Origin of the sequence: Pseudonocardia petroleophila (genome assembly GCF_014235185.1) — a bacterium.
Taxonomy (GTDB): Bacteria; Actinomycetota; Actinomycetes; order Mycobacteriales; family Pseudonocardiaceae; genus Pseudonocardia; species Pseudonocardia petroleophila.
The window spans coordinates 3776517-3834187 of record NZ_CP060131.1; the positions used below are offsets into that span (position 1 = coordinate 3776517).

The following is a 57671-nucleotide window of genomic DNA, read 5'->3' on the forward strand; positions in this document are numbered from 1 at the left end:
ACGGGGCGCTGGCCTCGCCCGCGTCCTTCGACGCGACCTGGGTGCGGCAGGAGAACCTGCTGCCGGTGGGCGGTCCGTACCAGGTCCAGGCGATCAACGCTGTCGACCACTACCTGCGCAACGGCGGCAGCCCGACCGACACGCTCTGCAGCATGATCCAGGACGACGCGTTCGGCGAAGCGGGCCAGCAGGGACTGGACCACATCGCGGCGAGCCGGGGTCTGAGCTACGCGACGACCCAGCGCTTCAGCGTCGGCACGAACGACCACACCGGGGCGATCGGCGCGTTGAGCAGCGCAGGCTGTGACATGGTCTTCCTCGGCGCCACCCCGTCGGACGCCGCCAAGATCTGGGGCGCCGCCGCGCAGGTGAACTTCCCGGGCCTGTGGTACGGCCAGTCACCGAGCTGGTCGGGCAGCTTCACCGGCCTGCCGTTCGCGGACTACCTGGTCAGCAACGTGCGGATCGCATTGGAGGGCACGGAGTGGGGCGACCCGACCATTCCGGGAATGGTCGACATGGTGGAGCGGGCCGGCATGTACGCCCCCGACCAGAGCCCGGACACGTTCTTCATACTCGGCTACAACCTGGCCCGGGCCATGACGGCGGTCCTGGAGGAGGCGGTAGCACGCGGTGACCTGAGCCGCGAGGGGATCCTGGCCGCGTCCAACGGCCTGGGCACCGTCGGCTTCGACGGGCTCAGCGGCGACTACGGATACGGACCCGCCGCGGACCGGACGCCCCCCCGGACGTCCACGATCTACGCCGTGGACCTCGCCAAGCCGCTGGGTCTCGCGGTGCTGGAGTACGACTTCACCAGCCCGGAGGCCGAGTCCTTCGAGATCGTGGCGGCCGACCTGTAGGCGGCAGCCGGGTCCGGACCCCGAACCGGGGTCCGGACCCGCGCCGGTCAGCCGACCAGCTCGACGACGGTCGCGTTGGCCATCCCGCCACCCTCGCACATGGTCTGCAGCCCGTAGCGGATGCCGCGGTCGCGCATGTGGTGGACCAGGCGGGTCATCAGGATGGCACCGGACGCACCGAGCGGGTGCCCGACGGCGATCGCCCCGCCGAGCGGGTTGACCCGCTCGGGATCGGCGCCGGTCTCGGCCAGCCAGGCCAGCGGGATCGGGGCGAACGCCTCGTTGACCTCGAAGGCGCCGATGTCGTCGATCGACAGCCCGGCCCGGCCGAGCACCTTCGCGGTGGCCGGGATCGGCCCGGTGAGCATCATGACCGGGTCCGCCCCACCCACGGCCCCGGAGTGGTAGCGGGCGATCGGGGTGAGCCCCAGCTCGCCCGCCCGGGTCGGGGTGGTGACCAGCAGGGCGGCCGCGCCGTCGGAGATCTGGGAGGCGTTGCCGGCGTGGATCACGCCGCCGGCGTCGAACGACGGCGTCAGCGCCCCGAGCTTCTCCGCGGTCGTGCCCCGGCGCAACCCTTCGTCGACGGTGTGCCCGGGAGCCTCCGGGATCGTGACGAGCTGGCCGTCGAACGCGCCGGAGTCGATGGCGGCCGCGGCCCGGGCATGGCTGAGCGCGGAGAACTCGTCGAGCACGGAGCGGGTGAGGCCCCACTTCGCGGCGATCAGCTCGGCGCCACGGCCCTGGTGGAAGGTCCCGCCCCCGAGCTCGGTCTCATAGCGGCCCAGCAGCCGAGGGCCGTAGGGCAGGCCGACGTCCCGCCCGGCACCTAGCGGAACCCGGCTCATCGACTCCACCCCGCCCGCCACGACGAGGTCGTACTGGCCCGACATCACCATGCCGGCCGCGAAGTCGAGTGCCTGCTGGCTCGAGCCGCAGGCCCGGTTGACCGTCGTGCCCGGAACCGTCTCGGGCCAGCCGGCCGCCAGCACGGCCGAGCGGGCGGGGTTCGCGGACTGGTCACCCACCTGGCTGACGCAGCCCCACACGACGTCGTCGACGAGCGCGGGGTCGATGCCGGTCCGCGCGGCGAGGGCCTCGAGCACCCTCGCTGCGAGGTCGACGGGGTGCACCCCCGCGAGCGCGCCGCCGCGCTTGCCGATCGGCGTGCGGACGGCCTCGACGATCACTGCTTCGGGCATGCCGACCTCCTTGTCGCTGGACCTGATGGTTCCGCCTAATCATCATGAGGATAACCCGACTGGCTCCGCGGGTGAACAGTGCTCGCCGCGGTGGCCGGTCAGTCCTCGAACAGCTCGCTGACCGGCAGCGACACCCCGGGCGCCACCTGGTCGAAGGCGATCCTCGCCCGCAGGTCGACCCGGGGCGCCATATCGCCGCGCACGTTCGTGACCAGCGTGACGCCCGGCACGTGCACGAACTTGACCAGCACGATGTGCCGGGCCTGCTCGCCGTCCTCGCCGGGGACGAAGCTGCGCCGCAGCGTGGTGTGGCTGAACACGTAGCCCTCCCGGCGGACTTCGTCCCACTCGAAGGCCATCGCCCGGCAGGCCGGGCACATCGCCTGGGGATACCACTGGTACCGACCGCACGCCGTGCAGCGCGGGAAGACCAGACGCCCCTCGCGGGCGGCGGCCCAGAACGCCTCGAGGATCGGCCAGGTGATGTCGGGGAGCCAGGGCCCGGAGTCCGGCGCGGTGGTGGCGCTCATGCGGTCAGCACCAGGCTGGCGTGCTCCCAGCCCGCGTACCCCGACACGAGCCCGACCTCCGCGCCGGGTACCTGCCGGTCGCCACAGCCGCCCCGCAGCTGCGCGACCGCCTCGACGACGTGGTTGATGCCCAGCACGTAGGAGTGTGACAGCAGGCCGCCGTGGGTGTTTATGGGCAGCGACCCGCCCGGCGCGGCGTGCCCGTCGGCGAACAGGGTGGCGCCGGCGCCCTTGGGTGCGAAGCCGAGGTCCTCGGCCTGCAGCAGGCAGCTGATGGTGAAGCAGTCGTAGATCTCGGCGAAGTCGACGTCCTCCGGACCGACCCCGGCCATCCCCAGCGCGCGTGGCCCGGTCACCTGGGCCGGCGTGGACAGGTAGTCCTCGTGCTGGGCCAGGTAGGAGTGCCCGGACATGGCCGCCCCGCTGAACGACACGCCGGCCACCGAGACCGGGCGGTGCCGGCAGTCCCGCGCCCGCGCCGTCGAGGTCATCACGAAGGCGGCGGCGCCGTCGGTGAGCAGGCAGCAGTCCAGCACCCGTAGCGGGTCGGCGATCATCGGCGAGGACAGGTGGTCCGCGCGGGTGAGCGGCGTGCGCTTCATCGCCCCTGGGTGCAGTGCAGCCCAGGCGCGGGTCGAGATCGCGACGTCGGCGAGATCCTCGGGGGTGAGCCCGTAGCGGTGCATGTAGCGGCGCGCCACGGCGGCGAAGTAGACCGGCTGCCCGTAGAAGCCGAACGGCATCTCGAGGCCGGCCTTGTACGGGTCGGTGCCGTGGAACCGGTACGGACCGCCGGGTGCCGAGCCCCAGTCGACGCCGAAGTAGCACACCACGGTCGTGGCCGCACCGGTCGCGATCGCCTGGGCCGCGAGCAGGGGCGCCCCGACGCTTCCCGCGCCGCCCACCGACATCTGCGCGGTGAAGACCCGGTCGCTCAGCCCGAGGTTGGCCGCGAGCTCGTCGGCGGGCAGCAGGTGGGGGGCGACGGCGGCGTCGGAGACGATCCCGTCCACCTCGTCGATGTCGATCCCGGCGTCCGCGATGGCGTCGCGCACCGCCTGGACCATCAGCGTCGGCACCGGCACCGTGGACCGGCGCGAGTAGGCGGACTCCCCGACGCCGACGATGGCGATCGCGTCCCGTAGCGGACTGACGGTCAACCCGTCACGCTCCTTCATCGATGGGCCTGGTGTCGATGGTCGCCACCTGCTCGCGCAGGGCGAATTTCTTGATCTTCCCGCTCGGGGTGACGGGGAACTCCGGGTAGACCTGCACGTACTCGGGCCAGAAGTGTCGGGTGACCTTCTTCTCCGCCAGCCAGCGGCGCAGCTCGGCCAGGTCGAACGAGGCGCCGTCACGCAGAACGAGGCAGGCGCAGGCCTTCTCGTGGAGCCGCTCGTCCGGCACGGCCACCACGGCAGCGGACCAGACGTCGGGGTGCTCGATCAGGACGTTCTCGACCTCCAGAACAGGTACGTTCTCGCCGCCTCGGATGATGATGTCCTTGCTGCGGGCGGTCATCACCAACCGGCCGTCGGAACGGATCCGGCCCCGGTCGCCGGTGACGTACCAGTCGCCGTCGAGGAAGTGCGACGGTGGCAGGCCGGGCTGGAGGAAGCCGCGACGGGCCGCGGACGACCATCTCGCCCTCATCGTCGGGTCCGAGCTCCTCGGTGAGGTCGTCGCTGCGGATCGCCACCTCGATCGGGAGCACGGCGTGGCCGTCGGTGTCGCACACGATCCCGGTCGGGTCGCCGGGGGAGTGCGCGGTGGCCAGACCGACCTCGGTCATCCCCCAGATCCCGTAGAACTCGACGCCGGGCAGCATCTGCACGGCCCGCCGGGCCAGCGGGCTGGGGAAGCCCGACCCGAAGCATCCGACCTGCCGCAGCGTCGAGGTGTCCCTGGCCGTGAAGTCGGCGTGCTCCAGGGTGTCCTGCAGGTAGGGGGTCGCCCCGTTGGTCATGGTGACGCCGTTCGCCTCGACCATGTCCAGGTAGTCGCCCGCGTCCCAGACGTCCTGCAGGACCATGGTCGCTCCGAGCTGGACCGGGGCCAGTACGCCGAACAGGATGCCGGTCTGGTGCCCGAGGGTGGAGGCCATGTGGTAGACGCCGTCGGGGGTCAACCCGCGCCGCTCGACGATCACGCGCCCGCCGTAGTAGAGGCTGTTGTGGGTGTGCAGGATGCCCTTGGGCTCACCCGTGGTGCCCGAGGTGAACGCGAGCTGGGCAACGGCGTCGGCGCTGGTCCCGGCGTCGACCAGGCCCTCGGCGTCGAGCCGGGCCTGCCCGCTCGCCAGCAGCTGCGGCCAGCCGAGGTCGCCGCCGGCTCCCTCGATGACCACCACGGTGGGCACGTCGGACAGGTCCTGGGCGATCGCGCTCATCATCTTGGCGTGGCCGAAGTCGCGGAAGGACTCCACGGTGACGACGACCTTCGGGGCGCCCAGTGCGAGCATCGTCGACACCTCGCGTTCGCGGAAGATCGGCGCCAGCGAGTTGAACACCCCACCGAGGCGGGTGCAGGCCACCATCAGCACGACCACCTCGAGCCGGTTCGGCAACTGCCAGCTCACCACGTCACCGGGCTCGACCCCGAGCCCGCCCAGGCCCGCCGCGACGACATGGCTCAGCCGTTGCAGCTCCCGGTAGCTGGTGACGCCACCCCGGTCCACGACGGCGGCCCGGTCCGGCGTTGCCGACGCCGCCTCGTCGACGTGGTGGCAGAGCCGCCGCTCGCCCCAGTACCCCTGCGCCCGGAGTCCGGCCGCCTTCTGCGGAGTGAGCTGGGTGAGCAGTCCGTTCCAGTCGCGCATCGTCGTCTCCCGTCCGTGCGGTCAGGCGTGGGCTGTGCCGTTGCGGTAGCGGGGCCGGCGCTTCTCGGCGAACGCGCTGAGCCCCTCGATGCCGTCGGGGGTGCCGGTTCCCTCGCGGAAGTCGCCCATCTTGCCGGTGGGCGCGATGTCGTTGATCGTCTGCTTGTAGGACCGACGCACGTCGGGTGACGTGCCGCGGACCTCCTCGATGATCTCGCCGACCCGGCGGTCGAGGGCCTCGGCGTCGGGCACGACCTCGGTGATCAGGCCCCAGCGCTCGGCCTTGTCGGCCGGGATCGCGGTGCCGGTCAGGACGAGGTAACGCATCTTCGCCATGCTCACCCGCCCGAACATGACCGCCGGCATCCACCCCTCGGCGACACCGACCTTGCCCTCGGGAGCGGCGAACACCGCATCGGCCACCGCCACCGAGATGTCGCACGACATCGTCGTGATGAGCCCCCCGGCCATGCAGATCCCGTTGACCGCCGCGATCGTGACCTTCGGGCACTGCCGCACCGTCTCGAAGGGCAGGTTGTCCTCGAAGCGGTAGATGTCGAGCGGGTCGGCATCGGGCCGGAGGTAGGCCAGCACCTCCTTGAGATCGCCGCCGGTGGCGAAGGCCCGCCCGTTGCCGGTGATGACGACGATGTCGACCGCGTCGTCGATGGTGGCCAACCGGACGGCGTCGCGGAGTTCGCGGTAGAGGTTGGTGCTGAAGGAGTTGAGTTCCGCGGGACGGTTCAGGGTGATCCGGGCGACGCCGTCGGTGACGTCGTAGAGCAGTTCGGCGAAGCGCGACTGTTCGAGCGGGACCTCGCGTAGTTCTGTCATGCCACTCCTTCGTGGTTCGACGTGGCGGGTGCGGCGGTCAGCCCCCGGCTGTGTCCGGCCCGGTTCCGATGCCGTTGATCAGGTGGTCGACGAGTTGCTCCGCGATGGAGTCGGTCAGCACCGCGGTGGCCTGGGAACCGGCCCACCGCGGCACGCCGTTGAGGGCGCCGAGGACGAACCGGGCGGTGTTGTGCGGGTCGGGAGCGCGGAAGACCTGTTCCGCGGCGCCATCCGCGATGATCGACTCGAGTCGTCGCTCGTGGCGGCGGCGTGCCTCACGAATGGTGTCGCTGTAGGTGTCGCTGACCACGATGTCCTGATGGTTGCTCAGCACGCGCCCGGCCGGCGTGGTCACCGCGACCCGCAGGTGCGCACGGACGAAGGCCCGCAGCAACACCAGCGGGTCGACGGAGCCGTCGGCGAGCCGGTCGGTCTCGCGGCCGATCTCCTCGATCGTGTCGGTCAGCAGCTGGGCGAGGATGTCCTCCTTGCCGCTGACGTAGTGGTAGAGGCCCGTGGCCGAGAGCCCGACCTGCTCGCCGATCTGCTCCAGGGTCACCCGCTCGTAGCCGTGCAGGGCCATCGAGGTGGCGGCGGCGTTGAGGATCATGGTGCGCCGGGTCGCCGCGCGCCGACCGCGCCGGTCCGGACCGGTCACGTCCGGGTCGCGGGTCCTGGTCATGCGCCCTCCTGGGTCGGTCGCGACTGGGCCTGCCGATGCTAGCACCCGATGTCGAATGTCATTCCATATGTCGCACGGCCCGGCGCGATGACGCGCCGGCGCCGCCGTCACCCGACGGCGGCCAGGATCGTGACGACGCAGGCGGCGGGCCCGTCGCCCAGGGAGCCACCGGCGTTCTCGGCGAGGCCGATCCGTGCCTGCCGCACCTGGCGAGCCCCGCCCCGCCCGCGCAGCTGGTCGGCGAGCTCGACGATCTGCGCCGCCCCGGTGGCGCCGATCGGGTGGCCCCGGGCCAGCAGTCCGCCGGACACGTTCACCGGCCGCGTGCCGCCGATGCCCGTGGCGCCGTCACGGGCGAGCCGGGCGCCCTCGCCGGCCGCGGCGATGCCGATCTCCTCGGCGATCACCAGCTCGGCGGGCGACGCGGCGTCGTGCACCTCGAACAGGTCGATCCCGTCCGGGCCGACGCCGGCCTGTTCGTAGGCGGCCCGCGCGGTGCGCCCGACCACGTCCCCGGCGTCGCCGACGCGGGCCGCCCCGACCGCCGAGGCCAGCACCCGCACGGACGGCCGGTCGCGTCGGCGGGCCAGGTCGGTCCGGGTCAGCACGCAGGCGGCCGCCCCGTCGCCGATCGAGGAGCACATCGGCCGGGTCAGCGGGGCCACGATCGTCCGCGCGGCGAGGATCTCGTCCGCGGTGAGCGCCGTGCGGTTCTGCGCGATCGGGTTGAGGCTGCCGTTGAGCAGGCTCTTGGCCGCGACCAGCGCCAGGTCGCGGGCCGACGCACCGGTCCGTTCCAGGTAGGCGCGAGCCTCGGCCGCATAGATCTCCATGAACACCGGGCGCGACCCGTCCTGCTCCCCGGTCAGCTCGACGTCGACGGCCGTGGCCAGTGCCCGCCCGGCGCGCGTCCGGTCGGTGCCGGTCATCTTCTCCGCACCGACCACCAGGACGTGGTCGTAGGCGCCGGAGGAGACCGCCATCGCCCCGAGGTGGAACGCGCTCGAACTCGACGCGCAGGCGTTCTCGACCGACACCATCGGCCGTCCGGCGACGCGCGATCCGCCCAGCGCCGTGTGGGCCCGGATCATCTCCTGTCCGGTGAGGACGCCGGCCGCGGCGTTGCCGAACACGACCAGCCCGATCTCGTCGGGCTGCACCCCGGCATCGGCCAGCGCCGCGTCGGCGGCCTCGGCGGCCAGCTCGCGCAGCCGGGTGCCGACGAACATGCCGAACCGGGTGATGCCGGTACCCACGATCGCTACGTCCATGTCGCGACGTCCTTCCTGTCCTCGATGTCGGGCAACTCGTCGACGTCGGGCCACAGCACCCGCTCGTCGAGGGCTCGCGCCGCGCCGTCACGCAGCCGGCCGGTCGTGGCGGCGAGCACGGTCGCCGCGTGCCCGGCCGCGCCGGCGGCGTCGCCCGCCCCGATCGCCGCCAGCAGGGCGCCACGCGCCTCGTCGGATCCGTCCCCCGGCCCCGGCCCCGTCCGGTCCAGCGCGTCGCCCATCCAGGCCAGCGCCGTGAGGACCAGCTCCAGCACGTCGTTCCCGGTGGCCGCGGCCAGGAGCCGGTGGAACTCCAGGCGCTCGCGCTGCCGGTGCGCGGCGGTCGAGGAGGCGGCGAGACGGTCGTGGCAGGCGCGCAGCATCGCGAGGTCGGACGTGTCCCCCCGCTGCGCGACCAGCCGGGCCGCGACGGGCTCCAGCACCGCTCGCGCCTCCAACAGCCCGCGCAACGTGGTGCCGCGGAACTGCAGCGCAATGGCCAGCGCGCTGCCCACGACACGCGGCCCCGGCCGAGCGATCCGGGCGCCGCCGCCCGGTCCGCTGCGCACGTCGATGGCGCCGAGGTAGGACAGCACGCGCAGCGTCTCCCGCAGCGAGCCGCGCGAGACGTCGAAGTAGCTCATCAGGGTCGGCTCCGACGCCAGCCGGTCGCCGGGGACGAGTCGCCGCGCGACGGCCTCGCGCATCATTCGGCGCGCCGTCACCCGGGGGACGGAGCCACCGGCGGCCCGGCTCTCGGCGCTCGACAGGCCTCCCACGGTCTCGTACCCTAGATCAATGCAATCTGGTACACCAGATAGTCTCTTCGTCTTCTCGCGCGAGCACGCCGACTTCGAGGCCTCGGTCGCGGCGCTGGGCCGCCGCGAGTTCTACGACGGCTACCTCGCGCGGGCGACCACGGAGGAGATGTGCTGGGACGAGCTCAAGGCCCTGGGGCGCCACGGGTTGCTCGGGATGACGCTCCCGGCTGCTCACGGCGGACAGGACGCGGACCCCGTCACGGTCGGCATCGCCTGCGAGCAGATGGCCCGTTCGGACTTCAACCTGGCCTACCTGATCTTCGGGTCGGTACTGCTCGACGGCCTCCTCGCGGGGTTGCCGGCGCACGTCGGCGAGCCGGTGGTGCACGCGGTGGCAGCCGGCGAGCAGGTCGTGTGCCTGGCACTGACGGAGCCCCGCGGTGGTTCCGACGCCTCCGGGCTCTCGGTGCGCGCCCGGCCCGTCGAGGGCGGTTTCCGGTTGTCGGGGGAGAAGACCTCGGTCACGTTGGGTGCGCACGCCACCCACGCGATCGTCGTCGGCACCGTCGACCCCGCGCTGCGGTCGCGCGGGACGAGGCGCCTGCTGGTGCCGCTGGACGACCCGAGCATCGGCCGGCAGCGGTTCGCCGACCCCGGCTTCCGACCGCTGAGCCGGGTCGGGCTGAGCTTCGACGACACGTTCGTCCCCGCCGAGCACGAGATCACCGACGGCGGCAGCGGCCTGGCCGCGCAGCTGGCCGACTTCGACTTCACCCGCGCACTGCTGGGACTGATGGTGATCGGCGCCGCCCGCCGCGCCATGGACACCACGATCGACTGGGTGCGCCGGCGCGAGGCGTTCGGCGCGCCGATCGCCACCTACCAGGGCGTGTCGTTCACCCTCGCCGAGTGGGACACGCAGCTCGAGGCGGCCCGCTGGCTGTGCTACCGGACGCTCGGCCTGCGCGCCGCGGGCCTGCCGCACACGCGGGAGGCCGCGATGTGCAAGTGGTGGGCGCCGCGGATCGCGGTGCAGGCCATCAACGACTGCATCGTGCTGCACGGCCACGTCGGGTGGTCCACCGAGATGCCGTTGCAGCAGCTGTTGCTCGACGTCAGCGGCCTGCAGATCGGCGACGGCACCCCGCAGATCCAGAAGCTCGTGATCGCCCGCCAGCTGATCGGCCGCGAGCACGTCGGCTGACCGTGGGCGCGGTCGGTTCCGGCGCCTTGACAGCGGATCGCCTCGATGTTCGAATGGCCTTCGATATCACGAGTTACATTGCACCCGGCGTGGCGGCCGGTCGTGATCGACGGAGGCTCTCGAATGGTCAACACCGCGTCACCGCCGATGGTGAGTGCATCGAGCCGCGGGTTCCCCTACCGCAGCCATCCCACCGGCTGGTTCCACGTGGGCTGGTCGGCGGAGTTCGTGGCCGGCGAGGTGGTGCCGCTGCGCTACTTCAGTCGCGACCTCGTCGCCTTCCGCGGTGAGTCCGGCACGTTGTCGATCATGGATGCGCACTGCCCGCACCTCGGGGCGCACATGGGCTACGGCGGGTCGGTGTGCGGCGACGAGCTCGTCTGCCCGTTCCACGGCTGGCAGTGGAACGCCGAGGGGCACAACACCCGGATCCCCTACAGCAGCAGGCCCAACCGGGGGCAGCGGGTCACCGTCTGGCCGGTCCAGGAGGTCAACGGCCTGGTCATGCTCTGGTACGACGCGACCGGCGCCGAGCCCACCTGGGAGCTGCCCCTGATTCCCGGCTACGACACCGACACCTTCTACCCGGTGCACCCGCACTGCACCGGCGAGTGGCTCAACCGCCCGGTGGCACCGCAGTTCCTCGGCGAGAACCTCGCCGACTCGGCGCACCAGAAGTACGTCCACGAGGCGACGGACGTGCCGGAGATCGTCGAGTTCTCCGGGGAGGGCCCGCTGTGGCACTCCCGGCAGCGGATGGTCTGGGGACGAGGCAAGGGCGACACCTGGTTGACCCCCTCCGGTGGGAAGGTCGGTCACCTCGACATCCAGGGCTGGGGGATCGGCATCGCCCTGTTCCGCTTCGAGGGCATCGACGACACCGTCCAGATCCAGTCGATCACGCCCGTCGACGACACCGTCTCGGACCTCCGGATGACCAACTTCGTGCCGCGTCACGAACCCGGCGCCGTGGTGCCGACCGAACGTGCGGCCAAGCGCATCGAGCACCTGCGACGGCAGGTGGGCCGGGATCTCGTGGTGTGGGAGCACATGACTTACATCGCGCGGCCCCCGCTGCCGCCGGAGGAGGCCAAGCCGTACCTGGCATACCGGCGGTGGGCGGACCAGTTCTACCCCGAGGCGGCGGCACCCGCGGTGTCGTCCGCGACGGGTCGGTCGTGACCGGTACGGCGCCGCGTCGTCGTCGCTGAGATGGGCACGGACACGGACCCGGTGGGCACCGGAACCCACGTCGCCCAGGTCTTCACCCGGGACCCGCTCACCGGTCCCGACACACCGGCCCGGCTGTTCGCGATCCTGGCGCGGCACGCTCCCGGGGCGGTCCCCGGGCCGCGCGGCGACGGCGGTTCGGCGCGGGCACTGCGCTCCACGCACGGCGAGCCCGCCGGGGAGATCTTCTGGGAGTCCCCGCCGCCCGGGCGGGTCCGGGGAGGTGTGCATCCGATGTTCTATCCCACCGACACGCACGCGACGGTCACGCTCGAGTGCGACGCCGCCGCGGCGGGCCCGGACGCCATGGTCGGCTTCGTGCGGGAGGCCTCGACGGCGTTCGGGGCCGACTTCGGCTATGTCGACGTCCTGCCCGCCCCGGCGACGGACGGCGAGCCGCCCGGCTTCGTCTACCTGACGCCGCAGAACCTGCAGGCCTGGCTCCCGGAGATCTGGTGGGGAATGGTGCTCGGGCCCGCCTACGTCGACCTGATCGGGGCCGATGTCGTGGCGTCGGCACCGGCGCACGTGGTGACCAGGATCGGCCCGGCGACCTACTGGCTGCAGCTGACCGAGCATCTCGAGCAGCCACCGGCCGGTGCCGACCCGCTCGGCAGGCAGCGTCGCGAGGTGGCCGCCCACCTCGGCGAGTGGTTGTTCTGGAAGGCGGGCCGCACGGCCTTCGTCGCGCCCCGGTTCGCCGCCACGGGAGCGGGGCGGCGGTGAGCACGGCGGGCGCCCCGGCCGCCGACCCCACCGGCGGTGACGAGATCGTCGACGCGGTCGTCGTCGGAGCCGGGTTCGCGGGCCTCTACATGCTTCACCGGCTGCGCCGGCTCGGCCTCAGCACGCGTGGCTACGAGGCGGGCGCCGGGGTGGGTGGCACCTGGTACTGGAACCGCTACCCGGGTGCCCGCTGCGACTCCGAGAGCGTCTACTACTCCTACTCCTTCTCCGCGGAGCTGCAGCAGGAGTGGGAATGGAGCGAGCGGTACGCGTCGCAGCCGGAGATCCTGCGCTACCTCGAGCATGTCGCGGACCGGTTCGACCTACGTCGCGATTTCCGGTTCAGCACCCGGGTCGTGGCGGCGAGGTTCGACCAGGCGGGATCGTGCTGGTCGGTCCGGACGGACACCGGCGAGCAGGTGCGGGCCCGCTTCCTGGTCTCCGCGGTCGGCTGCCTGTCGCTGCCGAACGTCTCCGCGCTGCCCGGCGTCGGGAACTTCCGCGGCCCCGTGCTGCACACCGGTCGGTGGCCGCACGAACCGGTGGACGTCGCCGGTCGCCGGGTCGGGGTGCTCGGCACCGGCTCGTCGGGGGTGCAGGCGATCCCGCTGCTCGCCGAGCAGGCCGGGCACCTGACGGTCTTCCAGCGCACCCCCAACTACAGCGTTCCGGCGCGCAACGCACCGGCCGACCCGGTGACCGGTGCGGCGGTGAAGGCCGACTACGACGCGATCCGCGAGCGCTGCCGGCGTTCCCTGGGTGGCTTCCCGTTCGACGTCGACCCGCGCTCGGCGCTGTCGGTGTCACCCACGGAGCGGGAGGACCTCTACCGCGGCCTCTGGGACACCGGGGGGATGCGGTTCGTCTTCGGCGGGTTCGCCGACGTGCTGACCGACCGCGCCGCCAACGACGTGGCCGCGGACTTCGTGCGGGCCCGGATCGGCGAGGCGGTGCGCGATCCGGCCACCGCAGAGGCGCTCACCCCGCGTGACCATCCCTTCGGTACCCGGCGCCCGGCCCTCGACACCGGCTACTACGAGACCTACAACCGCGACGACGTGACGTTGGTCGACCTGCGCCGGACCCCCGTGGTGGAGGTGACCGAACGTGGTCTGCGCACCACGGAGGCCGAGTACCCACTCGACGTGCTCGTGCTGGCGACCGGATTCGACGCCATGACCGGATCCATGCTGGCGATGGACGTCGTCGGACGCGACGGTGTCGCGCTCCGGCAGAAGTGGATCGACGGGCCCCGCACCCTCCTTGGCCTGATGTCCGCGGGCTTCCCGAACCTGTTCACGATCACCGGCCCGCTCAGCCCGTCGGTGTTCTCCAACATGCCCACCTGCATCGAGCAGCACGTCGACTGGATCGCCGGGTGCCTCGATCACATGCTCCGCAACGGTCACGTCCTGATCGAGCCGACGGTCGAGGCCGAGGACGGCTGGGTCGAGCACGCCGCGCGCGTCGCGGCGCGCACGCTGCTCGGCGCGGTGGACTCCTGGTGGACCGGCGCCGACGTGCCCGGCAAACCGCGCGTCGGGTACCCCTACGTCGCCGGTGTCGGGGCCTACCGCACGGCGTGTGACGCGGTCACGGCGAGCGGCTACGACGGTTTCGTGCTCACCCCCAGCGCGCCGGTACGGCGCCGACCGGAAGGTGCCCCGGCATGACGATGAACCTCGGGCGTTTCATCACCTCGCACGCGCAGGAGTTCCCCGCCAAGTCCGCGATCACGGTCGGCGACTGCTCGCTGACCTACCCCGAGCTGGAACTGCGGACCACCGGGTTGGCCGGTGGCTTCGCCGGGCTGGGTCTCGGGCGCGGCGACGTCGTCGCGGCGGTCCTGGAGAACTGCGTGGAGATGCCGGAGCTGTTCTTCGCCTGCGCGAAGGCCGGCACGGTCCTGGCGCCGATGGTCACCCGCCGCGTCGACGACGAGATCGACGCACTGGTCGCCAAGTGCGGCGCCCGGGTTCTGGTGGTCGGTCCCGACCACCGCGACCGCGTCGCGGCGATGCGCGCCGCCGGGATGCTGGCCGGGATCGCGACGGTCGTGGAGATCGGGCCACCGCCCACCGCGGACGGCGTGCTGGCCTACGAGGACCTGGTGGCCTCGGGTGCGGGGGTGCCGCTCCCGGTCGGCGTCGGCGACGACGACCCGGTGATCCTGTTCTCCACCGGCGGCACGACCGGCCTGCCCAAGCTCGGCGTGCACACCCACGCGACCGTGCTGCAGAACCACTACGCGTTCCAGTGGAACATCGGCTTCCGGCCGCAGGACGTCTGCCTGCACCCGATGCCGCCCTACCACGCCTCCATCCTGGTCACCACCCTGACGCACATGATCGTCGGGGCCTCCACGATCGTCACGCCCAAGTTCGACCCCACCGAGTTCCTCTCGATCATCGACCGGGAGCGGGTCAGCTACGTCTTCCTGATGCCGCCGGTGCTGTTCAACTGGCTCGTCGACGCCGGCATCGACGACTACGACCTGTCGAGCATCACGAAGCTGTTCGTGCCCGGCGGCAACTTCTTCAACCGCGACGTCGTCGCGAAGTACCTGCCCGACACCGAGCTGTTCTACCTGTACTCCCAGACCGAGAACACCACGACCTGCCTGCTGCGCGGCAAGGACATCTTCGAACGCCGCCAGTCCGTCGGGCGGCTGGATGCGCGGCTCGAGTGGCGCCTGGTGGACGACGAGGACCGTGACGTGCCCCCCGACACCCCCGGTGAGCTGTTGCTGCGCGGCGCGTCGGTGATACCGGAGTACTTCGCCGATCCCGAGGAGACCGCGCGCGCCTGGCGTGGCGGGTGGTTCCACACCGGCGACATGCTGCGCCGCGACCCGGACGGGTACTTCTACTTCGAGGGCCGGGGGAAGGAAGTGATCAAGACCGGCGGCGAGAACGTCTACGCCGTGCGCGTCGAGAGCGTTCTGGTCGAGCATCCCGCCGTGCGCGAGGTGGCGGTCGTCGGTGCGCACGACGAGAAGTGGGGCGAGCGGGTGTGCGCCTGCGTCGTGCCGGCCGAGGGGGCGGCGGTGGATCCGAGTGAGCTCATCGCGTTCTGCCGCGGCAAGCTCGCGGGATTCGAGATCCCCAAGACCTATCACCTGATCGACGCGCTGCCGGTCAACCCGGTCGGGAAGATCCTCAAGCGCGAGCTGACCGCGCGGATCGACGGGGGCGAGCTGGGCCAGGTCGGTGCCGCGTGAGCGTCCCATTGGAGGTGCGGGCGTCCGGGTTCGGAGTGATGCTGCCGAACTTCGACCCGCTGCGGCTGGGGACACCGCCGCTGCTGGCCGCCGCGCGGCTGGCGGAGGACCTCGGGTTCGACTCGGGTTGGGTCGGCGACCACCTGAGCTTCCACCCACCGATCCTGGAACCGTGCGGAGCGCTGGCAGCGGTCGCCGCGGTCACACAGCGGCTGGTGCTGGGCACCGGCGTGCTGCTGCTGCCGATGCGCAACCCGGTGTGGACCGCCAAGCAGCTCGGAACGATCGCCGCGCTCGCGCCGGACCGCCTCGTCGTCGGGGTCGGCGTGGGCGGGGAGAACCCGGCCGAGTTCGAGGCCGCCGGCTACCCCGTGGCACAGCGGGGCCGCCGGCTCGACGAGGCCATCGGCATCGTCGATGCGCTGCTGCGCGGCGAGGCCGTGGACCATGCCGGCCCGCTGTTGCCGGTGCGCTCGCCCAGACTGGAACCGGTGCCGTCCTCGCGGCCCCCGCTGGTGGTCGGCGGCCGATCCGCCCACGCGGTGCGCCGCGCCGCACGGTTCGCCGAGGGCTGGTTCGCGGTGTGGCTTGAACCCGAGCGGGTGCGCAGCGCGATCGAGCAGCTGCGGGCGCACGCCGAGGAGTTCCGCCGCCCGGTGTGCACCACCATCATGCTGGTGTTCGTGCACGTCACCGACGATGCCGAGACGGGTCGACGGGAGCTGGAGCGGTTCGTCGCCGGCCAGTACGGCATGCCCGTCGAGGCCATCGAGCGGTGGTGCGTGATCGGTAGCGAGGACCGCGTGGCCGACGCACTGGCCCGGTATCGTGACGCCGGGGCCGAGGCGTTCGTGATGATGCCGACCGCCGTCGACGTCCTGGGGCAGTACGAGCGGCTCGCCGGCGTGCGGGACCGGCTCGCCGCGATGGCCTGACTGGTCGATCGGTCCGCCCTCGCGGGCGGCTCAGAGCTCCTCGCGGACCATTCAGGTGGTGTCGACGACCCGGTGGCCGGTTCGTCCCGGCGGCGGCGCTCCTGCGGTCAGTAGCAGGCCGGAGTGTTCCCCGTCCGCGTAGCCGAGGCGAGCCCGACCTCGACGGCCGGCGGGCTCGGCAGTCGCCGGGCAGCTTCGGTGCGAAGGCGATGTCCGCGGCATGCTGCTGATGGTGGCCAGCCGGCCCGGACGCATGCCGGAGGTCAGGAACCTGCGGTGCCGGATCCGATGCCGGTGATCAGGAGCTCGATGAGCTGCTCGGCGATGGCGTCGGTGTCGGCGGTGGTGGCGTGCGGGCCGGCCCACCGCGGGACGCCATTGAGTGCGCCGAGGACGAACCGCGCTGTCGTTCGGGGGTCGACGGCACGGAAGGCCGACCCGGTGGCGCCATCCGCGATGATCGATTCGAGCCGGCGTTCGTGGCGGCGGCGGGCGTAGCGGATGGCGTCGCTGTAGGTCTCGCTGACCACGATGTCCTGGTGGTTGCTCAGGACGCGACCCGCCGGCGTCGTGACCGCGACCCGCAGATGCGCTCGGACGAACGCCCGCAGCAGAACCTCGGGATCGTCCGAGCCCGCCGACAGGGTCTCGATGTCGAGGCCGATCTCGTCGATCGTGTCGGTCATCAGCTGCGCGAGGATGTCCTCCTTGCCGCCGACGTAGTGGTAGAGGCCCGTGGCCGACAGCCCGACCTGCTCGCCGATCTGCTCCAGGGTCACCCGCTCGTAGCCGTGCTCGGCCATCGAACTGGCGGCCGCGGTGAGAATCATGCGTCGGCGGGTGGCCACGCGGCGGTCGCGCCGGTCGGCGCTCGGCACCGCGGCGTCGTCGGTGGTCCTGGCCAAGGAGGCCCCCCGATGTCGTGCGGTGACAGGCTCCGCCACGCTAACACGCATTCGAGCCCGTTCCACATGTCGGTTCCCCTGCGCCACGTGGCGCGAGCCGGAGGGCTAATCGTCGCGGAGCGCGCGTCGTCACCGGTGACGCCGCTCGGGCCGGCGGCCGACCGCAGGGGTGCTCGTCGAGGTCTCCGTCCCCGGCCTGACGCCCGGCGGGCAGCAGCCCGGCCACTCCAGGTCTCGCTACGGAGCGAACTTGCGGCCCAGGAGGTGCCGGGCGACCACCAGCTTCGCGACCTGAGCGGTGCCGTCGGCGATCTCGAAGGCCATCACGTCGCGCAGCCGCTGGCCCTGGGGGCTGTCGCTGCCCCACCCGGCATGCCCGAAGGTCAGCAGCGCCTGGTGTACGACCTCGCCCGCTGTCTTGGGCGCGAACCACTTCGCCATGTTCGCGGCCACCGTGTGGTCCAGGCCCTGGTCCTTGCGCCACAGGGCCTCGTAGCAGATGTGGCGGGCGCCGGCGAGGCGCGTGGCCTGCTCCACCAGGGGGAACGCCACACCCTGGTTGCGCCCGATCGGGCCGCCGAAGGCCTCCCGCGTGCGGGCGTAGTCCAGGGCGTCGTCCAGCGCCGCCTCGGCGATCCCGACGCACATCAGGCCGATCACCGCGCGGGAGTAGTCGAAGCCCTGCATCACCGAGACGAAGCCGGCACCCTCCTGCCCGATCAGCTCGTCGCGACCCACCGGCACGGAGTCGAAGTGCAGCGACGCGCGCCCGATCGCCCGGCCGCCGTGGTCGTCGAGCGCGGTCCGGGAGATCCGGTCGTCGTGCAGGTCGACGTAGAACGCGCTGACGCCACGGGCGCCCGACCCGCCTGTCCGGGCGAAGACGATGCCTGTGTCGGCGAGCATGCCCATCGAGATCGAGGTCTTCTCCCCGGTGAGCCGCCAGCCCGCCCCGTCAGGCTGCGCGCGCAGGGAGAGGTTGGCCGCGTCGGACCCGTGCTCGGGCTCGGTCAGCACCAGGGCCGAGAGCGCCGAGCCGTCGGCGATCGGCGGCAGCCAGCGGGCCAGCTGCTCCTCGCTGGCGTTGCCGACCAGGATGTCGGCGTTCAGCGCGGCGACCAGCAGGATGTAGCAGGCGTTGATATCTGCCCGGGACACCTCCTCGGCCGCCAGGCCGGTGGTGACGGCATCCGCCTCCTGGCCGCCGAAGCGCTCCGGGACGCGCAGCCCGGTGAGGCCCATCGAGGCCATCTCCCGGGGGAGTTCCGGGCGCATCCGGCCCGCCCGGTCGTCGGGCTGGTAGTGCGGGGCGAGGACCTTCTGCGCGAAGGTGGCGAGCTCGCGCCGGAAGGTTTCCTGGTCGGCGTCGAAGGCGTAGTGCACGTCGCTGCTCCGCTCTACTGGATGTGCGTCATCGGGATGATCAGTATGATGATTGTCCCGACCGTATCCCGGTCCACCGGCCGGGCACTACCCGAGCACGACCAGCAGCTGGCCCTCGGTGACCGACTCGCCCTCGCAGACGGAGAGCGTGCGCACCGTTCCGGCCGTCTCGGCGTGCACCGGGATCTCCATCTTCATCGACTCCAGGATCGCCAGCACGTCGCCGGCCTGCACCGCCTCGCCCACCTGTACGCACACCTTCCACACGCTGGCGACGATCTCGGCGCGGACCTCGTCTGGCATGGGTACTCCCGGGGAGAGCGACTGGATCGGCCGGCCGGCAGCGGGGTGGAGGTCCGGCCGAGGACGATCGAACATTAGCGTTGCGAAGCGACGTGGTACAGATGCGCCGGGCTCGGGTCCGACGCGACCTCCGGTCAGTCCAGCGGGGGTGGCCACGGGACCGCTTCGAGCGGGATCTCCCGGAACCGCCCCCAGGCCGCGGAGGCCGACACCCCGAAGAGATCGCCGACCTGGCTCCAGCTCGCCCCACCGGCGCGGACGTCGTTGACGGCGGTCTGCGTCATCGGGCGCAGGGTCTCGTCGAGGCTGGCCAGCAGGTGCGCCCGCCCGGCCGGGTCGGCGAGGTCCACGCCGCGGTGTGCCGCGAGATCGGCCAGTACGGCCTCCAGCGCCTTGGCCACCATCTCGTCGGTGACCGGCCCGCGCCGGAGTCGGCGAGTGCTCTCCATCCGTCCTCCACTGGTTGTGTCCCGGCCGGTACGGACCCGGCCCTGCGTGCTCGACCCGACCGTTGGTGTCGCCGCCGACCACACGTTAGGTTTACCACGGTTAACGTCGCCCACGCAGCAGGGAGATCCCGGACGGCTGGTCTCCGCCGCCGGGTGACCTGGGGCGGACGGTGTCCACGTCCTCACGGCGGCCGGAGTCGCACTGCCGTGCATGCGTCGGGTCAGCCCGCGGCGGAGTCGATGTCGGCGGGTCGGGCCAGCAGAACCGCCGCGGCGCCGGTGCTCAGCAGCCGCTCCACCGCGGTGTCGTCGAGCTCGGCCGGCATGTGGGCGGCGGCGTTGATCAGTGACAGCACGGCGGTGACCACGCCGGCGGCCTCTGCGGCGTTCAGGTCGGACCGCATCTGCCTGAGCGCCCCGGACCAGATCGCCTCGTAGTCGTGCTGGCGGCGGCGCAGCGCGCGCAGCGCGATCGGGGACAGCGCCCGGTGCTCGCGGACGTACACCGCCACCAGCCGACGGTGACGTGACCCGAATCCGGCGTGCACGGAGATCAGGGCGCTCAGGATGTGCTCCGCATCGCCTGCCTGGGCGGCGCGCCGCGCCCCGGCGAGCAGCTCCGTCATCGCCGTGTTGCACAGCTCGCGGAGGATGGCGTCCTTGTTCTGGAAATGGCGGTACACCGCCGGGCCGGTGACGCCCGCGGCCGCGCCGATGTCGTCGATACCGACCGCGTGGTAACCCTGCCGGGAGAACAGCTCGGTGGCGACCTCGAGGAGCACGGTGCGTCGGAACCCGGCCACGTCGTCACCTCCCAGGCATGCCGTCGGACGTCGTACCCGTGCGGGCCGAACGGGGCCATCGTATCGGCGTGGCGGGATCCTGCCGCAGCGACCACGCACCGACCGCTCGCATCGATCGTTCCGGCGGCCCGACACCCCCGAGCAGGCGGCCCGCGTCCCGGCCGCTCGGCCCACGCTCGGCAGTGCACCCCACGGCGTCGGGTCGACGGCCGCCGGCAGGTCACGGCCCACGTGATCCGTGTCCCCGGCGCGAGACACACGGCCGTCCCGGTCGTTACTCTCCGGTAGATGAGCACCGATGAGTACCTCGCCTCAGGGCGGTTCGTGGACTCCGACTCGGCCACGGTTCGCGCCTTCGCCGCCGAGGTCGTCGGCGACGAGACCGACCCCGTGACACGGGCGGTCCTGCTGTTCGAGGTGGTCCGCGACCGGATCTGGTACGACCCGTTCGCCACGAGCACCGACCCGGCGAGCTACCGGGCCAGCGCGGTGCTGGAGGCCGGGCGTTCCTGGTGCGTGCCGAAGGCGGTTCTGCTCGCCGCGGCGGCGCGGGCGGCCGGCATCCCGGCGCGCCTCGGATTCGCCGACGTGCGCAACCACCTCCAGACCGAGCGCCTCAAGAAGAAGATGAACGGGGTCGACCTGTTCGTGTTCCACGGCTATACCGACCTGTTCCTGGAGGGCCGGTGGGTCAAGGCCACCCCGGCCTTCAACGCGGAGTTGTGCGCGCGGTTCGGTGTCGAGCCGATGGCGTTCGACGGCCGCTCGGACGCCCTGCTGCACGAGTACACCGCCGAGGGCAGTGCGTACATGGAGTACGTCCACGACCGCGGGGTCTACACCGACCTGCCGCTCGAGGAGATGCTCGCGACGCTGCAGCAGGTATACGGCGACGCCCTGCTGGACACCGAAGTGCCCCTGGGCACCGACGAGTTCACCGCGGCGGTCCCGGCGGCCGGCTAGCACCGCCCGCGCGTGTCGGGATCCGATCCGCCTCCGGACCGCGGTTGCCGCGCGGTCCGGAGGCGGGCCGCCGGGGCGCCGCCGTCAGCGCTGGACGACGCCTCCCTCGACCCCGGTGAACCGCTTGCGCAGCTCGGTCTTGAGCAGCTTTCCGGTGGCGTTGCGGGGCAGCTCCGCCACCAGGTGCACCTCGCGCGGGCACTTGAAGTGCGCCAGCCGGTCGCGGCACCAGGCGATCAGGTCCTCGGCCGCGGGCTCCGCACCGGCCGCGGGGTCGGCTACCACGACGGCGACGACCCGCTCCCCCCACTTCTCGTCCGGCCCGCCGACGACGGCGGCGTCGAGCACGCCGGGGTGCTGGAACAGCACCTGCTCCACCTCGATCGGGTAGACGTTCTCCCCACCGGAGATGATCATGTCCTTCTTGCGGTCCACCAGCGTGATGAAGCCCTCGGGGTCGATCCGGCCCAGGTCGCCGGTGTGGAACCAGCCGCTGCGGAAGGCCTCCGCTGTGGCCGCCGGCTTCATCCAGTACCCGACGAACACGTTGCGCCCGCGCACCAGCAGCTCCCCGACGGTGTCGGGGGGCAGGTCCCGGTCGTCGGGGTCGACGATCCGCGCGTCGACGTGCACCGCCACGCGCCCGATCGACCCGGCCTTGGCGGTGACGTGGTCGGTCTCCAGGATCGACACCAGCGGCGCGGTCTCGGTCATCCCGAAACCCTCGCTGAACGGCACGCCGCGCTGCTGCATGAAGTCGATCACGGTCAGCGGGACCGGCGACCCACCCCCCATGGCCAGCTTCAGCGCCGACAGGTCGTAGCTGTCGAAGTCCGGCACCCGGGTGAGGGCCGACCACATCGCCGGGACCATGAACTGCACGGTCGCCCGGCTCTCCGCCATCGCCTTGAGCGTCCCCACCGGGTCGAACGAGGGCAGGATGACGCTGGTGCCGCCGGCGTAGAGCAGCGGGAGGGTGTGCACCCCGAGACCGCCGATGTGGAACATCGGGGCCACGGCCACGGTCACGTCGCTGCCACGCAGGCCATGGGCGGTGCCGAGCACGTTGACCGCGTTCCACAGCAGGTTGTCGTGGGTGAGCATGGCACCCTTGGGGCGGCCGGTGGTGCCCGAGGTGTACATGATGAACGCCACGTCGCTGCCGTCGACGTCACCGTGGAAGGGTTCGGCGGCCCCGCCGGACAGGAACGCGTCGTAGCCGATCTCGCCGTCGCGGGCCGGGCCCCACACGCGGATCCGGTGCCGGACCCGCACCCCCGGCTCGGCGAGCGCGGCCACGGCCCCGTCCGCGAGCGGCTCGTGGAAGGCGAAGACGTCGGCCCCGGAGTCGGCCAGGATGTACCCGATCTCGGGCCCGGCCAGCCGTACGTTGATCGGCACGGTGATCGCGCCGATCTTCGCGCAGCCCAGCAGCAGCTCCATGAACTCCACGGAGTTGACCAGCAGGACCGCCACCCGGTCCCCCTTGCGGACGCCCAGGTCACGCAGTGCCGACGCGACCTGGTCGGTGCGCCGGTCGACGTCGGTGTAGCTGTAGTGGTCGTCCCCGGACACGAACGCGGTGCGCTCGCCGTGGAGGAAGGCCCGCCGGGTGACCCAGTGACCGATACCGCGATCCATACCTGCTCCTCGCCGTCCCGCGACGGCTGCTCGTCGATGAGTGGGTTCCAGTGGCGGCCCGAGCCCCGACGGCCGCGGACGATCGTCGGCAGGCTCCGCCGCGGCGGAGCCTGCCGGTCGGTGTGCGTCAGTACGAGCGGGGCAGCTTGAGGCTGTGCTGGGCCACGTAGTTCAGGATCATCTCGCGGCTGATCGGTGCGGTGCGCATCAGTCGGGCCGGGCCCCACAGCGTGGCCAGGCCGTACTCGGTGGCCATGCCGTTGCCGCCGTGGGTCTGGATGGCCTGGTCCAGCGCCAGGATGCCGGCCTCGGCCGCCGCGTACTTGGCCATGTTCGAGGCCTCGCCGGAACCCGGGTCGCCCGCGTCGTGCAGCGACGCGGCCCGCTGGGTCATCAACCGGGCCAGCTCGACCTGGATCTTGGCGTGCGCGAGCGGGTGGGACACGCCCTGGTGCGCGCCGATCGGCACGTCCCAGACCTTGCGCTCCCGGGCGTAGGCCGAGGCCTTGTCCAGCGCGTAGCGGCCGATGCCGTTGCCCAGCGCCGCGCCCATGATGCGCTCCGGGTTCAGGCCCATGAACACCTGGCGCAGGCCGTCGTTCTCCTCGCCGATGAGGTTCTCCGCGGGCACCCGCACGTCGTCGAAGAACAGGGTGAACTGCTTCTCCGGGGTGACGGCCTGCACCGGGATGACGGTCCTCGTCAGCCCCGGCGCGTCGGTGGGGACCACGATCAGGCTCAGCCGGCCGCGGCCGCGGTCGTCGGTGGAGGTGCGGGTGACGACCAGGATGGCCTCGGCCTCGTCGACGCCGGAGATGTAGTACTTGGTGCCGTTGAGCACCCACTCGCCGCCGACCTTCTTGGCGTGCGTGGCGATGTTGTGCGAGTTGGAGCCGGCGTCCGGCTCGGTGATCGCGAACGACATGATGACCTCGCCGCTGGCGATGCCCGGCAGCCAGCGCGCCTTGAGCTCGTCGCTGCCGTAGGCCTGGATGATCGTCCCGCAGATGGTCGGGGAGACCACCGTCATCAGCAGCGGGCACCCGGCCGCGGCCAGCTCCTCGCCGACGATCTGCATGTCGTAGATCCCGCCGCCGCCGCCGCCGTACTCCTCGGTGATGTTGACGCCCAGGAAGCCCTGTTTGCCCACGGCGTTCCACAGCTCGGAGCTCTTCTCACCGGCCAGTGACTTGGTCACGTAGTAGTCGTGCCCGAAGTCCCGGGCGATCTCGGTGACCGCCTTGCGCAGGTCGAGCCGTTCCTCGGTCTCGTGCAGTTCCATGTCCGCTCCTACCTTCACGGTGACGCGCCGCCGGACGGCGGATCGCGCGGTGCGTACTTACGTCTCGTCGTCGACGGGCTCGACCACGGCGAGCGGGTCGCCGGTGGACACCTGCCGGCCGACCTCGACCGGCAGCTCCGTCACCACCCCGTCGATCGGGCTGGTCACCGAGTGCTCCATCTTCATCGCCTCCAGCACGACCAGGGGCTGGCCCGCGGTGACCAGGTCGCCTGCCGCCACGGGCACCCGGATCACCGAACCGGGCATCGGCGCGGTCAGCGATCCGGCCGGCTTCAGGGTGCTGGGGTCGACGAAGCGGGGGATCCGGGTGAAGGTGCTGGACCCCGCACTGCTGTCGACGTGGGCGGTCTCGCCGTCGAGGAGCACCTCGTAGGATCGCCGTACCCCGGCCGCCTCCAGCACGACCCGGCCGGGGCCGTGGTCGAGCACGACGATGTCCTCGATCGGCTTGCCGTCGACCTCGGCCTCGACCCGGTCGCGGTGCATCGCGTAGGACACCTGCAGTTCGGTGCCCGCGGTCGAGGTCCACCCGGCCCGCTGCAGCTGCGAGGGGTTGTTGCGCCATCCCGCCGGCAGGCCGGGCTGGACCCGGGCGGTCGCCCGGTTGGCGGCGACCCCGGCGAGGGTGGCGGCGAGGGCGTGCAGCCGCTCGCCGTCGGCGTCGAGCAGCGGCCCGCCGAGCTCGGTGGCGTCGTGCCGGTCCAGGAAGCCGGTGTCGGTGCCGCGGCCGGCGAACTCCGGGTGCCGCAGCACCCGGACCAGCAGGTCGCGGTTGGTCGTGAGGCCGTGGATCCGGGCCCCGGCCAGCGCCGCGGACAGCGTGCCGAGCGCCTCGGCCCGGGTGGGTGCCCAGACGATGACCTTGGCGAGCATCGGGTCGTAGTGGTGGCTGACCACGGAGCCGTCCCGCACGCCGGAGTCGACCCGCACGCCGGTAAGCTCGGGGAAGCGCAGCGTGCGCAGAGTGCCGGTACGGGGCAGGTAGCCCTTCGTCGGGTCCTCGGCGTAGAGCCTAGCCTCCACCGCGTGGCCGGTGATCGTCGGCTCGAGGACCTCCGCTGGCAACGGCTCACCCATCGCCACTAGCAGCTGCAGGCGGACCAGGTCCAGTCCGGTGACCAGCTCGGTGACCGGGTGTTCGACCTGCAGGCGCGTGTTCATCTCCAGGAAGGCGAACGTGCCGTCGTCGGCACCCCCGTTCGCGTCCAGGACGAACTCGACGGTACCGGCGCCCACATACCCCACGGCCTTCGCCGCGGCGACCGCCGCGGCGCCCATCTTGGCCCGCAGGTCCTCGCCGACGACCGGCGAGGGAGCCTCCTCGATCACCTTCTGGTGGCGTCGCTGCACCGAGCACTCCCGCTCGAACAGCGCGACGGTGCCGCCGTGCGTGTCGGCCATCACCTGGATCTCGACGTGCCGGGGGCGCTGCACGTAGCGCTCCAGGAACACGGTGCCGTCGGCGAACGCCGAGGTGGCCTCGCGGGCCGCCGAGGCCACGGACTCCTCGAGCGTGTCGGCCGACTCCACGATCCGCATCCCGCGCCCGCCGCCACCGGCACTGGCCTTCACCAGCAGCGGGTAGCCGACCTCGGCGCCGAGCTTGCGCAGCGCCTCGGCGTCGAGGTCGGTCGCGTCCCCGCCCGGGAGCACCGGGACACCGGCCTCGGCCATCATCGCCTTCGCGGTGAGCTTGGAGCCCATCGCGTCGATGGCGTCGGGCGGCGGCCCGACGAACACCAGCCCGGCCGCAGCGCAGGCGCGGGCGAAGGCCGCGTTCTCCGACAGGAAGCCGTAGCCGGGGTGCACGGCGTCTGCTCCGGTGTGCAGCGCGGCGGCGATCACCCGGTCGACCTGGAGGTAGGTCTCGGTGGGCGAGGAGCCGGGCAGCCGTACCGCCTCGTCGGCGTCCTCGACGTGCCAGGCGTCGGCGTCGGCATCGGAGTACACCGCGACCGTGGCGATGCCGAGGTCGCGGCAGGTCCGGAAGACCCGCCGGGCGATCTCGCCACGGTTGGCTACGAGCAATTTCTTGATCACGGGCATCGCCATCACATCCGGAACACGCCGTAGCCACGCTGGCCACGGACCTCGTCGTTGTGCACCACGGACAGGCAGAGTCCGAGCACGGTCCGAGTGTCGCGCGGGTCGATGATCCCGTCGTCGTAGAGCCGCCCGCTATTGGCCAGGGCCACCGACTCGCGCTCGATCTGCCCCTCGACGGCGGCGCGCATCTGGGCGTCGGCGTCCTCGTCGAAGGGCAGGCCGCGGTCCGCCGCGGACTCCCTGGCCACGATCGAGAGCACCCCGGCCAGCTGCGCCGGGCCCATCACGGCCGACTTGGAGTTCGGCCAGGCGAACAGGAAACGCGGGGAGTAGGACCGCCCGCACATCCCGTAGTTGCCCGCGCCGTAGGAGGAACCCATGACGATCGTCAGGTGCGGCACGGTGCTGTTGGATACCGCGTTGATCATCTTCGCGCCGTCCTTGATGATCCCGCCCTGCTCGTACTCGGCGCCGACCATGTAGCCGGTGGTGTTCTGCAGGAAGATCAGCGGCGTGTCGACCTGGTTGGCCAGCTGGATGAACTGCGAGGCCTTCTCGGCCTCCTCGCTGAACAGGATCCCCCGGGCGTTGGCCAGGATACCGACCGGGTAGCCGTGGATCGAGGCCCACCCGGTGACCAGCGAGGTGCCGTAGAGCGGTTTGAACTCGTCGAACGCGGAGCCGTCGACCACCCGGGCGATGACGTCGCGCGGGTCGAAGGGGACCTTCGGGTCGACCGAGGCGATGCCGATCAGCTGGTCCGGGTCGAGCACGGGCGGGTCGGCGGGCATCGTCGGGCCGGGCCCGAGCTTGCGCCAGTTCAGCCGGGCCATGATCCGGCGCCCGATCCGGATGGCGTCCTGCTCGTCCTCGGCGAGGAAGTCGGCCAGGCCGGAGGTGCGGGCGTGCATGTCACCGCCGCCGAGCGACTCGTCGTCGGACACCTCCCCGGTCGCCATCTTCACCAGCGGCGGGCCGCCGAGGAAGACCTTGGAGCGGTTGCGGATCATCACCACGTAGTCGCACATGCCCGGGATGTAGGCGCCGCCCGCGGTGGAGTTGCCGAACACCAGCGCGAGGGTGGGCAGGCCCAGGGCGCTGTGCTGGGTCAGGTCGTGGAACAGCTGGCCGCCCGGGACGAAGATCTCGGCCTGGGTGGGCAGGTCGGCTCCGCCGGACTCGACGACGTTGATGATCGGCAGCCGGTTCTCGCGGGCGATCGCCATACCGCGGAAGACCTTGCGGAAGGTGAACGGGTTCGACGCCCCGCCGCGGACCGTCGGGTCGTGGCCGATGATCATCGACTCGACGCCCTCGACCACCCCGATCCCCACGACCACGCTGGCGCCGACCGGGAACTTGGTGCCCCACGCGGCGAACGGGCACAGCTCCAGGAACGCGGTGTCCGGGTCGAGCAGCAGCTCGATCCGTTCCCGGACGAGTAGCTTCCCGCGCTTGCGATGGCGTGCGACGTACTTCTCCCCGCCCCCGCCGTTGGCCAGCGCGAGCTGCTCGGAGATCGCGGTCAGCTGTGCCGTGAGCCCTTTGCGGTTGCCGATGTAGTCCGGGCCCTGCGTGTCGACCCGGTCGGGCAGCACGTCAACCAACTTCTCCTCCATGGCGGCATCGACGTCGATCTCCTGACCGGTTACGTTAGCGGCTACTAACGTCCTGCGACAACGGGGTGCGCACGTTCGGTGCTGCGGATCCCGGCCCGGAACACCGGAGGAGCTCCCATGACCCAGCTGGACCAGCGTGCCGTCCCGACAGCGACACCGGATCCGTGGACGACGCCGGAGCGCCTCGCGCTGCGTGAGCTGGCGCTGTCGTTCACCCGCCGGGAGATCGCCCCGAACCTGCCGGAGTGGGAGGACGCGGGCGAGCTGCCTCGCGCGCTGCACCGGAGCGCGGCAGAGGTCGGGCTGCTCGGCATCGGGTTCCCCGAGGAGGTGGGCGGCAGCGGTGGCGACCTGCGGGACCTGGTGCTGCTCACCGAGGCCGTGATGGAGGGGGGCGGTTCCTCGGGGGTGCTGGCCAGCCTGCTCACCCACAACATCGCGCTCCCGCACCTCGTCGCGTCCGGCGACCCCGATCAGATCCGCCGCTACGTCGAGCCGACCCTCGTCGGGGAGAAGATCGGCAGCCTCGGCATCACCGAGCCCGACACCGGCTCCGACGTGGCCGGGATCCGGACCACCGCGCGGCGCGAGGGCGACCATTACGTCGTCAACGGGGCGAAGCTGTTCATCACCTCCGCGGTGCGGGCCGACTTCGTCACCACCGCGGTACGCACCGGCGGCCCGGGGGCGTCCGGCATCTCGCTGTTGGTGGTGGACCGCGACACGCCGGGATTCACCGTCTCGCGCTCGCTGCGGAAGATGGGCTGGCTCTGCTCCGACACCGCCGAGCTGGGCTACTCCGACGTCAGGGTGCCGGTGGCGAACCTGGTCGGCCCGGAGAACAGCGGTTTCGTCCAGATCATGCGGCAGTTCCAGGTGGAGCGGGCCTTCATCGCGGTGCAGTGCTACGCCACCGCCCAGCGCTGCCTCGACCTCACCCTGGACTGGGTCAGGCAGCGGGAGACCTTCGGCCGGCCGCTCTCGACCCGGCAGGTGGTCCGGCACAAGATCGTCGACATGGCGACGGCCGTCGACGTCGCACGGACCTACACCCGCGTCGCGGTCGACCGCATCGTCGCCGGTGACACCGACGTGCGGATGGTCTCGATGGCCAAGAACCAGGCCGTCGAGGCCTGCGCGCTCGCCGTCGACACCGCCGTGCAGCTCCACGGCGGCATGGGCTACCTGCGCGAGACCGAGGTGGAGATGCACTACCGCGACTCCCGGATCCTCGGGATCGGCGGCGGCACCACGGAGATCATGAAGGAGATCATCGCCAAGCACATCGGCCTCTAGCCCATACCCGACCATTCCTGCGCACATCGACGAGCGAGGAGCTCCCGTGGACTACGACGAGTACGAGTACCTGACCTTCGAACGCCCGTCCGACGGCGTCCTGCTGATCACCATCAACCGGCCGGAACGGCTCAACGCCACCAACAAGCGACTGCACTGGGAACTCGGCAACGTCTGGCTCGACGTCGACGCCGACGACGCCACGCGGATCGCGGTGATCACCGGTGCGGGCAAGGCGTTCTCCGCGGGTGGTGACCTTGACATGGTCGTCGACCAGGTCAAGGACTTCAAGCAGATCGCGGCCATCGCCAAGGAGGCCGCCGACCTGGTCTACAACATCGCCAACTGCCAGAAGGTGGTGATCTCGGCGATCAACGGGGTGGCGGTCGGCGCCGGCCTGGCCGCGGCCCTGATGGCCGACATCTCGGTGATCGCCGAGGACGCCCGGCTCACCGACGGGCACCTGCGGCTGGGTGTCGGTGCGGGTGACCACGCGGCGATCATCTGGCCGATCCTGTGCGGCATGGCCAAGGCCAAGTACTACCTGCTCACCGCCGAGTTCATCGACGGCAAGGAGGCCGAGCGGATCGGCCTGGTGTCGCTGTGCCGGCCGGTGGCGGAGGTGCTGCCCACCGCGCTGTCCGTCGCGGCGAAGCTGGCCGCGGGTCCGCAGCACGCGCTGCGCTGGACGAAGCGCTCGCTGAACCTGTGGATCCGCGACGCCAGCCCGATCTTCGAGGCCTCCCTCGCCTACGAGATGCTCAACTTCTTCGACGACGACGTGCTCGAGGGCGCCACGGCGATCAAGGAGAAGCGGGCGCCCAAGTTCCCCTCGGCGTCCGGCGGCTGACCGCGATCCGGCCGGCTCGCGTCACGTGAGCCGGCCGGTGCGGAGACGGTCTCCCTGCCGGTCCCCCCTCCGGGCCGGCAGAGGGCCGTCAGCTCTCGAAGTGGCGGTGGTGCTGCTCACGCAGCACGTTCTTCTGGATCTTGCCGGTCGCGGTGCGGGGCATCTCGTCGGCGAACAGCACCGCCTTGGGCACCTTGAACCCCGACAGCCTGCTCCGGGCTGCGGTGAGCACCTCCTCCTCGGTGAGCTGCACACCGGGCTTGGGCGTGACGATCGCGGCGATCGCCTCGGACCACCGCTCGTGCGGGAGCCCCACGACGACGACCTCCTGGATCCGGGGCTCGGCCTCGTAGAGCGCCTTCTCCACCTCGATGGACGCCACGTTCTCGCCGCCGGTCTTGATCACGTCCTTCTTGCGGTCGGCGAACCACAGCAGACCGTCGGCGTCGAACCGGCCGACGTCGCCGGAGTGGAACCAGCCGTGTGCGAACGCCTCGGTGGTGGCCTCGGTGTTGCGCAGGTAGCCCTCCATCGCGTGCGGGCCGCGGTAGACGATCTCGCCGGTCTCGCCGGCGGGCAGCAGGTTGCCCTCGTCGTCCATGATCCCGACCTGGACGTTGGGCACCGGCAGCCCGACCGAACCGGCGTGGCTGAGCTGGTACTCCGGCGGGAACACCGTGGTGATCGGGTTCATCTCGGTCTGCCCGAAGCCGAGCGCGAAGTCGCAGCCGAACACCTCCATCGCCCGGCGCAGGTCGGTGTCGGGCATCGGGGCCATCGCGTAGAGGGCCAGCCGCAACGTCGACAGGTCGCGCTTGTCGATGTCGGGGTGGTCCATCACCATCCGGTACATCATCGGCAGCCCGAAGATCTGGGTGATCCGCTCGGACTCGATCGTGGCCAGAAGCGCGGCCGGGTCGAACGCGCGCATCAGCACGAGCGTGCCACCCATGTAGAGCAGGCCCGTGGTGAATCCGTTGAGCTGCGCGGTGTGGAACAGCGGCATCATCGCCACCGACCGTTCCTTGCCGTCGATACCCAGCACCAGCGGGGCGTTGAGCGACTCGATGTAGACCGCGACGTGGCTGCTGACCACGCCCTTGGGGGCGGAGGTGGTGCCGCTGGTATAGAGGTAGCTGATCGGGTCCCGGTCGCCGACCAGGCACTCCGGCTCGCCGGTCCCGGCGTCCCCGACGAACGTGGCCAGATCCCGCCAGGTGCCCGTCGACCCGGCGGCCCAGTCGGCCCCGGTGCCGGGGGCCACGACCACGTCGACGACACCGGTGCCCTCGGTGAGTCGCAACGCACCGTCGACGAGCCCGGCGAGCTGGCTCTCCACCACCACGCCGCGAGCCCGGGAGTGCTCCAGGACGTAGGAGACCTCGGAGGGCCCCCATGCGAGGTTCACCGGCACGCAGACGACGCCGGTCTTGGCACAGGCGTAGTAGGTCGCGAGGAACTCCGCGCTGTTGCCGCTGGCCAGCGCGAGCACGTCGCCGCGCCGGTAGCCGGCGGCCAGCAGCGCGTGGGCCAGCCGGTTGACCTCCGCGTTGAGCTGCGCGTAGGTGAAACGGCGGGCGCCGTCGACGACCGCCTCGCTGTCGGGATTGCGCCATGCGCTGCGGGTCAGCATGTCGCCGACGTTGACCCGGGTGACGAGGTTGGCGTGCAGGTCGTGGTCGATGGTCACGGTTCCTCCGAAGGGGTGCGGTCGGGCCCGGTGTCGGCGGCTCAGGATGCGGGCACGAAACGGACCAGCCCGATGTCGCCCACGCGCTCGAACGCGGCACGCACGGCCATCCCGGGGACGACGGATGCGGGGTCGCAGCGCTCGACGGTGGACAGCATCTGCGGGCCCTCGGCCAGCCGCACGATCACCACCGGGTAGGGCGCGGCCCGCGGCAGGTCGTTCCACGGGGGCCGACTGACGACCGCGGCGACCACGACCGTGGCCTCGCCGGAGACGTCGGTCCAGCGCAGCTGCGCGGAGTGGCAGCGCGGGCAGAACGGGCGAGGGTAGTGGAACAGCAGGTCGCACGCGGTGCACTGACGCACCGCGAGCCTGCCCTGGGCCGCGGCCTCGAAGTGGCCGCGGTTGACCTCGTCGACGCGCGGCAGGACCTCGGGGTCGGCCAGGCCGTCCAGGTAGGTGGTCACGAGCCCTCCAGTACGACGGTGACATGGCTGCACAACATGGATCCGTAGGCGTGCACGACGGCCCGGTCGGCGCGGTCGACCTGGATGCCGGCGGCTCGGCCGGACATCTGCTGGTAGGCCTCCAGGACTCCGCAGATGCCCGAGGCGGTGCCGGAGTGCCCGAACCGCAGCAGGCCGCCGTTGGTGTTCACCGGCAGCCGTCCGCCCGGCCGGGTGGCGCCCTCGCGGTAGAGCTCGACCGCCTTGCCGCGCTCGGCCAGGCCCAGCTCCTCGATCAGCATCAGCGGGTTGGAGCTGAACGCGTCGTAGAGCTGTGCGAGGTCCACGTCGGCGGGCCCGAAGCCGGCCTCGGCGAACGCCTTCGCCCCGGAGCGGACCGCCCCGGTGCGCGACAGGTCGGGCATCGAGGTGAGGAAGCCGTGGGTGTGGCCCTCGCCGACGCCCACCACGTGCACCGGACGGTGCCGAAGGCCGGCCGCCCGCTCGGGTGCGACCAGCACGAACGCGCCGCCGCCCTCACACGGGATCGAGCAGTCGAGGTAGCCGAAGGGCCCCGCGATGTGCCGGGCCTCCAGTACCTGGGCCACGGTGAACGGTCCCGCGCCCGCCCCGATCGCCGTCGGGTGCCCGACGGCCCACTCCTGCTGGGCCGCCACCGCCTCGGCGAACACCTCCCGGCCCTGCCCCGTCTCGTCGAGCCAGGACTGGGCGATCAGCCCGTACAGGGTGGGGATCGACGGTGCGTAGGGCAGCTCGTAGTCCGGGTGGCAGGTCATCGTCATCAGGTTGCGGCCAACGTCGCGGATCGGCGGGAACACCCCGGCGGACACGCACAGCACCGCCGAGCACTGCCCGCTCTGGATGGCGCGGGTGGCGACGCCGAGCATCGCCAGGTGGCTGCCGCCCCCGAGTTGCACGCCGAGCTGCAGGCTGAGGTTGTGCAGCCCGAGCGAGTCCTGGATCTCCTCGGACAAGAAGGTGTGTTCGACGGACTCGCCCATCATCGAGCCGACGCACAGCAGGCCGTCGATGTCGTCGGGTGCCATGCCGGCGTCGCGCAGGGCCGCGACGGCGGACTCGAGGTGCAGGCCGAGGAACGGGCGGTCGAGCCGGCCCGGGGTGACTTCGGCGAAGCCGGCCAGTGTGGCGAGCGGGTCAGACATGGCTGCAGACGTTAGCAGTGACTAACATCGCTGACCACCGGCTGCGGTGTGCGGTGCGGGTTCGGATACCGTGACGCCGGTGAGCCTGCCTGCCCAGCCGGGCGCCGTCCCGGCCCCCGCGGAGTCCCCCGACGGCGCCGCGCCGCTGTTCAGCATCGAGTTCGGGAAGATGCTGTGCATGGGGTGTAGGCCAGCCGGCCGGTGCCGCTTCGGCCTGGTGCTGCGCCGCGGTGAGAACGGAGCCGTCGAGGGCACGGCCCGGTTCTCCGCCGAGCACGAGGGTGCCGGTGGCGTCGTGCACGGCGGTTCGGTGATGGGCGCGCTCGACGAGGCGTGCGGCGCGGTACCGATCGCGGCGGCGGTCCTGTCGGTGACCGCCGAGATGAACGTGGCGTTCCGGCGTCCCGTCCCGCTGGATCGCGAGCTGGACGTTCGGGCCTGGCCCGAGTCCCGCGACGAGCGCGGGCACTGGATCATCCACGCCGAGCTGTACCTGTCCGGCGACGACCGGCCGCTGTGCCACGCCCGCGCCCGTTTCGTCGAGCGCGACCCGGACAAGCACTACGGCCGGTTCAAGGAGTGGCTCGACGGCCGGGAGGGAGTCGCGGGCTGAGCGCGGTCGCCTGCTCAGTTGACCCCCCGGTCCTTCCCGGCCCAGTACGGCGCCCGCAGCTCGCGCTTGAGGATCTTCCCGGCTCCGGACTTGGGCAGCGCGTCGGCCCGGAAGTCCACGGAGCGGGGCACCTTGAAGCCGCCGAGCCGGGCCCGGCAGTGCGCGACCAGGTCCTCCACCGCGGGCTCCGCGCCGGGCCGCGGCACGACCACGGCATGCACGCGTTCGCCCCAGGAGTCGTCCGGGACGCCGATCACGGCCGCCTCCAGGACGTCCGGATGGGTGTAGAGCACGTTCTCGACCTCGGCCGAGTACACGTTCTCGCCCCCTGAGATGATCATGTCCTTGACCCGGTCGACGATGTAGACGTACCCCAGCTCGTCGGCCCACGCCGCGTCGCCGCTGTGGTACCAGCCCTTGGCGTCGAGCGCGGCCGCGGTCTCCTCCGGACGGTTGAGGTAGCCGACCATGATGTTCGGGCCCCGGGCCCAGATCTCGCCGACCTCCCCGGGCGCGGCCCGGGTGCCGTCCTCGCGGTGGATCTCCACCTGCACCCCGATCACCGGCGCCCCGGCTGACCGCAGCCGTCCGGCGAACGGCTGCTCACCGGCCGCCCCGCGCCGGTGGTCCTCCGGGGTGCACTGGGTGAGCAGCGGGGCGGCCTCGGTCATCCCGTAGAGCTGGCTGAACTCGCACGGCAACAGCTTCATCGCGGCCTGCTGGAGCTGGTCGGGCATCGGAGAGGCGCCGTAGAGCAGCAGTCGCAGGCTGGACAGGTCTCGGTCGGCGGTGCCCGCGTGGTTCACCAGCATGTTGATCATCGACGGCACGATGAGGATCAGGGACACCCGCTCACGCTCGATGGTCCGGCCCACCAGGTCGGCGTCGAAGCCGGGGACGAAGACGTGCACCCCGCCGATCCAGGTCACCGCGTAGGTCTGCGACCCGTCGGCCAGGTGGAACATCGGCCCGGCGTGCAGGTACCGCTCGTCCGGGGTGTGTCGGATGGCGAGCAGGGCGTGCTTCGCGTTCGCGACCAGGTTGCGGTGGCTGAGCAGCACGCCCTTGGGCCGCCCGGTCGTGCCGCCGGTGTAGAAGATGCCGGCGATGTCGTCGGGGGCCGGGTTCACCGGGGTCGCCGGCGCGTGGGTGACCAGCGCGTCATGGGAGGCCGCGCCCTGCGGGGCGGGGCCGTCACCCATGTGCACGAGCGTGGTGAGCGTCGGGCAGCGGTCGAGCAGCGAGCGGCCCACCGCCAGGTGCATGTCGTCCACGGCCAGGGCGACGGTGCCGCAGTCGTCGATGATGAAGGCGAGCTCCTCCTCGCTGAGCCGGAAGTTGAGGTCGTTGAGGACGGCGCCGATGGCCGGCACACCCAGCCAGTACTCCAGGTGTCGGTACCCGTTCAGCGCCAGCACGCCGATCACGTCGCCGGCGCCGATGCCGAGTGAATGCAGCCCTCCGCCGAGGGCGGCGACGCGCCGGGCCAGTGTGGTGTAGTCGAACCTGACGTCGCCGTCGACGACCGCGGGACGCTCGCCCGCGACCAGCGCGGCCCGCTCCAGGGCCCAGCGCAGGGACTCGGTCATGGGGTGATCCTCCAGATCTTCGTCCACGTGACCATGGTCACGATGGTCCAGGTACCGTGGCGATGCACAGCTCCAGATGGGTGATGGAGGCGGGATTCCGGGCCGAACGCGGTGTAATGATTATGCGATAACTGGGTGCGGGTGGGACGCGATCCGGGCGCTGGCGTGGCTCGCCGGGACCGAGCCTGGCACCGGCTGCCGGTCCCGCCCCAGGTGACCGGTCGGACGACGAACGCTGGGGAGACGACATGTCAGGTGTGGACGGACGGGTGGCCATCGTGACCGGAGCCGGTCGCGGTCTCGGCCGCAGCCACGCCCTGCGGCTGGCCGCGGGTGGTGCACAGGTGCTGGTGAACGACCCGGGGGTGGGTCGCGGTGGGGAGGGTGGCGACGGCAGTCCGGCGCAGGGCGTGGTCGCGGAGATCACCGCCGCGGGCGGGGTCGCGGTGGCCGACCACCACGACATCTCCACCGACGACGGCGCCCGGGCGGCGGTCACCGCCGCGGTGGAGGCCTTCGGCGGCGTGCACGTCGTGGTGAACAACGCCGGGATCCTGCGGGACACGACGTTCCACAAGATGACCACCGAGCAGTGGCAGGCCGTGGTCCGCGTGCACCTGGACGGCTCGGCCTTCGTCACCAGGGCGGCCTGGCCGCACCTGCGCGAGCAGCGCTACGGGCGGGTGGTGATGACCACCTCGGGCGCCGGCCTGTTCGGCAACTTCGGGCAGGCCAACTACGCCGCCGCGAAGCTCGGCGTCGTCGGCCTCATGCACACCCTCGCGCTCGAGGGCGCGCGCTACGGCATCCGCGTCAACTCGGTCGCCCCGGTCGCGCTGACCCGGATGACCGCCGGGTTGCTCGACGCCTCCACCGACCTCGACCCGGCCTGGGTGTCGGCCGCGGTGGGCTGGCTGTGCACCGAGGAGTGCGACCTCACCGCCGAGATCGTGCGGGTCAACGGGCCGCACTTCAGCCGGGTGCGGCTGGTCGAGTCGCTCGGGGCGGATTTCGTCGAGCCGCCGACGGACGACGCGCTGGCCGGTCGCTGGGCCGAGATCGCCGACATGGTCGGCGCGAAACAGGGCGAGGCCGCCGTCGCCGTCGCCCGCCGGGCCGGGTCGGCCTGACGGCCGACGCACCCGCCGGGCCCGACCACGGCCGGGCGCGCCGGCCTGCCTCACCTCGGCCGCAGTCGTGGAGCCGCGTCGGCTCCGGAAGGAGAATTCCGATCTGCGCCGGGCGAATGAGATCGCGGACGCCGCGGGTGCATCCCGCCCGGCGGGACGGACCCGGAGGGCCGAACGGGAATCGGTCACCCGGAGCCGGACAGGACCGGTCCGGGATCGATCCGATTCCGCGGGGTCTCGACATCGCCTCGCCGACGTTCGACGGCCGGCCCACCCGGCACCGCGATCGGGTGGGAACGCGTTCCGGGGCCTGGTGGATCCAGGTCCGCGCGGGCCGGTAGCGGAGGCGGGCTCGGTCGTCCCCCGCGGGGCGCGGGGTATTGACCTGAAGTTAACTGCCGTTCACACTCCTGCCTGCTGCGCAATGCCGGGCGACGGTAGACCGGGCATGTGCTTCCACCACGCAGGCGCGACGAAGCGGAGTCCACGTGACATCCACAGCCGTACAGGCGACATCAGCCCCCGCGCAGGACGCGCCGGACCGGGTCGGGGAGCCCAGCTACGCGTACCGGATGCCCGGCAGCCCGCTGCTCGGCGCGACCATCGGGGAGCATTTCGACCAGGTCAGTGAGCGGTTCGCGGACAACGAGGCCGTGGTGGCGCTGCCCCAGGCGCGCCGGCTGAGCTATCGCGAGCTGCGCGCCGAGGTCGACGCGCTGGCCAACGGGATGCTGGCGCGGGGGATCGAGCGCGGCGACCGGGTGGGCATGTGGGCCACCAACCGCTGGGAGTGGGTGGCTCTGCAGTTCGCCACGGCCAAGGTGGGCGCCATCCTGGTCACGGTCAACCCGTCCTATCGCGTGCTCGAGCTGGAGTACGCTCTCAACCAGTCGGGTATGCGGATGCTGGTGACGTCGCGGGGTACCCGGTACGCCGACTACCTCGCCATGCTCGGGGAGATCGCCCCGGAACTCGCCTCGGCCACGCCGGGCCGACTGGTGTCGGCGCGGTTGCCGCACCTGCGCGACGTCGTGGTGCTGGGGGAGGAGGCGGCGCCGGGCACCATCACCTTCGCCGACCTCGCCGCGGCCGGTGCCGCGGCCGACGAAGGCGCGCTCGCCGAGCGTGGCCGGAGCCTGCAGTTCGACGATCCGATCAACATTCAGTACACCTCGGGAACCACCGGCTCGCCCAAGGGTGTGGTGCTGACCCACCACAACCTGCTCAACAACGGCTACCAGCACGGCCTGGAGACCCAGCGCACCCACCTCGACCGCGTGGTCGCGCACATGCCCTTCTACCACACCGGCGGGATGAGCTGCACGACCATGGCGACCGTCTCGCACGGGGCGACACTGATCATCCCGAGCGAGACGTTCGATCCCGTCGCGGTCCTGCAGGCGGTGCACGACGAGCGGGCCACCGTGCTCAACGGGGTGCCGACCATGTTCGTGGCGATGCTGGCGGTGCCTGACCTCCACCGCTTCGACCTGACCAGCCTGCGCACCGGCTTCATGGGCGGTGCCCCGTGCCCGATCGAGATCGTCCGGCGGGTGGTGACCGACCTGCACGTCCCCGACTTCGTGATCATGTTCGGCCAGACGGAGTCGTCCCCGATCATCGTGGGCACCACGATCGACGATCCCGACCACGTCCGCGCGAGCACAGTCGGCCGGCCCTACCCCCACATCGAGATCAAGGTGGTGGATCCGGCCACCGGTGACGTCGTGCCCCGGGGTGTGCAGGGCGAGGTGTGTGCGCGGGGGTATCCGGTGATGCGCGGGTACTGGGAGAACCCGGAGGGTACGGCCGAGGCGCTCGACGAGGCGAACTGGCTGCACACCGGTGATCTGGGGGAGATGGACGAGCACGACTACCTGAAGATCACCGGCCGGAAGAAGGACATGATCATTCGCGGGGGGGAGAACATCTATCCCGCGGAGCTCGAGGGGCTGCTCTACGGGTTCGACCCGGTCGAGGAGGTCCAGGTCACCGGGGTGCCCGACGCTAAGTACGGCGAGGAGGTGGTCGCCTTCGTCAAGCTGCGCGACGGCGCGGTGTGCACCGAGGACGAGCTGAAGGACTTCTGCCGGGCCCGCGTCGCCCACTTCAAGACCCCGCGCTTCGTACTGTTCGTCGACGAGTTCCCCATGACGGTCACCGGCAAGATCCAGAAGTTCCGGCTGCGGGACCTCGCGATCGAACGTCTCGGGCGGCAGCAGGCGGCCGCGATCGCGACCGCCTGACGCCCCACGTCGGTCCAGCGGGGTGGCCGCGTGAGCGCGTCGAGCGGCCGGCTCCGCATCGCGATCACCGCGGTCACCGTCTCGTCGGTGACCGGGCCGCGCCGCAGGGGCGGTCCTGCTCGCGTCCCGCCCAGCCGGGCGGGACGCACTGTCGCCGACGGCGGTCGGCATCCATTGAACCAGGCGTCGACGTGAGCTAGGTTTACCGTGGTTAACGTCGACCAGTTGACAGGGAGGGCCTGATGGCTCGTTTCGACACCGTCATCAAGAACGGCATGATCATCGACGGCACGCGGGTGCCTCGCTATCGAGGTGACATCGGTATCGTCGACGGCAAGATCGCGAGCATCGGGCGCATCGCCGAGAGCGATGCGGACAAGGTGGTCGACGCGACCGGCTGCATCGTCGCGCCGGGGTTCATCGACCTGCACACCCACTACGACGCCCAGGTCTACTGGGATCCGTACTGCACGCTGTCGGGCTGGCACGGCGTCACCTCGGTGGTGATCGGCAACTGCGGGTTCGGGTTCGCGCCGGTGCGCCCGGAGATGCGCGAGCGGATGATGCTGAGCATGACGCGGGTCGAGGCGATCCCGTTCGACTCGATGAAGGCCGGCCTGCCCTGGGACTGGGTGTCCTACCCCGAGTTCCTGGAGAGCCTGGACCGCACCCCGAAGGGGGTGAACCTGCTGCCCTACGTGCCCACCGGGCCGTTGCTCGTCTGGGTCCTCGGGCTGCAGGACGCCAAGGACGGCCGCGAGCCGACGCCGGACGAGATGGCGGAGATCAAGCGCCTGCTGCACGAGGCGATGGACGCGGGGGCATGCGGCTGGTCGGCGCAGCGGCTCCCGGCCACCGGCGGGATCGCCAACCAGCGCGACTACGACGGCACCCCGATGCCCTCGGACAACATGTCCGACAAGACCGCGCTGGAGTTGGCGAGCGTGCTCGCCGAGCGCAACGAGGGCTTCATCCAGATGACCTACGCCAGCGGCGACCCCAAGCACGACGGGGCGCACTATGCGGAGCTCGCCGAGGTGTCGGGCCGGCCGATCCTCTACAACGTGCTGCAGACCAACGACTTCCACCCGCACCGCCACCGCAACACGATCAAGTGGCTGGAGCGGATGCGTGAGCGCGGCCTGCGGGTGTACGGCCAGGCGATGACCACCGCCGCCGGGTTCACCTTCACCTTCGAGGACTGGAACCTGTTCGACGACTCCGACGCGTGGGCCGAGGCCACCACCGGCACGCTCGAGGAGAAGATGGAGAAGCTCGGTGACCCGGCGCGTCGCGAGCGCCTGCGCACCGAGATCTCGACGGGCGTCACGGGGCCGATGGAGAACATCGTCGTGCTCAAATGCGAGAACCCGGACCTGAAGAAGTACCACGACCTGTTCCTGGGCGAGATCGCCGAGGCCGAGGGCAAGTCCGCCGTGGACGTCATGCTCGACATCGCGGTCGGCGACGACCTGAAGGCGATGTTCTTCGCCGAGTCGTTCAGCAACTCGCTCGACCTGCTCAAGGAGGTCGTGGCCTACCCGTACTCGATCTACGGGGTCTCCGACGGTGGGGCGCACACCAAGTTCCTGACCGCGGGCCGCTACCCGACCGAGACGATCATCCGGTTCGCCCGGGACAACGACATCATCTCGCTGGAGGAGGCACACTGGCGGCTCAGCGCCTTCCCGGCGTTCTGCGCCGGCTTCCAGGACCGCGGAACCCTGCGGCAGGGCGCCCCGGCCGACATCGTGGTCTACGACCTCGACCAGCTCGCCATCACCGACACCGAGGTGGTCTACGACCTGCCCGGCAACGAATGGCGCCGCATCCAAAAGGCCGTCGGGTACCGCTACATCATGGTCAACGGCGAGGTCACGATGATCGACGGCAAGGACACCGGGGCCACGCCCGGCGTCGTGCTGCGGCACGGCGGCGCCTCGACCGGCAACGGCTGAGAGCTGTGGCCGGACCGCAGTGGGACCTGACGTTCGGTACCTGGGAGGACGCCGAGGCGATGGTCGGCGCCGAGCTCGGCTCGTTCGAGGGTGCCGACGAGGTGACCCGGGCCGACATCCGCCGCCGGCTGGAGACGCTGGCGCTGGACTGCCCGTTGCACTACGACGAGCAGGTCGCGAAGGTCCACGGGTACCGGGGTGTCGTGTCGCCGACCGCGATGCTGATGACCTGGTCCATGCCGCCGTACTGGCGGCCGGGGGAGGCACGGCCTGTCGAGGGCGCAGCGGCCTACCTGCCGGACTACCCCGCGGTCCACGTACCGGCGCCGGGGGACAGCCTGTTCGTGGTGCGCTCGGAGACCGAGTACGGCGAGCCGGTGTACCCCGGCGACCGGATCTCGGGGGTGTCGCGGCTGCAGAGCATGAATCGCAAGCGCACCGCGGTCGGCGACGGGGCGTTCCTGGTGGTGGAGACGGTCTACCGCAACCAGGACGCCGCCGTGGTCGGCACCGAGCGGGTCACCTATTTCCGCTACACGGCTCAGCAGCCGGGTCAGGAGTGAGTCCGGTGGAGCACACGCTCTACGCCGATGAGGTCACCGCGGGCATGCCGGTGCCGGTGTTCGCCCTGCCGCTGACGCCGCAGCGGCTGGTGATGGAGGCCGCCTCGAACCGCGACTTCGCGCCGATCCACCACGACGCGGAGTTCGCCCGGCAGACCGGTGCGCCGACGATGTACGCCAACACCATGCTGGTGCAGGCGATGTTCGACGCGACGCTGCGGCAGTGGATGGGATTGGGCGGCCGGTTGCGGATGCTCGACATCTCGATGCGGTCCTTCTCCTGCGCGGGCGAGGTACTGGCCTGCGAGGGTCGGGTCGAGCAGGTGCGCACGGAGGGGGCCGAATCCCTCGCCGACGTCGAGCTCTGGGCCACCGCGGGCGGGCGCCGCTCGGTCACCGGCCGGGCCACGGTGGTGCTGCCCCGTGACCGGCCGGGCCGGCCGGGGTGAGCGGCGTGGTGGAGATCGACTTCTACGCCAACCGGCGCCCCGAGCTGGCGACCGTGGGGGCCATGGCCGCGGACCTGGAGAACGCCGGCTGCAGTGGGCTGTGGTCCATCGAGGCCGGCAGCGACCCGCTGCTGCCGCTCGCGCTCGCCGCCGCGTCGACCAGCCGGATGCTGTTGGGCACGGCCGTGGCGGTGGCGCTCGCGCGCAACCCCGTGGTGCTCGGGCAGGCCGCGCACGACCTCAACGTGCTGGCCAGCGGCCGGTTCGTGCTGGGGCTCGGGTCGCAGGTCAAGACACACATCGTGCGTCGCTACGGCCTGGAGTGGTCGCACCCGGCCGCGCGGATGCGCGAGTTCGTCGGCGCACTGCGCGCGGTGTGGGCGTGCTGGAACGACGGCGCCCCGCTGGACTTCCAGGGCGAGTACTACCGGCACACGCTGATGACCCCGACGTTCGCCCCGGACCCGTCGCCGTACGGTCCGCCGCGGGTGATGCTGGCCGGGGTGGGCGACATCATGACCCGGCTGGCCGGCGAGGTGGCCGACGGTTTCGCCGGTCACCCGCTCACCACGCCGCAGTACCTGGCCGAGGTCACCCTGCCCGCGCTGCAGCGCGGGCGCGAGCTCTCCGGGCGGGACCGCTCCGGCTTCACGGTGATGGCTCCGGTGCTGGTGGTCACCGGCTCGGACGCCGCCGCGACGGACGCGGCCCTCGCCGCAACCCGGCTCCAGATCGGCTTCTACGCCTCGACACCGGCGTACCGGACGGTGCTGGAGTCGGTGGGCGCCGGAGCGGTCGGGCCGCGGTTGACCGAGCTGTCCAAGCGCGGCGAGTGGGACGAGATGGGCCGGTTGGTGTCCGACGAGCTGGTCGAGGCCTTCGCGGTGGTGGCGCACCCGAAGGACCTGGTCGCGGCCATCCGGGCGCGGTTCGACGGTCTGCTCGACCGGGCGGCCCTCTACGCGCCCTACGACGTCGCCAACGACGTCTGGCACACGGTTCTCGAGTCCGCGACGAACGAAAGGCGGGCCGACCGCTGAACGCCGACGGCATGGACACCCATCTCGACGAGCTGCGCGAGCGCCGCACCGAGGCGCTCGGGATGGGCGGTCCGCGGCGCATCGCCCGCCAGCACGCGAGCGGCAGGCTGACCGCGCGCGAGCGCATCGACCTGCTGATCGACCCGGGATCGTGGTTCGAGCTGGGTCTGTTGACCAAGCCGGAGCTGCGCCGCGAGGGCGACGCGACGGCGGCCGACGGCGTGGTCACCGGGTGGGCCACCGTGGACGGCCGACGGGTCGCCGTCATCGCCATCGACGCCACCGTGCTGTCCGGGACCACCGCCGCGGTGAACGCCCGCAAACAGACCCGACTGATCACCGCCGCCGGTCGCGCCGGGTTGCCGATCATCACCCTGGCCGACGCCGACGGCGGCCGGATGCCCGACATCATGGGCTGGCGGTTCGGCGGGCTGCCGCTGGACTTCAAGCAGTTCCTGACCCCACCCGACGGGTACCCGGCGGTCCCCCGGCTGGTGGCGGCGCTGGGCCCCTGTTACGGCGATTCGGCGCTCCAGGCGGCGGCCGGGCACTTCACCGTGATGACCGAGCAGGCCTCGGTCGCCCTGTCCGGGCCGTCCGTCGTCAGCACCGCCATCGCCGAGAACGTGACCCACCTGGATCTGGGCGGTCCCGGCGTCGCGGCCGTCGAGGCGGGCACCGCCCACGCGGTGGTCGCCGACGAGCAGGCCGCCATCGCCTGGGTCCGGCGCGCGCTGGGGTACCTGCCCGACCACGCCGCCGCGGCCGCCCCGGTGGCGGTGCCGCAGCCGCCCGCGACGGACGCCGAGGCGCTGCTCACGCTCGTCCCGACCGAACGCAAGCGCGGCTACGACATGCGCAAGGTGCTGGCGGCGATCGTCGACCGGGACTCGCTGCTGCAGTGGTGCGAGACCCGCGGCAAGTCCGTGATCACGGCGCTGGCCCGGATCGAGGGCGGCCCGGTCGGCATCGTGGCCAGTCAGCCGATGCAGCGCGCCGGGACACTCGACGTCGAGGCCCTCGACAAGTATCTCGGGTTCATCGAGATCTGCGACACCTTCAACATCCCGCTGGTCATGCTGCACGACGTGCCCGGTCTGATGATCGGCACCCAGGAGGAGCGCCGCGGCGTGCTGCGCTACCTGGAACGGATCGCGGTCCGGCTCTCGACCGCGATGGTGCCGCGGATCAGCGTGATCATGCGCAAGTCCTACGGTGGCGGCTACTTCCTCATGGGGGGCTCGCAGACCGCGCCGGACATGCTGGTCTGCTGGCCCACCGCGGAACTCGGCTTCATGGCGCCGGAGGCCGGCGTCCGCACGGTGCACCGCGGCGACCTGGAGCGCGAGCTCGCCCAGGGCGGCACCGAGGCCCGGGACCGGCTGTTCGGCAAGCTCACCGAGGAGTGGCAGCTCGAGTCCGAGCCGTGGGAGGCCGCAGCGCACTTCTACGTCGACGACGTCATCGACCCGCGCGACACCAGGCGCGTGATCGCGACCGCGATCGACGTGACCTGGGGAAACCACGAACGCGTCCGCCACCGGCCCTGACGCCGATCCCGGGCCCGCACGGCGGGCCCGGGACGGGTGTGTTCCTCAGTAGGACCGGGGCAGTCCGAGCGAGTGCTCGGAGACGTAGTTCAGGATCATCTCGCGGCTGACCGGAGCGGTGCGCAGCAGCCGGGCCATTCCCCACATGTCGGCCAGCCCGTACTCGGACGCCATCCCGTTACCACCGTGGATCTGGATCGCCGCGTCCAGGCAGCGCAGTCCCGCGTCGGCCGCGGCGAACTTCGCCATGTTCGATGCGGCACCGGCGTCCCGGCCGCTGTCGAACAGCCAGCCGGCCTTCTGCGTCATCAGGCGGGCCAGCTCCAGCGCGATCTTGGCCTCGGCCAGCGGGTGGGCCAGGCCCTGGTGGGCGCCGATCGGCACGTCCCAGACGTGGCGGTCGTTGGCGTAGCGCGAGGCCTTGCCCAGCGCGTAGCGACCGATCCCGGCGCTGACCGCCGCCACGGTGATCCGCTCGGGGTTGAGGCCGGTGAACACGTGCCGCAGGCCTTCGCCCTCTGCGCCGATCATGCGGTCCGGGGTGACCACGACGTCGTCGAAGTGCAGGAAGAACTGCTTCTCCGCGACCTTGAGCTCCATCGGGATCACGGTCCGGGTCAGACCGGGCGCGTCGGTGTCGACCACGAACAGCGACAGCCGCGAGCGCCCGGTCGCCTCGTTGACACCTGTCCGGGCGACCAGCAGCATCTGGTCGGCCTCGTCGATGCCCGAGGCGTAGTACTTGGTGCCCCGGATGCGCCAGTCCTCGCCGTCCCGGACGGCCGAGGTGGTGATCTTGTGGGTGTTGAGACCGGCGTCGGGTTCGGTGATGGAGAACGCCATCTTCTTGGCGCCGTTCGCCATCGCGGGGAGCCAGCGCTGCCGCTGCTCGGCGCTGCCGTGCTGGGCGATGACGGGTGCCGCGATGCCGGAGGAGACGATCAGGACGAGCATCGGACAGCCGGCCGCCGCGAGCTCCTCGCACACGATCGCGAGCTCGGTGATCCCCTGACCGCCGCCGCCGTACTCCTCGGGGATGTTCACCGCGACGAACCCGGCGTCGGCGAGCGCCTGCCACAGCTCGAGCGCGGGCTCGCCGCGGCGGGTGATGTCGACGAAGTAGTCGTGGCCGAAGCCGCCGGCGATCTTCGCGACGGTCTCGCGGATCATGGACTGTTCGGACGTCTCGACGAAACTCATGACGGCCTCCGGGAGGACGGGTAAGTGAACCGCGGTTAACACTAGGTGCCGGAGGCGCGCGAGTCTACGTCCGGACCGGGCCGCCCCAGGAAGAACTGCCGCGGTCAGCCGGCGGCCGAGCCGAGGGCGGCGGCATCAGCAGGCCGGGTCAGCAGCACCGCGGCGGCGCCGGAACTCAGCAGTCCCTGCACCGTGGCGTCGTCGAGTTGGGCCGGCATGTGGGCCGCCGCGTTGAGCAGCGACAGGACCGCCGTGACCACGCCGCGGGCCTGCGTGGCGCCCAGGTCGCTGCGGACCTGGACGAGCGCGTCGGTCCAGATCGACTCGTAGTCGCGTTGCCGACGGCGCAGTGCCCGCAGCGCCATCGGCGACAACGCCCGGTGCTCGCGCACGTACACCGCCACCAGCCGCCGGTGACGTGAACCGAACCCGGCATGCACCTCGATCAGTGCGTGCAGCACGTCCTCCGGGCCGCCGGTGCCCGCGGCGCGGCGCGCGCCCGTCAGCAGCTCTGTCATCGCGGAGGTGCACAGATCCCGCAGGATGGCGTCCTTGTTCTGGAAGTGGCGGTACACCGCCGGCCCGGTGACGCCCGCGGCGGCTCCGATGTCGTCGATGCCCACTGCATGGAAACCCTGCCGCGAGAACAACTCGGTGGCGACCTCCAGGAGCACGGTCCGCCGGAATCCGGCCACGGTCTCACCTCCGGCTCGGCACGCGCGGAACCGCCGGGACACGCGGGAACCGACGACACGGATGATCCGGTTCATCCTACCGGCGGCAGCGCTTGCTCCCGACCGGAGTCACATCGTCGTTCCACCGGTCCGCGCGGATGTCACGGCCCGGTCAGGAACGTGATGGTGAGGGCGTCGAACTCGGCCTGGTGCTCGAGCTGGGCCCAGTGCCCGCACCGTGGGAAGACGTGCAGGCGGGCGTCGGGCATCCGGCGGAGCATGAAGAACGCCCCGTCGAGGGGCAGGACACGGTCGTCGCGGCCCCAGGTCAGCAGGGTCGTGTGCGGGATCCGGTGCACGTCGCGCCAGAGCTCCTCCGGGACACCGGTGCCGAAGGTCGTGAACAGGCGGGTGGCGTAGTCGACGGCGTCGGGTTCCGTGGCCGCGGCGTAGCGCTGCTCGAGCAGGCCGGGTGGGACATCACGGGGCGCGTAGGTCATGACCTCGATCAGGCGCTGCATCTTCTCGATGCTGGGCCCCGGCGGGGCGTAGAAGTCGAAGAGGGTCTTGAGTCCTTCGGAGGGTTCGGGGGAGAGCACGGGCAGGGTGCCGCCGGCCGGGCCCATCAGCACCATGCGGTCGACGCGGTTGGGGTAGTCGAGGGCGGCGCGCAGTGCGGTACCGCCGCCGAGGGAGTTGCCCAGGAGATGGACCCGGGGGATGTCGAGCGCGTCCAGCAGTACGTTGAGGATGTAGGCGTTGAAGGTCCAGACGCCGTCCTGGACGACGGGCTTGTCCGAGCGGCCGTAGCCGGGCTGGTCCAGGACGAGGACGCGGAACTCCTCGGCGAGCCCGGCGACGTTCTGCGAGAAGTTGCTCCAGCCCGAGGCGCCTGGTCCGCCGCCGTGCAGCAGGACGAGCGGGGGTCGGTTCGCGGCCCGCTCCGTGCGGGTGCCGGTGTCGTGCAGGTGGATGCGGTGCTCGTCGACCTGCACGAAGCGCGACGTCGACTCCGCGGTGATCCCGGGGAGGGTGCTGGTCACGATCCGTCCTCCACGTCAGGGGTCAGGGCGATCTTGATCACGCCGTCGCGGCGGGAGCCGAACAGCTCGTACGCCTCGTCGGTGGCCGAGAGCGGCATCCGGTGGGTGAACAGCTGCGACAGGTCGGCCGGACCGTGCTCGGCCAGCGCGAAGAGCCGGCGCAGCCGATCGCTCCCGGACGGGCATAGGCTGGTGACGATCTTGCGCTGGTAGAACCCGAGTCCGACCGGGACGTCGAGGCTGCGGTGCGCCGCGTACACCCCGACGCTGGACACGGTGCCGTCTAGGCGAGTGCACTCCAGCGCCGCGGCGAAGGTCTCGGCCCGGCCGAGCGCCTCGATCGCGACGTCCACGCCGCGCTTGCCGGTCAGTTCCCGGATGCGGGCCACCGCGCCCTCGGGCTCGACCACGACGTTGGCGCCGAGCCGCATCGCCATCTCGGCGCGCTCCGGTACGCCCTCCACCGCGATCACGAGTCCGGCGCCGTGCATCCGGGCTCCCGCGGTGGCACAGAGCCCGACGGGTCCCTGGGCGAAGATCGCGACCGTGTCGCCGGTCTCCACGTTCGCGCGCTCGACCGCGGAGAATCCGGTGGACATCACGTCGCCCGCCAGCAGGGCGCGCTCGTCGGACAGGCCCTCGGGCACCTTCGCCATGTTGATCGTCGCGCGCGGCACCACGAAGTGGTCGCCCTGGCAACCGGCCAGGGCGTTGGAGATGCCCGGCACCTTGCCCAGGACCAGGCAGGCCTGCAGCTGCCCCCGCAGGCAGTTGCCGCACTCGCCGCAGCCGACGACGCAGGACGCGACCACGCGGTCGCCGACGGCGAACCCGCGGACGTTCTCGCCGAGCACGGCGACGGTGCCGACCGCCTCGTGGCCCATCCCGACCTGCTCGACGCCGCGGGGCATCGGGAACTCGTGCAGGAAGTGCAGATCCGAGCCGCACACGGTGGCGAGCCGGGTGCGCAGCACGGCCTCGTCCGGCCCCGGTTCGGGGACCGGGGCCTCGAGCAGTTCCAGCTTGCCCATCCCGGTCTTCGACCAGGTCCGGTTGACCGTCGTGGTGGTCATCATCGTCCTCCGCTTCGCCTGCGCATCGACCACATCTGTGGTGCCCGCTCGGTCTGTACCGCCGTGTCCCAACCGACCGCCGGCGGGCCGGTCTCCATCCGGAAGCTGCGTACCGCGGCCCTGGCCAGCGCCGGGTCCTTGGCCACGCCCGCGGCGAACTCCATGGCCCGGGCCTCGACGGCGCCGTCGTCCACGGACTCCCACGCCAGGCCGAGCGCGACGGCCCGGTCACCGTCGATCTCCGCGCCGCCCAGTGCCATCGCGGCCGCGGCCTCGCGCCCGGCCAGCCGCGACAGCAGCACGAAGTGCCCGCCGCCGGGGTGCAGCCCGATCCGCAGGAACCCCGACATCAGCCGGGCGTTCCCGGCGACCACGCGCATGTCCGTGGCCAGGGCCAGGTTCATCCCCGCACCGACGGCGGCGCCCCGGACCGCGGCGATGGTGAACGCCCGGACCCGGCCCACCCGGGTGAACGACTCGTAGATGACCGACAGCCCGGTGTAGGTGGCGTCGTCGGCCGGATCGGAGCCCGCGCCGGCCAGGGTGCCGGTGTGCGCCCCGGCGCAGAACCGGCCGCCGGCGCCCCGGATCACCAGCGCCCCGACACCGTCGTCCGCGTCGACCCGCTCCAGCGCCGCCACCATCTCACCCGCCATCTGCGGCGTCAGCGCGTTGCGCCGCTCCGGTGCGTTCAGCGTCAGTACCGCGACACCGTCGCCGATCTCGAGATCTACCTCCACCGTTCCTCCTGTGCCCCGTCGGTCATTCCGCGACCACACCGGTCGCGATCAGCTCGTCGATCTGCTCGCCGGTCATCTCCAGCCCGCCCAGCACCTCCCTGGTGTGCGCCCCGGGCCGGGTCACCACCGGACCCGCGGTGGTGACCCAGCCGCTCATCCGCGGGACCGGGCCGACCTGGCCGGGCGACGGCAGGACGCCGCGGCGGTGCGCGGTGGCGAAGGCGTCGGGCAGCGACCGGACCGGTGCGACCGCGGTGTCGACCGCGCCGAGCCGCTCCAGCCAGGTGGCCAGCGGGGCGCCGGCGAAGGTGTCGGTGAACACCGTGCGCATCTCGTCCCACCGGGTCGGGTCGTCCTGCTGCTCGATCAGCTCGGGCCGGCCGATCGCCGTGCAGAGGTTGGCGAAGAACTTCGGCTCCAGCGCGCCGACCGAGATCCACTGGTCGTCGGAGGTGCGGTAGCAGTCGTAGAAGGGCACCGCGCCGGAGAGCAGCCCACCACCCCACGACGGGTCGGGCGCGCCGGCGCCGATCCAGGCGGGGACCACCTGGAGCAGGCTCAGCAGGCCCTCGTACATCGACACGTCGACATGGGTGCCGCGGCCGGTGCCCGCCCGGCCGGTCAGCCCGGCGAGGATGCCGAACGCGGCCAGCAGCCCGCCGGCGGCGTAGTCGGCGGCCATGTTCAGCGGGATCCCGGGACGCTGGCCGGCCCGGGTGCTGGCCGAGAGCAGCCCGGCCTCGGCGATGTAGTTGAGGTCGTGCCCGGCGTGCTGGGCGAGCTCGCCGGTCTGCCCGTACCCGGTGAGCGAGCAGTAGACCAGTCCGGGGCTGGTGGCCGACAGGGCCGGGTATCCGAGCCCCAGCCGTTCGCAGACGCCCGGGCGGAACCCCTCCACGAATACGTCGCTGCGCGCGGCGAGCCGCAGGGCGATGTCCAGGCCGGCCGGATCCTTGAGGTTCACCACGATCGAGCGGCGCGACCGGTGCAGGGGGCTGAGCCCGAGGCGCCGCGCCTCGCGCCCGCCGTGTGCCCCCAGGTTGCTCACGCCGCTCCCGGGCCGGGTCGAGGGCGGGGCCTCCAGGGTGATCACGTCGGCGCCGAGGTCGCCGAGCAGCGTCGTCGCGAACGGACCCGGCGCCAGCGCCGAGAGGTCGAGCACCCGGACGCCGGCGAGCGGCCCTGTGCCTGCGGTCATGTCGTCGTCCTCACGTGGTGGTCGGTGGTGGGGCGGTCGAACAGGGTCGTGGCGAGTCGGGCCCGGTGCGCGGCCGGCGTCCCGCAGGCCAGCTCGAGCGCCTTGCCGCGCTTGAGCCACAGGTGCAGGTCGTGCTCCCAGGTGAAGCCGATGCCGCCGTGGCACTGCAGGGCGTGCTCGTTGGCCGCCCGCCCGGCATCCGAGGCGGCCACCGCGGCGACCGCGGCTGCCGCGGTGGCCTCCGGGTCGTCGGTGGCGAGCAGGTGGGCGGCGACCCGGACGGAGGGTCGGGCCATCTGCACGGCCACGTGCGCGTCGGCCAGGCGGTGCTTGACGGCCTGGAAGGACCCCACCGGGCGGCCGAACTGGTGGCGCTGCCCGACGTATCCGACCGTGACGTCGACCAGGTGGGACGCGACGCCGAGCAGCAGCGCCGCGTTCGCCACGGCCGCCCGGTCGAGCAGCCGCCGGACCGGCCCGGCACCGGGCAGCAGCGTGTCCGGCCCGGTGTCGGCGGTCACGCTCGACAGCCGCCGGGAGCGGTCGAAGGCGGGCTGCGCGACGCTGGTCCAGCATCCGCGCTCCACGGCGTGCAGGCCGTCGGGTGCCGCCAGGATCAGCAGGTCGGCGTCGGCGCCGCAGGCCACCAACGGCCGGCCGGGCAGCGCCACGGTGGCCACCGCCGCACCCGACGCGATGGCGGGCAGCCAGCGCTCGCGCTGGGCGTCGGAGCCGCGGTCGTCCAGCGTCAGCGCGGCCAGCGCGGTCTCGGCCAGTGGCAGCGGGAGGGCGGCCCGTCCGGCCTCCTCCAGCAGCACCGCCACCTCCAGGTCGCCGAGGCCGAGGCCGCCGAACCGCTCGGGCACGGCGGCGCCGAGGAAACCGACCTCGGCCAGCTGCGCCCACAGCCCGCGGTCGAGCCCGGCGCCGTCGTCCCAGGCGGCGCGGACCCGCGACGGCGGGCACTGCGCGGACAGGAAGGAGCGCGCCCCCTCGGCGAGCGAACGCTGGTCCGGGGTCAGGTCGAGGTCCACCGGGGCTCCCTCGGCAGGCCGAGCACGCGCTCGGCGATGATGTTGCGCTGCACCTCGCTGGTCCCGGCGAAGATCCGGGACGCCCGCGCGTGCCAGTAGCGGCGGTGCAGCCCCGGCGCGGCCAGGTTCAGCGACGCCTGCGGCGTCAGCTCGGCGAGCGGGCCGAGGATGCGCAGCGCCGTCTCGAAGATCCGGGCCTCCATCTCCGACCAGTACAGCTTCGTGATGCTCGCCTGGGCGTCGGTGGGCACGCCGGCCGCCAGCCGGCTGGTCACGAGCTCGATGTGCCGGCGGAACTGCTGCACCTCGACGAACCGGGCGGCGACCTCGTCGCGCACCACGGGGTCGTCGGCCACCCCGGCCCGGTGCGCCAGCTCCACCAGGTCGTCGACGTCGCGGGCGAAGCGGGCATGGTCGCCGAGCCCGCCGCGCTCGAAGCCCAGCGTGGCCATGGCCACCGCCCAGCCGTCCCCGATCCCGCCGACGACGTCGGTCAGCGGCACCCGGACCCCGGTGAGGAACACCTCGGAGAAGCCCGGCTCGCCGTGCAGCTGGCGGATCGGCCGCAGCTCGACGCCGGGGGAGTCCATCGCGATCATCACGAAGGTCAGGCCCCGGTGCCGTTGCTGCGCCGGATCCGTGCGGACCAGCGCGAACATCCACTGCGCGAACGCCGAGAGCGAGGTCCACACCTTCTGCCCGGTGATCACCAGCTGGTCGCCGTCGAGCTCGCCGCGGGTGCGCACCGCGGCCAGGTCGCTGCCGGCGTCGGGCTCGGAGAAGCCCTGACACCACAGCTGCTCGCAGCTGAGCATCCCGGGCAGCCAGCGCTGCTGCTGCTCGGGCGTGCCGAGGGCCATCACGGTGGGTCCGGCCATGCCCAGCGCCAGCCGGTTCAGGCGCACCGGAGCGCCCGAGCGCACATACTCCTCCCCGAACAGGGCCTGCTCGATCAGCCCCGCGCCGCCGCCGCCGTGCTCGCGCGGCCAGTGCAGCGCCGCGTACCCGGCGTCGTGCAGCTGCCGCTCCCACACCCGGTGCGCGGCCACCCCCTCCGCGGTGTAGGGCGGCGGCAGCGGCTCCGCCGGCACGTGGGCGGCCAGCCAGTCGCGGGCCCGCGCGCGGAAGGACGTCTGCGCGGGGGAGTAGGTGAGGTCCACCTCAGATCCTCGTGATCGTCGGCCAGAGCTCGTCCGGACCGGCGGTGACCACCGCGCGTCCGAGCTCGGCGGCCCAGTGCTCGTCGGACCCGAACTCCTCGCGCCACGACCACAGCCGCCGCGTCAGGTGGTGCAGCCGGTGCTCCTGGGTGAAGCCGATCGCGCCGTGCACCTGGTGGGCGATCCGCGCCGCCGGGCCGGCCGCCGCGCTGGTGCGGGCCTTCGCGGCGGCGACCGCCAGCCCGAGGTCGGCCGGGTCCGAGCCGCGCGAGAGCGAGGCGACGGCCGCGTCCGCGGCCGCACCGGCCGCGGCGGCCAGGCCCGCGAGCACCGCGACCTGGTGGGCGACGGCCTGGAACCGGCCGACCGGACGACCGAACTGCTCGCGCTCGCCTGCGTAGCGCACGGTCAGCTCCAGCACCGTGCCCAGCGCGCCGGCCAGCTGCACCGCCCTGGCCAGCGCCCCCAGCCGGTGGAGCTGCGCGGAGGTGCCCGCCGGGACCTCCGCGACGTCGTCGGTGGGGATCTCCGACCCGGCCGCGACCAGGTCGTCACGGGGTTCGCCTGCGAGGTTGTCACCGGCGGCCAGCGTGAGATGCGCCGGGTCGAGCAACGCAACCAGCTCGGGACGGTGACCCCCGCCGACGCCGGCGACCAGGATGCGGGTGGCGAACCTGGCGTAGGGCACCCGCGGCGCGGTCCCGTCCAGCACCACCCCCGCCCCGGTCCGCCGGATCGTCAGCCCGGGTCCGAGCGCGACCGTGCTCGGCCCCAGCGGGAACGCCAGCCCGGACACCGCGCACCCGGCGGCGACCGGGAACAGCGCCTCGGCCAGCGGCACCGGCCCGGCGTGCGCGGCGACCACGCGCAGCACGGCCGCGGCTTCGGCCGGCTCCCCGCCGGACCCGCCGAGGTGCTCGGGCACCCCGACCGAGGTCATGCCGGCCTCGACCAGCGCGGCCCACAGCGGCTGGCTCCAGGAGCCCTCGGAGGCGGCGACGAGCTCGGGCGGGCAGTGGTCGGCCATGATCTCGCCGACGGTCCGCTCCAGCAGCGCCCGGTCGTCGGGCGATCCCGCGTTCATCGCAGCCCCAACCCGCGGGCCACGATTCCGCGCAGCACCTCGTTGGTGCCTCCGCGCAGCGTGAACCCCGGCGCGTGCAGCACGGCGCGGGCCAGCTCTCGGGCGAACGGGTCGGCGGCGGTGGCGCTCGGCTCCACCGGGGCCACAGAGCGCGCGACGTCGATGATCTCGTTCTCCAGCGTCGTGCCGACGTCCTTGACCAGCGCGGCGGCGACGTCGGGAGCCTCCCCGCGGTCCAGGGCGGCGGCGATCTGCACCGAGAGCCTGCGCAGGGTCCACAGCTGGGCGACCAGCTGCCCGATGGCCACCGCCTGGCGCCGGTCGTCGGGGTCGGCCACCCGGACGAGCGCGGCCAGCAGCGGCAGCGTGGACAGGAACCGCTCCGGACCGCTGCGCTCGAAGGCCAGCTCGGAGGTGACCTGGCTCCATCCGGAGCCGATCTCGCCGAGGACCATGTCGTCACCCACGAACACGTCCTCGAGGAGGACCTCGTTGAAGTGGTGCTCGCCGTCGAGCAGCCGGATCGGGGAGATGGTCAGCCCCGGCGACCGCAGGTCGACGACGAACTGGCTCAGCCCGTCGTGTCGGGCCGCGTCGTCGCGCGGCGAGGTGCGGCACAGCGTGATCATGTAGTCGCAGCGGTGGGCCTGGCTGGTCCAGACCTTGGTCCCGTTCAGCCGCCACCCGGCACCGTCGCGGCGCGCCGTGGTGCGCACCGAGGCCAGGTCCGATCCGCTGTCCGGCTCGCTCATCCCGATCGCGAAGAAGGACCGGCCGCGCGCCATCTCCGGAAGCAACCGCTCGCGCTGCTCCTCGGTGCCGTAGCGCAGCAGCGCCGGCCCGCTCTGCCGGTCGGTCACCCAGTGCGCCACCACCGGCGCCCCGGCGGCGAGCAGTTCCTCGATCACCACGAAGCGGTGCAACGACGGCTGCTCGTGGCCGCCGTAGCGGCGCGGCCAGGTCATCCCCAGCCAGCCGCGGTCGCCGAGCCGGCCGGAGAACCCGGCGTCGAACCCGGCCAGCCAGGAGTCGCTGGTGCCCTGGATGGTGCCGCGGTCGCGCTCGGCCCGGAGGAACTCCCGGACCTCGCCGCGCAGCGCCTCGGCCGCCGGTGGCAGGCCGGCGTCGGGAAGCCGGATCGTCGTCGTCGTCGACGTCGTGGGCATGCTCAGCGCCAGGGCGAGAAGTCGGGCTTGCGCTTCTCCATGAAGGCCCCGGAGCCCTCGGTCTGCTCGCCGGAGGCGAAGAACCCGGGGTTGACCTGGTTGAGGATGGTGAACCGCTCCTGCTCCTCGCGGATGTGCGCGGTCGAGTCGTCGAACGATTTCTTGATCAGCTTGAGCACCGTGGGGCTGAGCGCGAGCAGTTCCGCGCACCAGCGCTCGACCTCGGCGTCGAGCTCCTCGGCGGGTACGACGGCGTTGACCAGGCCCCAGTCCAGCGCCTGCTGCGCGGTGTAGCGGCGGCAGAGCATCCAGATCTCCTTGGCCCGCTTCATCCCGACCACCGTCCACAGGTGGCTGACCAGCCAGCCCTCCGCCGGGCTGGCCACGCGCGGGCCGTTCTGACCGAACACCGACCGGTCCGAGGCGATCGTGAAGTCGGTGACGTAGGCCATGTGGTGGCCGCCGCCGATGGCGTAGCCGTCGACGCGGGCGATCACCGGCTTGAGGCATTCGCGGAAGGCGCGGTAGAGCTCCTTCATCAGCTTGTCGAACGAGTCGTCGCCGGCGCGGAAGGTGTCCTCGTTCTCGACGCTCACGTCGCCGCCGGCGGAGAACGCGCGCTCGCCCGCGCCGGTCAGCACGATGACGCCGACCTGGCTGTCCGCGCCCGCCCGCCAGATCGCGTGGGCGAGCTCCTTGACCGTGTGCGGGGTGAACGCGTTGAGCTTGTCGGGCCGGTTGATGGTCACCCGTGCGACCGCGTCCTTGACCTCGTACAGGATGTCGGAGTATTCCTCGACCGTTGCGGTCATGATCCGGCGCCTCCCTTGTCGGGTATGATGATTACGAGGATCGTAGGGATGTCGTGGGGGCAAAGTCCACCACTCGCCCGGCCCACCGATGACGCTGAGGAGACGACATGACCGGTGTAGACGGACCGACCGCCGACGGGGACGCCCGCCGGGTCGCATTCGTGACCGGCGGCGCCGGGGGTATCGGCACCGCCGTCTGTCGACAGCTCGCGGCGGCGGGCCGCACCGTCGCCGTCGCCGACCTGTCGCGGGAGGCGGCCGAGAAGGTGGCCGCCGACATCGACGGCATCGGCGTCCCGCTCGACGTGACCGACCCCGACTCCGTGGCGGCGGCGGTCGCCGAGACCACCGAACGGCTCGGCGCCCCGACCATCGTGATCAACGTGGCGGGCTGGGACGAGCTCAAGCCGTTCCTGGAGACCGACGAGGACTTCACCCACAAGGTGCTGGAGATCAACCTGAACGGCCCGATCAGGGTGCTGCGGGCCACCCTGCCGGCCATGGTCGAGGCCCGGTACGGCCGCGTGGTCAACATCGCCTCCGACGCCGGCCGCGTGGGCTCGTCGATGGAGTCGGTGTACTCCGGGGCCAAGAGCGGCGTCATCGGCTTCACCAAGACCATCGCGCGGGAGTTCGCGAAGTACGGCATCGCGGCCAACACGGTCTGCCCCGGGCCCACCGACACCCCGCTGCTGCGCCAGATCACCGCCGGTGAGCGCTCCGGCAGCATCATCGCCGCGATGACCAAGGCGGTGCCGATGCGGCGGATGGGCACCCCCGACGACGTCGCGCCGGCCGTGGTGTTCCTCGCCTCGGACGCGGCCGGCTACATCACCGGGCAGACGCTGTCCGCCAGTGGCGGACTGACGATGAGCGGCTGACGTGCCGCCGGCGGACGCCGAGCCGTACCGCACGAGTCTCGGCACCTCCTCACCCGACGCCATCCGGCTGCTCGGCCACGACCTCACCGAGGAGCTGATGGGGTCGGTGTCGTTCGCCGACCTGGCGTTCTGGCTGGTCGCGCTGCGCCGCCCGACCGCGGGGGAGAGCCGGCTGTTCAACGCGGTGCTGGTGGCGTTGACCGACCACGGCTTCACGCCGATCGTGCTCGCCGCCCGGCTGACGCTGCTGGGTGCACCCGAGGCCGTGCAGGGTGCGATGGCCGCAGGGCTGCTCGGCGGGGGATCGCGGTTCCTGGGCACCACCGAGGACACCGCGGCGTTCCTCGCCGACGGCCTGGCCCGCGAAGCCGGACGGGCCGACCTGGACGCGCTCGCCGCCGACCTGGTCCGGGAGCGGAAGGCCGCGCACCGCACCGTGCCGGGGCTCGGGCACCCGCTGCACAAGGACGGCGACCCGCGCACCTCGGTGATCCACCGGATCGCCGAGGAGGAGGGGGTGGCCGGGCCGCATCTCGCCCTGCTCGCCGCCGTGGGCCGGGTGCACCCGGCGATCCTCGGCCGGACGCTGCCGGTCAACGGGGCCGGGGTCTGCGGGGCGGCGCTGGCCGATCTCGGGATCCCGCCGGGTCTGGTCCGGGGGGTCGCGCTGGTGGCCCGCTCGGCCGGGATCCTCGGACACCTGGCGGAGGAGATGCGGGACCCGATCGGGCGCCGGGTCTACGACTCGGTCGACCGCAACGCCGAGTACGTCGCGCCGGACCCCGGGTGAACCGGTGCCGCCGCGTCGCTACAGGTGCAGGCCGATGTTGTCGATGAGATGGGTCGTGCCCAGCCGGGCGGCCACCAGCAGCCGGGCCGGGCCGGGCCCCGGGTCGACGTTCAGCGCGGTGCCGCGCAGCTCCAGGTAGTCCACCGCGAGCCCCCCGTCCCGCTCGAGAACCGCACGCGCGGCGTCGAGCACCGCGGCCGGGCCGTCCGCGGCCGCGGCGGCACCCGCCGCCAGCGCCCGGAACAGCGTCGTGGCGCGCGACCGTTCGGCCGGGGTGAGGTACACGTTGCGGCTGGACAGGGCCAGGCCGTCCGGTTCGCGGACGGTGGGGACGGGCACCACGGTCAGCGGGAAGTTCAGGTCACGCACCATCCGGGTGATCAGCGCGAGCTGCTGATAGTCCTTCTCACCGAAGTACGCGAGGTCCGGGGCGACGATGTGGAACAGCTTCGCCACGACGGTGAGCACCCCGGCGAAGTGGCCGGGCCGGACCGCGCCCTCCAGCTGGGCGCCCAGCGGAC

General features: G+C 72.1%; 54 protein-coding genes (2 of these 54 cut by a window edge). 20 read left to right on the top strand and 34 right to left on the bottom strand.

All coding sequences use genetic code 11. The features are described 5' to 3' along the window. Nucleotides 1–863, top strand: the 3' portion of a protein-coding gene (locus H6H00_RS18870; RefSeq protein ID WP_185717066.1) for an ABC transporter substrate-binding protein. 421 nt of this gene lie to the left of the window's left edge; only the last 863 of its 1284 coding nucleotides appear in the window; its start codon lies beyond the left edge, outside the window; the stop codon is at nt 861–863. A 47-nt stretch (nt 864–910) separates the two neighbouring features. Here H6H00_RS18870 and H6H00_RS18875 read toward each other — a convergent pair whose 3' ends face one another. From H6H00_RS18875 to H6H00_RS18915, 9 genes are all read right to left on the bottom strand, one after another. After that, complete coding sequence (locus H6H00_RS18875; protein WP_185717067.1) at nt 911–2065, bottom strand: thiolase family protein; 1155 nt, start codon at nt 2063–2065, stop codon at nt 911–913. Between the two features lie 98 nt (nt 2066–2163). Next, nucleotides 2164–2595 carry a Zn-ribbon domain-containing OB-fold protein gene (locus H6H00_RS18880; protein ID WP_185717068.1) on the bottom strand — a complete coding sequence of 144 codons (432 nt, stop codon included), beginning with the start codon at nt 2593–2595 and terminating at the stop codon, nt 2164–2166. Continuing rightward, nucleotides 2592–3755 (bottom strand): thiolase family protein, encoded by a 1164-nt coding sequence (locus H6H00_RS18885; RefSeq protein WP_185717069.1) that lies wholly within the window; start codon nt 3753–3755, stop codon nt 2592–2594. Before H6H00_RS18885 ends, H6H00_RS18880 begins: the two co-directional genes overlap by 4 nt. Nucleotides 3756–3759: 4 nt before the next feature. Continuing rightward, entirely contained in the window at nt 3760–4002 is a 243-nt protein-coding gene (locus tag H6H00_RS18890) for a hypothetical protein (protein WP_185722927.1), read from the bottom strand. Continuing rightward, nucleotides 3950–5413 (bottom strand): AMP-binding protein, encoded by a 1464-nt coding sequence (locus H6H00_RS18895; RefSeq protein WP_185717070.1) that lies wholly within the window; start codon nt 5411–5413, stop codon nt 3950–3952. Before H6H00_RS18895 ends, H6H00_RS18890 begins: the two co-directional genes overlap by 53 nt. Nucleotides 5414–5434: 21 nt before the next feature. Beyond that, nucleotides 5435–6247: an enoyl-CoA hydratase/isomerase family protein gene (locus H6H00_RS18900; protein WP_185717071.1), complete on the bottom strand. Its 813-nt coding sequence runs from the start codon at nt 6245–6247 to the stop codon at nt 5435–5437. A gap of 37 nt (nt 6248–6284) precedes the next feature. Continuing rightward, nucleotides 6285–6929, bottom strand: a complete 645-nt coding sequence (locus tag H6H00_RS18905) for a TetR/AcrR family transcriptional regulator (RefSeq protein ID WP_185717072.1) — start codon at nt 6927–6929, stop codon at nt 6285–6287. Nucleotides 6930–7036: 107 nt separating this feature from the next. Continuing rightward, nucleotides 7037–8200: a thiolase family protein gene (locus tag H6H00_RS18910; RefSeq protein ID WP_185717073.1), complete on the bottom strand. Its 1164-nt coding sequence runs from the start codon at nt 8198–8200 to the stop codon at nt 7037–7039. Further along, nucleotides 8191–8979: a FadR/GntR family transcriptional regulator gene (locus H6H00_RS18915; RefSeq protein WP_185717074.1), complete on the bottom strand. Its 789-nt coding sequence runs from the start codon at nt 8977–8979 to the stop codon at nt 8191–8193. Before H6H00_RS18915 ends, H6H00_RS18910 begins: the two co-directional genes overlap by 10 nt. A gap of 19 nt (nt 8980–8998) precedes the next feature. Between H6H00_RS18915 and H6H00_RS18920 the strand changes: the two genes are divergently transcribed. The 6 genes from H6H00_RS18920 to H6H00_RS18945 all read left to right on the top strand — a co-directional run bounded on the left by H6H00_RS18920 (nt 8999) and on the right by H6H00_RS18945 (nt 16276). Then, nucleotides 8999–10165 (top strand): acyl-CoA dehydrogenase family protein, encoded by a 1167-nt coding sequence (locus H6H00_RS18920; RefSeq protein WP_185717075.1) that lies wholly within the window; start codon nt 8999–9001, stop codon nt 10163–10165. A gap of 123 nt (nt 10166–10288) precedes the next feature. Further along, on the top strand, nt 10289–11347 hold the full coding sequence (locus H6H00_RS18925) for a Rieske 2Fe-2S domain-containing protein (protein WP_185717076.1): 1059 nt from the start codon (nt 10289–10291) through the stop codon (nt 11345–11347). Nucleotides 11348–11377: 30 nt separating this feature from the next. Further along, complete coding sequence (locus H6H00_RS18930; protein WP_185717077.1) at nt 11378–12121, top strand: hypothetical protein; 744 nt, start codon at nt 11378–11380, stop codon at nt 12119–12121. Continuing rightward, on the top strand, nt 12118–13794 hold the full coding sequence (locus tag H6H00_RS18935) for a flavin-containing monooxygenase (protein WP_255425260.1): 1677 nt from the start codon (nt 12118–12120) through the stop codon (nt 13792–13794). Before H6H00_RS18930 ends, H6H00_RS18935 begins: the two co-directional genes overlap by 4 nt. Further along, on the top strand, nt 13791–15341 hold the full coding sequence (locus H6H00_RS18940) for a class I adenylate-forming enzyme family protein (protein WP_185717078.1): 1551 nt from the start codon (nt 13791–13793) through the stop codon (nt 15339–15341). The genes H6H00_RS18935 and H6H00_RS18940 overlap by 4 nt, the downstream gene beginning before the upstream one ends. Continuing rightward, nucleotides 15338–16276, top strand: a complete 939-nt coding sequence (locus H6H00_RS18945; RefSeq protein WP_185717079.1) for an LLM class flavin-dependent oxidoreductase — start codon at nt 15338–15340, stop codon at nt 16274–16276. The genes H6H00_RS18940 and H6H00_RS18945 overlap by 4 nt, the downstream gene beginning before the upstream one ends. Nucleotides 16277–16539: 263 nt before the next feature. Here H6H00_RS18945 and H6H00_RS18950 read toward each other — a convergent pair whose 3' ends face one another. The 5 genes from H6H00_RS18950 to H6H00_RS18970 all read right to left on the bottom strand — a co-directional run bounded on the left by H6H00_RS18950 (nt 16540) and on the right by H6H00_RS18970 (nt 20119). Continuing rightward, nucleotides 16540–17268, bottom strand: coding sequence for a TetR/AcrR family transcriptional regulator (locus H6H00_RS18950; RefSeq protein WP_185717080.1), 729 nt, complete (start codon nt 17266–17268; stop codon nt 16540–16542). A 150-nt stretch (nt 17269–17418) separates the two neighbouring features. Next, complete coding sequence (locus H6H00_RS18955) at nt 17419–18564, bottom strand: acyl-CoA dehydrogenase family protein (RefSeq protein WP_185717081.1); 1146 nt, start codon at nt 18562–18564, stop codon at nt 17419–17421. Nucleotides 18565–18651: 87 nt separating this feature from the next. Continuing rightward, complete coding sequence (locus H6H00_RS18960) at nt 18652–18867, bottom strand: biotin/lipoyl-binding carrier protein (RefSeq protein ID WP_185717082.1); 216 nt, start codon at nt 18865–18867, stop codon at nt 18652–18654. A gap of 134 nt (nt 18868–19001) precedes the next feature. Further along, complete coding sequence (locus tag H6H00_RS18965; RefSeq protein ID WP_185717083.1) at nt 19002–19316, bottom strand: hypothetical protein; 315 nt, start codon at nt 19314–19316, stop codon at nt 19002–19004. A 221-nt stretch (nt 19317–19537) separates the two neighbouring features. Continuing rightward, a complete protein-coding gene (locus tag H6H00_RS18970; protein WP_185717084.1) occupies nt 19538–20119 on the bottom strand; it encodes a TetR/AcrR family transcriptional regulator in 582 nt (193 codons plus the stop codon). A gap of 288 nt (nt 20120–20407) precedes the next feature. On the opposite strand from H6H00_RS18970, the gene H6H00_RS18975 reads away from it, so the two are divergent. Further along, nucleotides 20408–21082, top strand: a complete 675-nt coding sequence (locus H6H00_RS18975) for a transglutaminase domain-containing protein (RefSeq protein WP_185717085.1) — start codon at nt 20408–20410, stop codon at nt 21080–21082. Nucleotides 21083–21166: 84 nt separating this feature from the next. Here the strand turns inward: H6H00_RS18975 and H6H00_RS18980 are convergent, their stop codons facing one another. The 4 genes from H6H00_RS18980 to H6H00_RS18995 all read right to left on the bottom strand — a co-directional run bounded on the left by H6H00_RS18980 (nt 21167) and on the right by H6H00_RS18995 (nt 27691). After that, a complete protein-coding gene (locus H6H00_RS18980; RefSeq protein WP_185717086.1) occupies nt 21167–22723 on the bottom strand; it encodes an acyl-CoA synthetase in 1557 nt (518 codons plus the stop codon). Between the two features lie 127 nt (nt 22724–22850). Next, complete coding sequence (locus H6H00_RS18985) at nt 22851–24005, bottom strand: acyl-CoA dehydrogenase family protein (RefSeq protein ID WP_185717087.1); 1155 nt, start codon at nt 24003–24005, stop codon at nt 22851–22853. 57 nt (nt 24006–24062) lie between these two features. Next, on the bottom strand, nt 24063–26078 hold the full coding sequence (locus H6H00_RS18990; protein WP_255425261.1) for an ATP-binding protein: 2016 nt from the start codon (nt 26076–26078) through the stop codon (nt 24063–24065). Beyond that, nucleotides 26078–27691, bottom strand: a complete 1614-nt coding sequence (locus tag H6H00_RS18995; RefSeq protein ID WP_221775592.1) for an acyl-CoA carboxylase subunit beta — start codon at nt 27689–27691, stop codon at nt 26078–26080. The genes H6H00_RS18990 and H6H00_RS18995 overlap by 1 nt, the downstream gene beginning before the upstream one ends. Before the next feature lie 117 nt (nt 27692–27808). Here H6H00_RS18995 and H6H00_RS19000 point away from each other — a divergent pair, with 117 nt between their 5' ends. Both H6H00_RS19000 and H6H00_RS19005 read left to right on the top strand, forming a co-directional pair. After that, a complete protein-coding gene (locus tag H6H00_RS19000; protein WP_185717088.1) occupies nt 27809–28987 on the top strand; it encodes an acyl-CoA dehydrogenase family protein in 1179 nt (392 codons plus the stop codon). Between the two features lie 46 nt (nt 28988–29033). Then, nucleotides 29034–29837, top strand: a complete 804-nt coding sequence (locus H6H00_RS19005; RefSeq protein WP_185717089.1) for an enoyl-CoA hydratase/isomerase family protein — start codon at nt 29034–29036, stop codon at nt 29835–29837. An 88-nt stretch (nt 29838–29925) separates the two neighbouring features. Here H6H00_RS19005 and H6H00_RS19010 read toward each other — a convergent pair whose 3' ends face one another. Genes H6H00_RS19010 through H6H00_RS19020 form a run of 3 tightly spaced genes read right to left on the bottom strand, consistent with a single transcriptional unit; the run spans nt 29926 to nt 33157 of the window. Beyond that, the gene (locus tag H6H00_RS19010; RefSeq protein ID WP_344735827.1) at nt 29926–31527 is read right to left on the bottom strand and encodes an AMP-binding protein; all 1602 of its coding nucleotides are present in this window, start codon (nt 31525–31527) and stop codon (nt 29926–29928) included. A gap of 41 nt (nt 31528–31568) precedes the next feature. Continuing rightward, entirely contained in the window at nt 31569–31994 is a 426-nt protein-coding gene (locus H6H00_RS19015) for a Zn-ribbon domain-containing OB-fold protein (protein WP_185717090.1), read from the bottom strand. Further along, on the bottom strand, nt 31991–33157 hold the full coding sequence (locus H6H00_RS19020) for a thiolase family protein (RefSeq protein WP_185717091.1): 1167 nt from the start codon (nt 33155–33157) through the stop codon (nt 31991–31993). The genes H6H00_RS19015 and H6H00_RS19020 overlap by 4 nt, the downstream gene beginning before the upstream one ends. A gap of 79 nt (nt 33158–33236) precedes the next feature. On the opposite strand from H6H00_RS19020, the gene H6H00_RS19025 reads away from it, so the two are divergent. Next, the gene (locus H6H00_RS19025) at nt 33237–33770 is read left to right on the top strand and encodes a PaaI family thioesterase (protein ID WP_185717092.1); all 534 of its coding nucleotides are present in this window, start codon (nt 33237–33239) and stop codon (nt 33768–33770) included. Between the two features lie 14 nt (nt 33771–33784). On the opposite strand, the gene H6H00_RS19030 is transcribed toward H6H00_RS19025, so the two are convergent. After that, complete coding sequence (locus H6H00_RS19030; RefSeq protein ID WP_185717093.1) at nt 33785–35359, bottom strand: long-chain-fatty-acid--CoA ligase; 1575 nt, start codon at nt 35357–35359, stop codon at nt 33785–33787. A 248-nt stretch (nt 35360–35607) separates the two neighbouring features. Between H6H00_RS19030 and H6H00_RS19035 the strand changes: the two genes are divergently transcribed. From H6H00_RS19035 to H6H00_RS19065, 7 genes are all read left to right on the top strand, one after another. Further along, entirely contained in the window at nt 35608–36489 is an 882-nt protein-coding gene (locus H6H00_RS19035; protein ID WP_185717094.1) for an SDR family NAD(P)-dependent oxidoreductase, read from the top strand. Nucleotides 36490–36977: 488 nt separating this feature from the next. Further along, nucleotides 36978–38735, top strand: coding sequence for an AMP-binding protein (locus H6H00_RS19040; protein ID WP_439653247.1), 1758 nt, complete (start codon nt 36978–36980; stop codon nt 38733–38735). Nucleotides 38736–38977: 242 nt separating this feature from the next. Further along, a complete protein-coding gene (locus H6H00_RS19045) occupies nt 38978–40693 on the top strand; it encodes an N-acyl-D-amino-acid deacylase family protein (protein WP_185717095.1) in 1716 nt (571 codons plus the stop codon). A 5-nt stretch (nt 40694–40698) separates the two neighbouring features. Further along, nucleotides 40699–41256: an FAS1-like dehydratase domain-containing protein gene (locus H6H00_RS19050; RefSeq protein WP_185717096.1), complete on the top strand. Its 558-nt coding sequence runs from the start codon at nt 40699–40701 to the stop codon at nt 41254–41256. 5 nt (nt 41257–41261) lie between these two features. Then, nucleotides 41262–41705, top strand: coding sequence for a hotdog family protein (locus H6H00_RS19055; RefSeq protein WP_185717097.1), 444 nt, complete (start codon nt 41262–41264; stop codon nt 41703–41705). 5 nt (nt 41706–41710) lie between these two features. Then, nucleotides 41711–42745 (top strand): TIGR03617 family F420-dependent LLM class oxidoreductase, encoded by a 1035-nt coding sequence (locus tag H6H00_RS19060; RefSeq protein ID WP_221775593.1) that lies wholly within the window; start codon nt 41711–41713, stop codon nt 42743–42745. 11 nt (nt 42746–42756) lie between these two features. Further along, nucleotides 42757–44295 carry an acyl-CoA carboxylase subunit beta gene (locus H6H00_RS19065; protein ID WP_185717098.1) on the top strand — a complete coding sequence of 513 codons (1539 nt, stop codon included), beginning with the start codon at nt 42757–42759 and terminating at the stop codon, nt 44293–44295. A 45-nt stretch (nt 44296–44340) separates the two neighbouring features. On the opposite strand, the gene H6H00_RS19070 is transcribed toward H6H00_RS19065, so the two are convergent. The 11 genes from H6H00_RS19070 to H6H00_RS19120 form a co-directional block, all read right to left on the bottom strand. Next, entirely contained in the window at nt 44341–45495 is a 1155-nt protein-coding gene (locus tag H6H00_RS19070; protein WP_185717099.1) for an acyl-CoA dehydrogenase family protein, read from the bottom strand. A 104-nt stretch (nt 45496–45599) separates the two neighbouring features. Next, a complete protein-coding gene (locus H6H00_RS19075) occupies nt 45600–46190 on the bottom strand; it encodes a TetR/AcrR family transcriptional regulator (RefSeq protein WP_185717100.1) in 591 nt (196 codons plus the stop codon). Between the two features lie 140 nt (nt 46191–46330). Next, a complete protein-coding gene (hsaD, locus tag H6H00_RS19080; protein WP_185717101.1) occupies nt 46331–47212 on the bottom strand; it encodes a 4,5:9,10-diseco-3-hydroxy-5,9,17-trioxoandrosta-1(10),2-diene-4-oate hydrolase in 882 nt (293 codons plus the stop codon). Then, a complete protein-coding gene (locus tag H6H00_RS19085) occupies nt 47209–48285 on the bottom strand; it encodes a zinc-binding dehydrogenase (RefSeq protein ID WP_185717102.1) in 1077 nt (358 codons plus the stop codon). Before H6H00_RS19085 ends, hsaD begins: the two co-directional genes overlap by 4 nt. Beyond that, the gene (locus H6H00_RS19090; RefSeq protein WP_185717103.1) at nt 48285–49025 is read right to left on the bottom strand and encodes an enoyl-CoA hydratase-related protein; all 741 of its coding nucleotides are present in this window, start codon (nt 49023–49025) and stop codon (nt 48285–48287) included. Before H6H00_RS19090 ends, H6H00_RS19085 begins: the two co-directional genes overlap by 1 nt. A gap of 22 nt (nt 49026–49047) precedes the next feature. Beyond that, nucleotides 49048–50223: a CaiB/BaiF CoA transferase family protein gene (locus tag H6H00_RS19095; protein WP_185717104.1), complete on the bottom strand. Its 1176-nt coding sequence runs from the start codon at nt 50221–50223 to the stop codon at nt 49048–49050. Further along, nucleotides 50220–51257: an acyl-CoA dehydrogenase family protein gene (locus H6H00_RS19100; protein WP_185717105.1), complete on the bottom strand. Its 1038-nt coding sequence runs from the start codon at nt 51255–51257 to the stop codon at nt 50220–50222. Before H6H00_RS19100 ends, H6H00_RS19095 begins: the two co-directional genes overlap by 4 nt. Further along, the gene (locus tag H6H00_RS19105) at nt 51242–52417 is read right to left on the bottom strand and encodes an acyl-CoA dehydrogenase family protein (RefSeq protein WP_185717106.1); all 1176 of its coding nucleotides are present in this window, start codon (nt 52415–52417) and stop codon (nt 51242–51244) included. Before H6H00_RS19105 ends, H6H00_RS19100 begins: the two co-directional genes overlap by 16 nt. 1 nt (nt 52418) lies before the next feature. Then, nucleotides 52419–53501 (bottom strand): acyl-CoA dehydrogenase family protein, encoded by a 1083-nt coding sequence (locus H6H00_RS19110; RefSeq protein WP_185717107.1) that lies wholly within the window; start codon nt 53499–53501, stop codon nt 52419–52421. Then, on the bottom strand, nt 53498–54667 hold the full coding sequence (locus H6H00_RS19115; RefSeq protein WP_185717108.1) for an acyl-CoA dehydrogenase family protein: 1170 nt from the start codon (nt 54665–54667) through the stop codon (nt 53498–53500). The genes H6H00_RS19110 and H6H00_RS19115 overlap by 4 nt, the downstream gene beginning before the upstream one ends. A gap of 2 nt (nt 54668–54669) precedes the next feature. Then, nucleotides 54670–55479 (bottom strand): enoyl-CoA hydratase-related protein, encoded by an 810-nt coding sequence (locus H6H00_RS19120; protein ID WP_185717109.1) that lies wholly within the window; start codon nt 55477–55479, stop codon nt 54670–54672. A gap of 107 nt (nt 55480–55586) precedes the next feature. On the opposite strand from H6H00_RS19120, the gene H6H00_RS19125 reads away from it, so the two are divergent. Continuing rightward, complete coding sequence (locus tag H6H00_RS19125) at nt 55587–56360, top strand: SDR family NAD(P)-dependent oxidoreductase (RefSeq protein WP_185717110.1); 774 nt, start codon at nt 55587–55589, stop codon at nt 56358–56360. A 1-nt stretch (nt 56361) separates the two neighbouring features. Beyond that, complete coding sequence (locus tag H6H00_RS19130; protein ID WP_185717111.1) at nt 56362–57150, top strand: citryl-CoA lyase; 789 nt, start codon at nt 56362–56364, stop codon at nt 57148–57150. 18 nt (nt 57151–57168) lie between these two features. Here the strand turns inward: H6H00_RS19130 and panC are convergent, their stop codons facing one another. Next, nucleotides 57169–57671, bottom strand: partial view of a pantoate--beta-alanine ligase gene (gene panC / locus H6H00_RS19135; protein ID WP_379539941.1) — the 3' portion only. It continues 376 nt past the right edge of the window; 503 of the gene's 879 nt are visible here — the last part of the coding sequence; its start codon lies beyond the right edge, outside the window — the gene reads right to left on this strand; its stop codon occupies nt 57169–57171.

Coding starts and splice junctions, on each gene's coding strand:
- H6H00_RS18875 (WP_185717067.1), bottom strand. CDS start 2,065: ATGCCCGAAGCAGTGATCGTCGAGGCCGTCCGCACGCCGATCGGCAAG.
- H6H00_RS18880 (WP_185717068.1), bottom strand. CDS start 2,595: ATGAGCGCCACCACCGCGCCGGACTCCGGGCCCTGGCTCCCCGACATC.
- H6H00_RS18895 (WP_185717070.1), bottom strand. CDS start 5,413: ATGCGCGACTGGAACGGACTGCTCACCCAGCTCACTCCGCAGAAGGCG.
- H6H00_RS18900 (WP_185717071.1), bottom strand. CDS start 6,247: ATGACAGAACTACGCGAGGTCCCGCTCGAACAGTCGCGCTTCGCCGAA.
- H6H00_RS18905 (WP_185717072.1), bottom strand. CDS start 6,929: ATGACCAGGACCCGCGACCCGGACGTGACCGGTCCGGACCGGCGCGGT.
- H6H00_RS18910 (WP_185717073.1), bottom strand. CDS start 8,200: ATGGACGTAGCGATCGTGGGTACCGGCATCACCCGGTTCGGCATGTTC.
- H6H00_RS18920 (WP_185717075.1), top strand. CDS start 8,999: ATGCAATCTGGTACACCAGATAGTCTCTTCGTCTTCTCGCGCGAGCAC.
- H6H00_RS18925 (WP_185717076.1), top strand. CDS start 10,289: ATGGTCAACACCGCGTCACCGCCGATGGTGAGTGCATCGAGCCGCGGG.
- H6H00_RS18930 (WP_185717077.1), top strand. CDS start 11,378: ATGGGCACGGACACGGACCCGGTGGGCACCGGAACCCACGTCGCCCAG.
- H6H00_RS18940 (WP_185717078.1), top strand. CDS start 13,791: ATGACGATGAACCTCGGGCGTTTCATCACCTCGCACGCGCAGGAGTTC.
- H6H00_RS18960 (WP_185717082.1), bottom strand. CDS start 18,867: ATGCCAGACGAGGTCCGCGCCGAGATCGTCGCCAGCGTGTGGAAGGTG.
- H6H00_RS18965 (WP_185717083.1), bottom strand. CDS start 19,316: ATGGAGAGCACTCGCCGACTCCGGCGCGGGCCGGTCACCGACGAGATG.
- H6H00_RS18975 (WP_185717085.1), top strand. CDS start 20,408: ATGAGCACCGATGAGTACCTCGCCTCAGGGCGGTTCGTGGACTCCGAC.
- H6H00_RS18980 (WP_185717086.1), bottom strand. CDS start 22,723: ATGGATCGCGGTATCGGTCACTGGGTCACCCGGCGGGCCTTCCTCCAC.
- H6H00_RS18985 (WP_185717087.1), bottom strand. CDS start 24,005: ATGGAACTGCACGAGACCGAGGAACGGCTCGACCTGCGCAAGGCGGTC.
- H6H00_RS18990 (WP_255425261.1), bottom strand. CDS start 26,078: ATGGCGATGCCCGTGATCAAGAAATTGCTCGTAGCCAACCGTGGCGAG.
- H6H00_RS18995 (WP_221775592.1), bottom strand. CDS start 27,691: ATGGAGGAGAAGTTGGTTGACGTGCTGCCCGACCGGGTCGACACGCAG.
- H6H00_RS19000 (WP_185717088.1), top strand. CDS start 27,809: ATGACCCAGCTGGACCAGCGTGCCGTCCCGACAGCGACACCGGATCCG.
- H6H00_RS19020 (WP_185717091.1), bottom strand. CDS start 33,157: ATGTCTGACCCGCTCGCCACACTGGCCGGCTTCGCCGAAGTCACCCCG.
- H6H00_RS19030 (WP_185717093.1), bottom strand. CDS start 35,359: ATGACCGAGTCCCTGCGCTGGGCCCTGGAGCGGGCCGCGCTGGTCGCG.
- H6H00_RS19035 (WP_185717094.1), top strand. CDS start 35,608: ATGTCAGGTGTGGACGGACGGGTGGCCATCGTGACCGGAGCCGGTCGC.
- H6H00_RS19045 (WP_185717095.1), top strand. CDS start 38,978: ATGGCTCGTTTCGACACCGTCATCAAGAACGGCATGATCATCGACGGC.
- H6H00_RS19065 (WP_185717098.1), top strand. CDS start 42,757: ATGGACACCCATCTCGACGAGCTGCGCGAGCGCCGCACCGAGGCGCTC.
- H6H00_RS19070 (WP_185717099.1), bottom strand. CDS start 45,495: ATGAGTTTCGTCGAGACGTCCGAACAGTCCATGATCCGCGAGACCGTC.
- H6H00_RS19085 (WP_185717102.1), bottom strand. CDS start 48,285: ATGACCACCACGACGGTCAACCGGACCTGGTCGAAGACCGGGATGGGC.
- H6H00_RS19095 (WP_185717104.1), bottom strand. CDS start 50,223: ATGACCGCAGGCACAGGGCCGCTCGCCGGCGTCCGGGTGCTCGACCTC.
- H6H00_RS19110 (WP_185717107.1), bottom strand. CDS start 53,501: ATGAACGCGGGATCGCCCGACGACCGGGCGCTGCTGGAGCGGACCGTC.
- H6H00_RS19115 (WP_185717108.1), bottom strand. CDS start 54,667: ATGCCCACGACGTCGACGACGACGACGATCCGGCTTCCCGACGCCGGC.
- H6H00_RS19120 (WP_185717109.1), bottom strand. CDS start 55,479: ATGACCGCAACGGTCGAGGAATACTCCGACATCCTGTACGAGGTCAAG.
- H6H00_RS19125 (WP_185717110.1), top strand. CDS start 55,587: ATGACCGGTGTAGACGGACCGACCGCCGACGGGGACGCCCGCCGGGTC.